We start from the raw sequence: 57,391 nt of genomic DNA, 5'->3' as shown, positions 1-57,391 counted from the left end.
ACGTTCTTACGGCTCTGACGCGCACGAAATGCACACTACGTGCCATGCGCGCAGGTCCGTCGGTCAACCCTACAGGTCAGCGCAGTTCAAGCACAAATCGCTTTACGACGCCCCACAGCCCCACTGCTTTGCCCCCAAAAAATAGGTGGCGGGGGGGACGTCGATAAGCAAAGATGCGCAAACCGCAACATGGACTCCTCGATGACCTTTAGGGTTTCTTTCATGTCCAAAAACATCACCGATATCCCCTTGAACGGAATGCGCATCGGCACCGCGTCTGCTGGTCTGCAGATTGAGGGCTCTCCCTGCCCCAGCAACTGGTCAGAATGGGCCGATGGCGGCAACATCGCCGACGGCACAACGCTTGAACCGACCACGGGCCACTGGCTGAAATGGCGGGAGGATAACCAACTCATGGCGGAACTGGAGTTCCCCATTGCCCGCGTGGGTGTGGAGTGGTCCCGCATCGAACCAGCACCCGGCCAGTACGACACCGCCGCGCTGGAGCGCTACGCCGAGGAGTACCGCGACTTGAAGGCCAAGGGCATCGAACCGCTGGTGACCCTGCATCACTTCGGCCAACCCCTGTGGCTAGAGCACCGCGGCGGGTGGACAAACCCGGAGATCGTCCCAGCGTTTCTCGGTTTCGTGGACGTTGTGCTCGACCACCTCGGGGACTTCATCGACGACTGGATCACCATCAACGAACCCAACGTCTACGCCTCCGAAGCTTTCCTCTTCGGCTCCCAACCTCCCGGCAAAGGCGGCTACCTACCCGTGCGTAAGGTCCTGCAGAACATGGCTGCGGCCCACCTACTTGCCTACGAGCACATCCACGCCCGCCTGGATTCCCCCGACCGGGAGATCAAGGTCACCTTCGCCCACCACAAGCGCGTCTTCGACCCGATGAACCCCGCCAACCCGATCCACCGCGCGCTGACACCGCTGGTGGAATACCTCTTCCAAGGCGCTATGGAAAAGGCCTTCTACCGCGGGAAATTCGATCCCGTCCTCGGCCGGCCAGAGTCCCTGCCCCGCGGCTTTGGCAACGGTGCGGGCTCTAAAACCTACTACGCGGATGCGATTGCGATTAACTACTACTCCCGCACCGCTGTCAAAGGTTTTAATGACGCCACCTTCCCTGGCCGTCCCACCAATGACCTCGGGTGGGAGATCTACCCACGCGGCATCGTGGAAGTTTCCGCCCCACTAGCCAAGGAATACGGCCTGCCCATCTGGATCACAGAGAACGGCACCGCTGACAACACCGAGTCCTTCCGGTGCGGCTTTGTCTACGACCACCTGGAGGAGCTCGCCCGCCTCAATGCGGGCATGCCCGCTCCCGACGGTACCCCGCAGGAGGCGGTCCCGGTCCAGCGCTACTACCACTGGTGCTTCGTGGACAATTGGGAGTGGTCTGAGGGCATGGCACAACACTTCGGTGTGGTGGCGCTCGATAATGAGCTTGGCCGCCACCCCAAACCTGCGGCCTACATGTTGCGCGATATCAACCGCGCTGGCGCACTGACCACCGCCATCGATGAGCAGTACCGCGAACCCACCGCGAAGAATGCCCGCATCAGCACACCCGGCAGGGGCCTGAAGTGACGCACGCACAGCACCTCAGCCCAGCACCGGCTGACACATCCGCCGGCACGACGATCGCGGAGCGTCACCCGCGCGCGTTCTTCTGGAAGTTCGCGCTGGCTTACTTTGGCACCTGCCTCGTCTGGGCCGGGCCATCGCAGCTCCTACTGGCCAACCAGATGATCGCGGTGCGGCCGGAGAGCTACGAGAATGCTCTGGCGCTGCTCATGATGTGCGGTGGCGCCACCGCCGTGATCACGAGTCTGCTGGTGGGGTTGATCGCTGACCGCTCACACCTGTCCAACCATTCGGCGTGGGCACGGCGCTGGGGTAAGCGCTTCCCGTGGATCATGCTGGCGCTCCCGCTGGCATCGCTGGGCATGTTGGCACTGTCCTTCACACCTCCTTACTGGTCACTCGTAGTGCTGTGGTGTCTCATCCAATGCTTCGTCGCGTTTATGACGAACAACCTGTTCACCATCACCGCCGACGTTGTCCCTCAGAAACGCTTCGGGGCGATCTCCGGCGTCCTCGGTGTCACGTACGTCCTTGGGCTCGTGGGTGGCACCGCGATTGCGAGCCTCCTCCCACTGAACTGGGCTTACATCATCATTGCGGGCCTGGCGTTGGGCTTAGTCATCCAGCTTGGTTTCGGCCGTGGCGCGATAGACCCAGTGGTGAACCAATCCACCGTGGATGAACAAGCAGAGTTCGGCGCCATCGTCCTCGGTGGCGATAGTGAGGCAGAAAAGCTCCCACTGTCGGCCTACCGCAACTACTGGACTGTGTTCCTGGCACGCTTTGTCATGCACGCCACCCAGTACACCGCGCTGTTCTACCTCCTCTACTACTTGCGTGACTACATCGGTGTCGATGATCCGGATACCTGGGTACTCATCCTCACCGTTGTGTTCGCCGTAGTCACAATGGTCACCGCCGCAGTGTCCGGCACCTTGTCGGACAAGCTAGAGCGACGCCGCATCTTCCTCATCCTGGCCGCACTAACCATGGCAGCAGCCACCGTGATCATGACCTTCGTGGACGCCGTCGCCTTCGTGGTTGTCGCCGCGGTGTTCCTTGGTGTTGCGTGGGGCATGTTCTCAGCCGTGGAACAAGCCATGATCAATGAGTCTCTCCCCTCAAAGATCAACCGCGCCCGGGACGTGTCCATCATGACCTTGGCTCAAGGCACCGCGAATATGGTCGCCGGCGGATTCGCCGCCGCAGGTTTGAAGTACCTCGGCGACTACCCAGGGCTGTACCAGGCGTGCGCCGTAGCCTGCATCACTGGTGCCGGACTGGCCCTGACCATTCGTTCCTCCCGTTAGACGCCGCCTAACACGGCAGCGCCGGCCGGGCTCTTACGCGCGTCTGACCGAGATCGCTCTGCTCCCCATCGCTCATTCCTTGCCAGTACGAGGTCGCATCTGTGCGCCGTTTAGTTTTCGACGACACCAGGTACATCCCCTGCGCACGGATGAATTCGTCGCGAGCGGATTCGGCCTTCCCTACATCGTCGATAAGCGCGAGCGCATATCTTTCTTGCCCAGAGGCGACATTGGTTTCGGCAGCGCTCAGGCGCTCATAGATGGTGACGGCAAACCCGTGCATGTACGAACGGCGCGCCACCACCGTGGACACCCCGCGCAGGCGATCCCCTTTAACCCGGCGCGCACCCGCGGCCATCTGGGGGTTGAGGATGGCGAAGAGTAATTCCACGCGCTCAACATGTCTGCGCACACCGAAGACCATGGTTGATTCCACCTTGGTGGAGTTACGCTTGCCGTGTCTAAATGCCACGCAGTGAAGTGCGGCAACGAGGTAACTGAGTAACTGCGACTGCATGTCAGTGTAAGAGCCAGCGAAGCGGAACTCGCGCGTAATCACCTCATCGTCCGCACCGGGGCTATCCAGATCACGCTCCTCAAAACCGTACGTGGCCATTAAGTCAAAGGCTTTGCGGTAAAAGGCGGCACCTTCCGCAGTGCCCTCCTGATCAGCGGCTTGGTTGAGTAATTTCTGTACGCGCTCTTTGATTTTGTCGATGTTGCCGTAAGTGCCGATTGTTCCTGTACCCATGATTTCCCCCTTTTTTGTTGTGTTTTGTTGTGTTGTTGGAAGGTACAAACCCATGTCTATCGCCCCGCTGCGACACGCCCTTCCTGTTGCGCGTTGCAGCCTGTGGATAACTATTCGAATGTGCAGCTCAGAAACTTTTGCTAAGCACGATCTGCGCAACTGGACTACCGTCGAAAGCAAGGCCGTTACGGGCAATACCAGTGGCGCGACCGCATTCGACCTCAACCAAAGCCACACTTGAAAGGACAGATCTCCGCCATGACAACCACGACGAGCAAACCCACCCCCGGCAACAAGATCGTGCTCATCGGCGCTGGCGATGTCGGCGTTGCCTACGCCTACGCCCTGGTGAACCAGGGATTGTGCGACCACCTGGCCATCATTGACATCAATGAGGAAAAGACGTGGGGCCACGTGGAGGACCTCAACCACTCGGTGCCATGGTCTGGCCACAACACCCGCGTCACCGTGGGCACATACGAGGACTGCCGCGATGCCGCCATGGTGGTCAACTGCGCTGGTGTTGCTCAGCGCCCAGGCGAAACGCGCCTGGACTTGGTGGCCCGTAACCTGAAGATCTTCAAGAGCATTGTGGACGAGGTCATGGCCCACGGCTTCAACGGCATCTTCCTCGTGGCCACCAACCCGGTGGATGTGCTGTCCTACGCCACCTGGAAGTTCTCCGGGCTGCCGTCGTCCCGCGTGATCGGTTCCGGCACCATTCTGGACACGGCACGCTACCGCCACTCACTCGGCGAGTACTTTGGAATGAGTTCCACTTCCGTCCACGCCTACGTCATCGGTGAGCACGGCGATACGGAGTTGCCTGTTGTCTCCACCGGCAGTGTGTCCGGCGTGCCACTGCCAGAGAAGCTCAGGAAGGCCGCAGAGCACAACCCGGAAGCTTCCTCCGACATGACCACCATTTTTGAGGAAACCCGGGACGCCGCCTACAAGATCATCCAGGCCAAGGGGTCAACGTCCTACGGTATCGGTGGTGGCCTTGCCCGCATCACCCGCGCTGTGCTGAGCAATGAGGATGTTGTGCTGCCGGTCAGTGCCCTGCTGGAAGGCCAGTACGGCCTCGATGACATTTACATTGGCACCCCGGCTGTGATCAATCGCAACGGCATCCGCGATGTCGTCGAACTCACGCTCGACGAGACAGAGTCCAAGCAATTCCAGCACTCCGCAGAGGTACTGCGCCAGGTGATGGTGGACGGCGGGCTCGTCGGGTAGCAGCCAGGGCGACATCAATGCATTACGACGAGGCCCTGGACCGTGCAGGTTCCGCTACGGCCGAGGTCCTTGGAGCGCTAGCCACTGTCAAAGTGTTGCTCCAAGGTTTCATCCGCCCGTGCGCCGCGCGGTGGCCTGACGTACGGGCCGTGATCAACCATCTCGAGTACGACGAAGCAACGGGTCAGTTCTCTCTTCCGCAGGAGGCACGAGATCTGCTGGATCGTTTCGAGGACCAGTTTGATCAGGCCGAGGATAATGCGTGGCCCGAGGATCTGAATCCGCTTGATGGGCTGGCCATGGATGCTTTCATGGCCGTCCATAGGCTCATCCACAATACTGGGTATTCCTGGGGCACCCTCGGCTTACTCCTATCCACCGACTGCGATGACTACCTGCATTTCATCCGCTTGTTTGCCTCCGCGCGGTGCCGGTTCACGGGCGAGACTCTCCACTTCTCAGAAATCGGGGGCGTGGGAAATGTCTTCGTGTTTGAGGATTTTCTGCCTCCCACACTCGTGGCAGCTACAGGTCCGAAGGATGTTGCCCGCATGCTTATCGACGCTGCCTGGGTCGCCCCCAACACAGTCGACGTAAAGCATGAGCCTGGAGTGATCTCACTCACCGGTGATGTAGACACGATGCGGCACATCTACGAGGTGGCCATGCGAAACGAGGACACGGAAGCAACGATCCGAGCGCAGTCACCCTCCTTACCAGCAGATAAACGGGTGCGGTACGAGCCTGTCGTGGACTTCACCACCGAATGTCCGGTGCGTTTTCCGGATATTCTGGCCGCCATGGGTAACCCCGAGCCACAGCCCATGATTGATGATATGACTTGTGCAGGCATGCCTCCCAGGGTTTGCATGGCGTCGACGGCATAACTCACCGGCATGGCTGCCGAAATCAATTCGAGTACACGTGGCATGTCCGCCCGTGGCACGAGAAGCCCACACAGGAGGAACTGTGGAACCACCACCGCCGGAACGAACTGCACGATCTGGAATTCCGTGCGCGCAAATGCGGAGGCGGTGAGGCCTGCGGCGGTGCCCACCAAGGCGTCGAGAAGCGCGATGCCAAAGAAAGTGCCGAGAGACCCATCTACCTCTACGCCGAGCCATGCTACGCACACACCAACAGTGATCAAGGTTTGCACGAGCGAGAGCAGGCTAAACGCCAACGCGTAACCCGCAATGAATGCGCCACGTGACACTGGCATGGTGAGCGTTCGCTCGAGCGTCCCGGAACGCCGCTCTCGCAGCGTTGTAATCGACGCAACCATGAACATCACCAAGAATGGAAACAGCGCGAAAATCGCGTGAGCGATGCGTCCGAACAACGGAGTACCAATGAGTATCCAATACAACAAAGCCATCAATAACGCCGGGACCACAAACACAAGCACGAGGGTTCGCGGTTCCCGTCTGCGCCACGATGCTGTCGCGGGTCGTGTGCATGACATGCCCATCTCGCACGAAAAGCACCTGGTCGCAGTGCTCAGCTTCGTCGAGAATATGGCTGGAGATAATGAGTGTTGTGCCCTCTTCCGCCAGATCATGGAAGAGATCCCACAGTTGGCGCCGCAGCAACGGGTCAAGGCCGACAGTCGGCTCGTCTAGGATCAAGAGCTCCGGATACGGTAGTAGCGCCATCGCAAGACTCACCCGGCTGCGCTGTCCACCACTCAGATTTCCGCAGATGCTACCGACGTGGTTCTGCAAATCAAGCTTGTCGACGATCTCCTTGCACCGTCCCACCGGCAAGCCATAGATGCTGCGCACGTAGTCAAGATTCTCTCGGACAGTGAGATCGTCGAAAATACTCGCAGCTTGGGTCGCGTACGTCACCCGCGTCCGCAGATCGGGATGGCCTGCGGGCAGCCCAAGTACCCGCACCTCACCCTGGACATTGGCCTGGGTTCCCACGATCATGCGCATCAACGTGGTTTTGCCTGAGCCCGATGACCCGACTAGTGCTGTCATCGATCCTCGCGGCAAGCTGAAAGTGGCACAGTCCACAATGCGGGCTGATGCACCTTCCATCACTACGGCCGCGCTTTGGTTTTTCAGGTTACTCATAGCTTCACCTTTGAGCACAGAACAGTAACCTGACAAGTGTATTGAATAAAAGACATGGAAAGCCACGCCGAAACGAAAGAAACATGGGAAACACAGACCTGATCATCCACAAACCTGACGCACCCCTGACCATGCCCGACCAAGAGCTGATCGAGGCCGTGGTCGCTGCCACCGACGGACCACAGGTATCAGATGAATACCTGGTGCAGCTACACAACCAGATCCTGCAGGATAACCGCGACCTCATCGACGACGGTCTCCTCTACCCCGACAGGACTGGGCTTCGCGGCGAACGCTGCCTCGTCGTGGACGTATCGGACCATGTGGTCTCCTTGGTCATCAAGCGCCTATCACAGACAACTGCGGGAAAGGGGCTAGTAGTCGTCTCCGAGCTTGACGGCCTCGTATTCGCCTTCGGTGATGAAATTCCGGGCATGTCTATCCGCACAAACGAATGGGACATTGCCTGGGCTTCCCTCCGCGCACTGCCACAGTGGCTGGGCCGTACGACCCAGGAAATGACCTTTTACCATGACCATGGAAGCGACGCCGTGGACTTCCTCGTCGTCGAAGACACCAGCAAAGAACACAAGTTCATCCAAACGATTTACCGGCCCGCTATAGAGGCGTACCAGGTGGAGGTCCGCGACGGCGGCCCTGATGCCCACTACCAGGCAATGATCGCCAGTTACGACGAGACCCTCGCCACATTTGAAACGTGGATGGCTACCGGTGAACGCTTGCCGCAGGTTGGCTGGGCCCTCATCGACATGTAACCGAAATCTTTTGGAAAGACGAAACCCCCACCACCCAGCGGGAAGGCTGCGTGGTGGGGGCCAAGTGAGACGTCGATAAGCAAAAGCTTATGGGCGCTGCATCTTGCCATCCTTGTCCTTGAACGGGAAGCCGAAGTGGCGCAGGAGCGCGCGGCCTTCCTCGTCGTTGACAGCGGTGGTGACAACGGTGATGTCCATACCGCGCGGACGGTCGATCTTGTCCACGTCGATCTCGTAGAACATGGTCTGCTCAGACAGGCCGAAGGTGTAGTTGCCGTTGCCGTCGAACTGCTTGTCGGACAGGCCACGGAAGTCACGAATACGCGGGAGAGCAACCGTCAGCAGACGGTCGAGGAACTCCCACATACGGTCGCCGCGGAGGGTGACTTTCGCGCCGATCGGCATGCCTTCGCGCAGCTTGAAGTTAGCAATCGAGGTCTTCGCACGACGCAGCTGCGGCTTCTGACCGGTGATGGCGGTGAGGTCCTCGAGGGCACCGTTGATCACCTTGGAGTCACGTGCAGCGTCGCCGACACCCATGTTGACCACAATCTTGGTCAGACCCGGGATCTGCATGACGTTGTCGTAGCCGAACTCCTCAGAGAGCTTGCCACGGATTTCGTCCTTGTAGCGCGTCTTCAAACGCGGGGTGTAGTTAGCCTCGCTCATTAGATGTCCTTCCCGTTCGACTTGGCCACGCGGACCTTCTTGCCGTTCTCATCGAAGCGGTAGCCCACACGGGTCGGGTTGCCATCGGAGTCAACGAGCATCACGTTGGACACGTGGATCGCTGCTTCCTGGGTAACAATGCCGCCGGACTCAGCGCCGCGCTCATTGTAGGAGTTGGCCACGTGCTTCTTCACACGGTTGACGCCCTCAACGAGGACGCGGTCGCGCTTCGGGTAAGCCTCAATGACGCGACCCTGCGCGCCCTTGTCCTTACCAGCGATGACCTGGACCATATCGCCCTTCTTGATCTTCAACTAGATCACCTCCGGAGCGAGAGAAACAATCTTCATGAACTTCTTGTCGCGCAGCTCGCGTGCCACCGGGCCGAAGATGCGGGTACCGCGCGGCTCGGTGTCGTTCTTGATCAGAACTGCAGCGTTCTCATCGAAGGAGATGTAGGAGCCGTCCGGGCGACGGGTTTCCTTCTTTGCGCGCACCACAACAGCGCGAACAATTTCGCCTTCCTTGACGTTGCCGCCGGGGGCAGCTTCCTTCACGGTGGCGACAATCGTGTCGCCGATACCGGCGAAGCGTCGAACAGAACCGCCGAGCACCTGGATGCACAGAATTTCGCGTGCACCAGTGTTGTCGGCGACCTTCAGACGCGATTCTTTCTGAATCACTTTTGGTCTCCTGACCTGGATCAATGTGCGCCAGATTTCCGTCCTGTACGCACGTGGTCAATGTCTTTGTGCCTTTTCGCTTATCGACGAACAGTGGGACCCACCGTCGAAGGGTCTCGCAGCTTCAACTCGGAAACGCGCATCCGCTACGACCAGCGTTCAGACAACTGTGGTATTAAACCACGCTCCCCCTGGTAAACCCAAATCCATGCTGGTTCGCCTAGGTTTTCGGAGTGCGAAAAAGAAAAACACCATTCCCCCTGGCCTGTTCAGGCCTTAAGGGATGGTGCTGTTTCTGTTTATTTTCATTTAGGAGCTGGATGCTGCGATGGTGCCGGCGGTGAGAACGCCAGTTACAGCAAGGAGGCTCAGGATGCTCGGAATGAGACCAACTGCAGACAGGGCTGCGGGGACGAGCAGTGCGTTCGGGCCCTGCGGACCACCGATCTTGCGCAGCTCATTCATCACCTGGTTGAGCGGCTCCGGGTAGGTCTGAGCCTGAGCGGGAGCGGTGACGCCAGCGGTGATGGCAGTAGCGGCCAGCGAAGCGGCAATGAAACGACGAATCTTCATGTCTTATTTCCTTAAACTCTGTATTAACCGACTGGCGGCTTACTTCTTGATGGCTGCGTTAATGATGGACGTGATGATGCTGATCGTCATGGACGTGGCGGACAGGGCAGCCGGCACCAGGATGAGGTTCTGAGCCTGCCAACCCGCACGTGCCTCAATCTCACGCAGAACCTGTGCCAGCGGTTCCGGAGCCGGCTGAGCGTTAGCTGCCGGAGCAGCGGCGAACACAGACGTAGCAACAAGAGCAGCTGCCGCAAAACGACGAAGCTTCATAGGGGTCTCCATATCTTCGGGGAACGAATTAATGCAGTAGAGCCGGTCAGTCCCAGCAACCCCCAATATTAAAGGACTCTGCGAATTACCGCAGGATTAGCTGGCATCTTCTGCCATGGGTTTTCCTCAGTGCTCCCTTCTGGGGGTAGCTGTGCGCCCACATACGCCATGGTGTGCCCGGCTGCTCACTATGTCATCTGCCAGAATGGATCAGGTGAAGTCCTCTACGCCTGACATGCTCGATGCTATGCACGGGCTGCGCGATGCTCTCGCCGGAACCCGGCTGGATGACGCAGCTGAAGATGCTCGTGCCATTGTGAACCAGCTGGATGACTATATTCTGCCCCGGCTGGCCAATCTGGATGCGCCGCTACTAGCCGTGATCGGTGGCTCCACGGGATCCGGTAAATCAACCCTGGTTAACGCGATATTGCGTGAACACGTGTCCAATCCGGGCGTGATCCGGCCTACTACCCGCCAGCCGGTGCTGGTGGCTCACCCGGATGACGCTGATTGGTTCAATTCGCCTCAGGTCCTTCCTGGCTTGGCACGATCCCATGGCGCAGGGGATGAACAATCCACCACGCTGCGGATTGTCCCTACCTCTAGCATCCCGGCTGGCTTGGCGCTGTTGGATGCGCCGGACTTTGACTCAATCGATGACCGGAATCGAGCGTTGGCATCACAACTGCTGGCCGCTGCAGATCTGTGGGTTTTTGTTACTACACCAGCGCGTTATGCCGATCAGCTTGTGTGGAACTTTTTGCACGATGCTGCGGGAAGAGGCATCGAAGTTGTTGTGGTGCTGAATCGTCTTGATGAGTCTGCGGCTGCAACCGTTCCCGATGATTTGCGCCGGATGATGGATGAGGCCGGACTGGGTAGCGCCACCGTGTTCACTGTCCCATTCGTACCTGGCTTGGGCAGCGATGACGCTGGCACGGACGGCGAATTCCTTCGCGATGAGTTTGTTGCTGATGTGCGCGCGTATCTCACTGGTCTCGCTGAAGATTCTGTCGCGCGCCGCGCAGTGGCTGGAAAAACTGTCGCGGGAGCAATCATCGGGGCCCTTTCGCGTATCGACGCTGTGGTGGAGGCCCGTTCCCGCCAAGAAGCCTTCGCCGGCCAACTCAATACCGCGATTGATGAGCAGTATTCGGCGGCACATGCCCATGTCATCGATGCCACCTCCGATGGCAAGCTGCTGCGCACCGAGGTGATGAACCGCTGGCAGGACGTGGTGGGTACCTCCGATGTGACTCGCGGATTCGAACGCTGGTTTTCCAACGCCATGGATAAGGTGGGCAGCTTCTTCAGTGGCGAGCCTGCCCCGTTGCGCGAGGTGGAAACAGAACTGGAATCTGGCTTACATGCTGTCATCGTTGATGCCGCCGATACCGCGGCCGCCCGTTCATGGGCCCACATCGGCGCAGTTGCCCCAGATCTTCGCGCTGCCGCTGATCCGGCTCTGGCACGTTCGAGCGAGGATATTGATGCCCAAGCGGCGGCACTCGTGAGGGAATGGCAGGCTGCGTTGCTCGCTCACATCCAGGAAACCGCTGGGGCGAAGCGGCAGCGTGCCCGCGCCATGTCTTTTGGTTTAAATGTCCTCACCGTGGCACTCATGCTCGTCGTGTTTGCTTCCACGGCGGGGATCACGGGCTCTGAAGTTGTCATCGCTGGCGGGTCAGCGGTGCTTGGCCAGAAGCTGTTGGAAACAATCTTCGGTGAAGACACGGTGCGTCGCATGGCCACTGATGCCCGCAATGATTTGAATGAGCGCCTCTACACGCTCCTGCAACGCGAACGCGCGCGCTTCTACCCCGTCACTGATCCCTTGGTTGAAGGCACTCCAGCAGGCGAGCTACAGGAAGCAGTCAGTACTGCCCGCACCGCCGTTGCTGGGCGGTTCCCTGAATTGGCCGGGACCACCAACACTGCCTCGCGCGCGCTGGCCCCTGCTACTCAGGATGACCTAGACAGTGGAGGCACCACGGATCTAGCGGCATCCGCGCAACGTGGACCCTTGCGTGATCTGTTCACTCAACTCCGTGGCGGTTTCCAGCGCCCCTCGCAACAGCCGGAGGGAGAAACCGATGGCACTGTTTAAACGCACCGCGCCGCTTGGTGAGCGCCTTACGGCTTTAGAAGATGCCGCCGAGATTGGCGCACCGTACCTCTCGCCTACGCAAAGGGAACGGTTAGAAAACGTGGCACGCGCGGGGGCAGAACGTCGCGCCCTGTCGGCAGAGCACACTGTTGTTGGTTTCTTCGGGGCAACGGGTTCCGGTAAGACATCGCTGTTCAACGCGGTTGTTGGGGAAGATTTAGGCAAGGCTGCTGCACGCCGCCCAACGACCTCCTCGCCGCTCGCAGCGGTCTGGGAACCTGCTGGTTCAGAGGAACTGCTCGACTGGCTTGAGGTGGAAGACCGTCGGACACGCCCCGGTGAATTCGCTCCTGGTGCTGGGCCATTGATCTTGTTGGACCTCCCAGATTTCGACTCGGTAGAACTATCCAACCGGGAGATTGCCACCCGTCTTGCAGGTCAAGTGGATGTTCTCGTGTGGGTCTCCGACCCAGAGAAGTATGCCGACAGTGTCATCCATGAACAGTTCATCCAACCGCATGCCAACCACTCTGCAGTTACCCTTGCTGTTCTGAATAAATCAGACCTGCTGGGTTCTGGGGATGTGCACACCGTTGCACAGTCTTATGCGCAGCTGCTTCGCTCCGATGGCCTCACCCATGTCTCTGTTCTGCCTACATCCACGCTCACTGGTGCAGGTATTGGTGATGTGCGAGCGGCCATTGCCCGCGTCGCCCGTGCTCACTCGGCGCAATCTGCCCGAATCGAGGCAGACATTGTGTCCGTCACCGATGAATTTGCCCACGGCACCAAGACAAGCGCCCCGGATAAACGCGCAAAACGCGAGCTAGACAAGGCCTTGAGCCACGCTGTGGGAGCAGACCGTCTGGCCACCACCACTGCGGCTGCGTACCGCAAGAGGCTTTTTCAGCGCACCGGCTGGCCCGTTGTTTCCTGGATGGCACGCTTCCGGCCTGACCCCTTAAAACGGCTGGGGCTGCGCGAAGAACCAGATAGTGTTGGCGTTCATCGCTCATCCCTGCCTGAGTTGGACGCTGCTTCAAAGGCTGTGGCCAACAAGGGTGTCCGCGAGTATGCGGCCACGATTGCGGAAGGCTTGCCACCCCAGTGGGCCGGAGCCGTGTTCGACCGTGCTGATGACGTGGCTGTGAGTGTTCCGGCCGAACTCGATGTTGCTGTGACGCGAACGAAGCTCCCGGCGGAGCCCTCAAAGGCGTGGGGCGTGCTCACCTTCATTCAATGGCTTGCCTTTGTCGCAGCGCTCGTTGGCGCGCTGTGGTATCTCATCGTGGCGCTCGTACCGGGAATTCTCACCCCACTTCTAGGCGATGATCTTGTGCCGGACGTCGAGGGATGGCCCATCCCCACGCTGCTCATCATGGTGGGAATCCTCACTGGCGTGGTCATCGGGTTGATGTCTGCGGGTGTTGGTGGGATCGTCGGTAGCAATATCAAGCGGCGTACGCGCACAGCGCTCCGCAAAGAAATTGCTGCGATGTCGGAGACAACCGTTGTCGCGCCGTTAGCGGAGATCCGGGATGACTACGTGCGTTTTACCGAATACATCGCCGTCGCCGCGGGCACGTAAGCCCACGCATCAGGTGCACTACTCTCCCACGATTGTCCGCTGGATTTCGCCTTCGGGCCCGTTGACTATCAGGTTGGCAGCTTTGCCGTCGACGGATTGAGACAGGATCTTTTTGATCGGATCTAGCTCCGCGGGATCGTATTCGCCGTCGGTGTAGAAGTACCACACGCTCAGCGGGCCGGTATTGCCCGTCTCATACAGGTAAAGGTTACTTGCGGCATCAACGCGTTCTGCCTGTTCAACGAATGCGTTCACGCTCCCACTGTCTGGTGAAAGCTTAAGGCTCGGGGCGAGATCACCCCAGCCAGGTACGCCGTCCAGCCGCGCGGGCTTGTGCAGCGGAAAACCGCGCAGGTTAAATATGCCTCCCCCGTGCGCGTCAAGATGCTCGCACGCGCGGTCACGAAATTCACGCGCCGCGCCATCGCTTATCGACGTCTCCCTCAACACCCCCACGCTCAGTTCCCCATCCGAGCTCGAAGCCGAAATGGAGACCTCTGCCACCTCGGGTGCTGCAAACGGCGCCAATTGCTCTCCAGATTTTGCTCCGAATTCCGCCGTTGGGAACGGGCCCTGCCATTTGAAAGCCGTTCCATCCAGATCAGCGTGCACATGCGAAGTCATCTCCTGATTGAGCTCCTCCCCCTTTTCATGCAGCGTGACCAAGGCAGCCACGAACTCGGGGGCATCATCCACATTCACAGAACCACTCACCGCGATCGTGCTCGATGGAATTCCTCCCGCAATCACCGAAGAGAACGTCAGCCCCTCAAACACCGGGTCCGTGGCAGCCCACTGTGCCAACGCCTCCTGCTCTTCTGCAGACGGGTCCACACAGCCAGAAAGCGCTAGAGCAACTGCACCAACAACGCCAGCAATGACCTTCCGCATCATGCCCACCATCCTAAAAGACAGAACCGCCGGACCTCCACACCCGGAACTTCCCCCTATTCGTTGGACCGGCAGGCCAATCCGGCTCCTGGGGAGCGATCCTTTACTCGAAGTACTCAGCGCTTCCCAGTCAGTAACCAGTTCTTCCACGCTGGAACACAAGCAGAGCATCGCGAGTGATGTCGTGCGGATACTCGTCCCACTCGATGTCGGTAACGCTTACCTGCTCGAGGTGTTCGGCGAGTAGGGCGGCGCAGTCGTCGATAAGCGGGGTGAGTGCACCGGCATGGTGGATGTTGCCAACATTCCACACCACGTGACCGCCGGGACGTACGAGGCGTGAGCATTGACGCGCCACGGCGTTGAGCTGAGCGAGGTAGCGCTGATAGTCCCCACTTCCCCGTTCATAGGCTTCGAGCGGATCTGTATCCGTCTCCGTTGCGGCCATATAGGGCGGGGAAGTAAGAATCAGGTCGACAGCGGGGCGCAGCTCCGCGGAAGCTAGCTGCGGCAGGGTGCGGCGCGCGTCACCGGTGACGATACTTGCTTCTGGCACGGCTGCCTGGATCTGGGCCACGCGATCTGGGAGGAGCTCAATGCCGGCTGCGCGGCGGCCGAGCGTTACGGCGCGGGACAGCGTCGTGCCAAATCCAGCGAAGGGGTCAAATACCAGATCACCCGGCGCTGAGTACGTGTTAATTACGTGGTCCACGATGGCGGTGCACATGTGCACGTCCTCATCCGCACCGTCAGGACGGTCCGCGTGGAATTGGGTGAGAGTCGCCCGTAACCGCTGGGAAAGCGCCATATCGAGCAGTTTAATCAGCGAAAAGTTGAACCATGCGGTCACCCCATGGCCCGGTGTCCTCAGGCTGTTCGTCCATTGGTGCCCCAACAATTGCCTCGCCCAGGCGGCCGTCCGGCCCCTTGATTTGCACCCCAACGGGGGCGCCGGCTGCTGAGCTGGAAAGCAAGGACTTCAGCTCCTTCATTGCTTCCGCGTTGTAATCCCCCTCGGTGTAAAACTCCCAGTGGTAGAAACCTTCAAAGCTCCAAACGGATCGCACTGCATAGGGGGTTGCGGCATCCATCTTGTCAGCCAGAGCGGCAGTGGTGGCATAGCCTTGGGGGAACTCTGAGAGGCGAAGCACCGGCGAGATGCGCCTGGAGGGTCCTTCCTCTTCAGAAAGTGTGGGGCGCGCTAGCGGGAATCCGACCAGTTCGATGCTGCCGGCCGGTTGCACGTCGTCTAGGTGAACGGGGTGCCCTCGATGTCGGCGTTGACGTTCAGATCCAAGCCGAGACGATCTCCGTCAGGCATCTCAGCCAGCCTGGCGTAGAGCTGATCCAAAGCGGAAAAGAACTCAGCCACACTGCGCACATGCACATCACCGACGACGTCAATGCTGTTGGTCGGGATACCGCCTGCCAGGGCAGCTGAAAACTTCACATCGACGAGCGCAGGCTGAGTAGCTGCCCACTGCGCACATTCCGGGGCGAGCTCACGCGTAATCTTTGTTGACACACAACCAGCGAGAGCAAGGCTAGCTAACACGGCCACGACGGCAGTGATTTTCCGGAACATGACAGCCAGTGTGGGGTGGGCTTCAGCCGAAAAACACCCGCTCCATGTCCTCCTGCCACTTCCCAGGATGTTTCGGAAGCTTCTCTGGCGTTGGGCTCGTATCCACAGTGCCCAGAATCCTCTTGCTGCTTATGATCTCGACTTTGATGGGGCTACCGGCTTCCGGCTGTGAGAGCAACTCCTTGAGCTGCTTCATCACTTCTTCGTCGTACTCATCCTCGGTGAAAAACCTCCATGAATACGAACTCTCATTACTCCACACACTTCGCACCGCATAGGGGATTGCAGCGTCTACTTTCTCCGCGAAAGCTGCTGTGGCTACATACCCCTGGGGGAACCCCGAGAGACGAAGCGACGGAGAAGCAGCCCCACCATCTGGCTCGGTGGGGTGCAGCAGTGGGAATCCAAACAGATCGATTGTTTCCGTTGCCTTCGTGTCGTCTAAGTAGTGGAACACCCTGTCACGGTATGCGCGCGCATCATCGTCGCTGACCTGAAAGTCCCTTTCCGCTTTGACCCAGAGGACGTCGTCGTCATGTCGGACATTCACAGTGCGAACCTCGGGGGCTGCGAAAAGGTCAAGAAGTTCTGTCAGCCTCTCGCGCCATCCAGGCTCCCACCTGAACCCTTCCCACGTGAACTCCGTTCCCTGGATATCAGCCTTGACGTCGACCTTCAAGAATCGGTGTTCTCTAAACGGCAGCTCATCGAACTTAGCGTTCAGCTGATCCAAGGCAGTAGCGAATTCGACAACGCTTGTCACATGCAGCGCGCCTTGCGCCTGAAGGGTGTCAGAAAGCGTGCTTCCGAAAAGCCCCATCTCCTTCTCCCGCGACACACTCAGACTATCCAAGGCAGGCTGGGTGCCAACCCACTCCGCCAACTCATTGAGGCGATACTGCGCCGACCACCCACCTACACATCCACCGAGAGCGAAGGTAGACAGCACCGCAACCAAGGCGACAATCTTTCGAAACATAGGTGCCAGTCTAAAGAAAGGCGGCACAAAAGACCCCGCCCCTGCCCCCGATCCAGAAAGGATTGGGGGCAGGGGCGGGTAAGAGAATCGTCGATAAGCGACTTGGGCTTAACGAGCCTTCTCGATGATCTCGACGAGACGGAAGTGCTTGTCCTTAGACAGCGGACGCGTCTCCTCGATGCGGACGAGGTCGCCGATACCAGCGGTGTTCTCCTCGTCGTGTGCCTTCACGCGCTTGGTGGTACGGACAATCTTGCCGTACAGGGCGTGGGACTTGCGGTCCTCGAGCTCGACAACGATGGTCTTGTCCATCTTGTCGGACACGACGTAACCGCGACGACGCTTCTGCAGACCCTTTTCCTTCGGGGCCTGTGCGGTGGTGTTGTCAGCCATTAGTTCGCTCCTTCAGCACCAGGGACGGTGGACAGACCAAGCTCACGCTCGCGCAGCACGGTGTAGATGCGTGCGATGTCGCGCTTGACCGCCGAAATACGACGGTTGTTGGTCAGCTGCCCAGTGGCCAGCTGGAAGCGCAGGTTGAACAGCTCTTCCTTAGCCGCGGACAGACGATCGTTGAGCTCGGAATCATTCAGCTCACGGAACTCGTGTGCGGGGGTTCCAACTGCCATTAGAACAGGTCCTCCTTCGAGATAACGCGGGTCTTGCAGGGAAGCTTCGCGCCTGCACGGCGGAGAGCTTCCTGAGCCACTGCCTCGTTCGGGTAGGACATCTCAAACAGGATGCGGCCAGGCTTAACGTTGGCCACCCACTTCTCCACCGGGCCCTTACCGGAACCCATACGCACGCCGAGCGGCTTCTGGGTCAACGGACGGTCCGGGAAGATGTTGATCCACACCTTGCCACCACGCTTGACGTGGCGGTTGATGGCAATACGAGCGGACTCGATCTGGCGGTTGGTGATGTACGCCGGCTCGAGAGCCTGCAGAGCGTAGTCACCAAAGTTGATGGTGTTGCCGCCCTTGGACACGCCGGAACGGCCCGGACGGTGCTGACGACGGAACTTAACGCGCTTAGGGATAAGCATGTGTCTTAGCCCTCCTTATTCTGCTGTTCGGCGCGCTGGCGGCGCTGGCCACCACGGCGCGGGCGACGATCGCGGTCACCGCGGCCACGGCGGTCATTGCCCGGAGCGTTCAGCTCGGACTCGCGGACACCGCCGACAACGTCACCCTTGTAGATCCATACCTTGACACCGATGATGCCGAAGGTGGTGTCTGCCTCGGCGAGACCGTAGTCGATCTCAGCGCGGAGGGTGTGCAGGGGAACGCGGCCTTCGTGGTAGCGCTCGACGCGGGACATTTCAGCGCCACCGAGACGGCCAGAGCACTGAATCTTAATGCCCTTGACCTGCGGCTGACGCATTGCGGACTGGATTGCCTTGCGCATTGCGCGGCGGAAAGCGACGCGGTTGACCAGCTGCTCAGCCACAGACTGTGCAACGAGTGCAGCGCTGGCGTCGACGTTCTTGACCTCGAGGATGTTGAGGGCGACCATCTTGCCGGTGAGCTTCTCCAGCTCACGACGAATACGGTCTGCCTCAGCACCACGGCGACCGATCACGATGCCCGGACGTGCCGTGTGGATGTCCACGCGGACGCGATCACGGGTGCGCTCGATGACAACGTCGGCGATGCCGGCGCGCTCGAGGTTGTTCTTCAGGAACTCGCGGATCTTGATGTCCTCAGCGACGTAGTCGGAGTAGGACTTGTCGGCGTACCAGTGGGACTTCCAGTCGGAAGTGATACCCAGCCGGAGGCCGTGCGGGTGAATTTTCTGACCCATTGTTTAAGCCTCCTTCTGGCTTTCCACTACCACGGTGATGTGGCAGGTGCGCTTACGGATCTGGAATGCGCGGCCCTGAGCACGCGGCTGGTAACGGCGCATGGTCGGGCCCTCGTTGGCGTAAGCCTCGGAGATGACCAGGGTGCGCGGATCCAAGCCGAAGTTGTTCTCAGCGTTGGCTGCGGCGGACGCGACGACCTTTGCCACCTGGGTGGAAACGGCCTGCGGCGCGTACTTCAGGATGGCCAGGGCCTCGGACACGGTCTTACCGCGGACGAGATCCAGGACGCGGTTCGCCTTCATCTGGGACGTACGCACGTACTTAGCGGTCGCGCGTGCGGAGGTGATGGTGTCGCTCATGATTTATCGACGCCCCTTCTCTTCCTTAACGTGACCCTTGAAGGTCTTGGTCGGTGCGAACTCGCCGAGCTTGTGGCCGACCATGGACTCATCCACGAACACCGGCACATGCTTGCGTCCATCGTGGACAGCGAAGGTGTGGCCGATGAAATCGGGGAGAATGGTCGAGCGGCGAGACCAGGTCTTGATGACCTGCTTGGTGCCAGCCTCGTTCTGAGCGTCCACCTTGTTGAGGAGGTGCTCGTCGACGAACGGGCCTTTCTTCAGGCTGCGTGGCATATGAAGTTACCTCCTCTTAACGCTTCTTGTTCGGGCGACGACGGCGCACGATCATGTTGTTGGAATAACGGTTCGGGTTGCGGGTACGGCCTTCCTTCTGGCCCCACGGGGACACCGGGTGACGGCCACCGGAGGTCTTACCCTCACCACCACCGTGCGGGTGGTCGACCGGGTTCATGACGACACCGCGGACAGTGGGCCTCCAGCCCTTCCAGCGCATACGGCCGGCCTTGCCCCAGCGGATGTTGATCTGGTCAGCGTTGCCGACCTCACCAACGGTTGCGCGGCAACGGATGTCCACGCGGCGGATCTCAGAAGACGGCATACGCAGAACTGCGTAGGAGCCTTCCTTACCCAGCAGCTGGATGGACGTACCAGCGGAACGTGCAAGCTTGGCGCCAGCGCCCGGCTTGAGCTCCACGGCGTGGATGGTCGTACCAGTCGGGATGTTGCGCAGCGGCAGGTTGTTGCCAACCTTGATGTCGGCGTTCGGGCCTGCCTCAACCATCGTGCCCTGGGTCAGACCCTTCGGCGCGATAATGTAGCGCTTCTCACCGTCTGCGTAGTGCAGCAGAGCGATGTTAGCGGTGCGGTTCGGGTCGTACTCAATGTGAGCAACCTTTGCCGGCACGCCATCCTTATCGGTACGGCGGAAGTCAATCACACGGTACTGGCGCTTGTGGCCACCACCGCGGTGACGGGTAGTGATGTGGCCGTGAGTGTTGCGGCCACCCTTCTTCGGGAGCGGGCGCAGCAGGGACTTCTCCGGAGTGGAACGGGTAAGTTCCTGGAACTCGGAAACAGAGCTGTTGCGGCGACCCGGGGTTGTCGGCTTGTACTTACGAATAGCCATAATTTTCCTCTTTCGTATCGAACTCTTTTTGGTTCGTTGCCGTTAGGCGACGCCGCCAAAAATGTCGATGGAGTCGCTGCCCTCGCGGAGAGTCACGTAAGCGCGCTTGGTGTCCTTCCGCTTACCCCAACCGGTGCGGGAGCGCTTGCGCTTGCCCTCACGGTTGACGGTGTTCACGGAGGCGACCTTCACGCCGAAGATCTCTTCCACGGCAATCTTGATCTGGGTCTTGTTTGCGTCAGTGTCGACGTAGAACGTGTAGGTGTTCTGCTCCATCAGCGCGTAGGTCTTCTCGGAGACGACCGGGGCGATGATGATGTCGCGCGGGTTAGCAATCTTGGCCATTATTTCTCATCCTCCACTGCTGCAGTGGCGCGGTTGACAAAGTCGTGCAGAGCTTCCACAGAGAAGACGACATCGTCTGCGTTGAGCACGTCGTAGGTGTTCAGCTGACCCGGCTCAAGGATCGTGATACCCGGCAGGTTCCGTGCGGAAAGACGGGAATTCACGTCCTCACGGCCGATGACCAGCAGGACCGACTTGCGGTCCGTGAGGCGCTCGACGAAGGTGCGGGCGGACTTGGTGGACGGCTTCTGACCCGGAACGAGCTCCTCGACCACGTGGATGCGGTCGTTCTGAGCACGGTTGGTCAAAGCACCAGCAAGAGCTGCCTTGATCATCTTCTTAGGGGTGCGCTGCGCGTAGTTACGCGGCTGCGGGCCGTGCACCGTGCCACCGCCGGTGAAGTGCGGAGCGCGGATGGAGCCCTGGCGTGCGCGGCCGGTGCCCTTCTGGCGGAACGGCTTACGGCCACCACCGGCAACCTCGCCGCGGGTCTTGGTCTTGTGGGTGCCCTGGCGTGCGGCTGCGAGCTGAGCGTTCACAACCTGGTGCATCAGGGGCACAGACGCTTCGCGGTCGAAGAGTTCAGCCGGGAGCTCAACGGTGCCCTTGGTGGCTCCGTCAGCGGTGTGGACATCAAGTGTCAGGTTTGTCATGCGTGAGCACCGCCCTTCACTGCGGTCTTGACGGTAACCAGGCTGCCCTTAGCACCAGGGATAGCGCCCTTGATGAGGAGCAGGTTGGAGTCGCCGTCGATCCTTTGAATCTTCAGGTTCTGGGTGGTCACACGGTTGCTGCCCATACGGCCAGCCATGCGGGTGCCCTTGAACACGCGGCCCGGGGTGGAGCAGCCACCGATGGAGCCGACGCGGCGGTGAGCAGCCTGGTTACCGTGGGAGGCACCCTGGCCAGCGAAGCCGTGGCGCTTCATGGCGCCTGCGTAGCCCTTGCCCTTGGTGGTGCCAACAACGTCAACGAAGGTGTCACCCTCGAAGATATTGACGGACACTTCCTGGCCGAGCTCGTACGCCGAGGTGTCATCCATACGGATCTCAGCGACGTGGCGGCGCGGGTTCTGGCCAGCCTTCTTGTAGTGGCCAGCCTGCGGCTTCTTTGCCTTACGGGGATCAATGTCGCCGTAAGCAATCTGGATGGCGGAGTAGCCATCAGTCTCTTCAGTGCGAATCTGGGTGACAACGCACGGCCCAGCCTCGACGACGGTCACCGGAACAACCCGGTTCTCCTCGTCGAAGATCTGGGTCATGCCGAGCTTGCGGCCCAGAATGCCCTTGATCTCATTAGTCATGTGTCAGTTCTCCCTACTACGACCTACTGGATGTTCACGTCGACGCTGGCCGGCAGGTCAATGCGCATGAGGGCATCAACTGTCTTAGGCGTCGGGTCGAGGATGTCGATGAGGCGCTTGTGCGTGCGCATCTCAAAGTGCTCGCGCGAGTCCTTGTACTTGTGGGGAGAACGAATAACGGCGTACACGTTCTTTTCGGTAGGCAACGGCACCGGTCCAACGACGCGGGCACCCGTGCGGGTAACCGTCTCAACGATCTTCTTCGCAGATGCGTCGATCGCTTCGTGGTCGTAGGCCTTCAGCCGAATGCGGATCTTCTGTCCCGCCACGTCAACCTCTTCCTCGCTGTCCCACGTTCACCTCTCGCTTCGCTCGACGTGAACGAAGTGAATCGAGAGCGAAGAGGTGGGATGTAGCTGTCTTCTTTTTCTCTATAACGTTGTCCGGTTTGGGTCCGGCATCAACGCCAGTGTCTTTTCTTATGAATGACTGCCATGACATCTTCGGAAGGTGCGCAAGCGCATAAACAACGCTTGTCAGTGCTTCCGCCGCGCACGTGCACGCGCCAGGCGCGTCATGCGTGCAGTGTCAGGCTCGCAAGGTGGTACGTGCACCATAAAAATGGCGCTGACGTGGCCTTCGCGTACTGCCGCTGTTTATTTGCCATGCCCCTTCTCCGGTCCCCGGTCTCGAGAGTGCCTACTCTGTGGTGGCCTGTGCTCGATCGCAGGTCCTTCGTCGATAAGCAAGAGCCCATCGTGCAAAGGTGTCATGTTCGCCCTACCAGCGACGCAGATGCGTCGTGTTAAAGCAACCCGAGTATTCAAACACACCTCACCGCACATTTGCAAACTGCGCTTTTTGCTTATCGACGCCCCCAACAACAGACTGCAATAAACGTTTTCAAATAAGCCAGGTGACAAAACGGCGAATGCGGCACACCAGGCTAATCCACCTGGTTTATTTGAGTTCATTTATTGCAGTTGATTTATTGCAGTTCGTTCACCACGGCTTGCCCCCATGACGATGTGAAGCTCAATGACCGCCGAAAGAAGCTATAGCCGTAGCGCTTGCTTCTCCCTAGGATGGACAGGTGTCGCATCAAGGATGCTTATAACTAACGGCGAAAGGACCACTAATGGCAACGAATAACACTCCGGCCACGAACGAAGCTGCTGCCACGGAAGAAACTCCGGTGAAGCGCAATGAGGTGCTGGAGACGGAACACGGCAACACTGTCATTGATGACAACGTGGTGGGCAAGATCTCCGGCATCGCAGCCCGCGAGGTCTCCGGCGTGTACAACCTTGGTGGTGGCGCTGCCCGTATGTGGGGTGCTGTGCGTGAGTCATTGACCTCCTCCACCAATGTGCAGCAGGGTGTGAACGTCGCGGTAGAAAGTGGCCATGCCAGCGTGGCGGTGGCCATCATCGCCGAGTACGGCGTGGCTATCCATGAGCTGGCTAACGCGATCCGCGAGAACATTACCGTTGCTGTCACCCGCATGACCGGCCTCATCGTTGACCGCGTGGATGTCACCGTCCATGACGTGCATCTGCCGGATGACAACGCGGACGCTGACGCAGCCCGCACCGAGCAGCCGACACCGAACAACGGCCAGATTCTGGAACAGTAGATGGCTCCCCTGACCATTACTAAGGACATCGCTGACGCGATCTGCGATGCTGTCCTGCCCGTTGACGGCGTGGCGGGGTTGAGCAGTGGCCGGATGGCCCATGCCGTACTCCGACTACCTGGCGCGCTCATTGAGGGGCTTGAAGTGTTTGAGACGGATACGGAAAACCCGCATATCGCAGTTCACCTCATCTATGACTTGTCCTCCCGTCGCGAGATCCCTCAACTGGTCAGGGATGTCCAAGCGGCTGTCCTTGCCGTCCCGGCACTTGCTCAAGTACCGGGTTCACCCCGCGTGGATGTGGTGGTCTCCGACGCCGTCCGTCACGCACCCACGAAGTAGAAATGTGGATCTAGCATGAACATCTTTTCCAACAAAACAGCACTCGGGGCCATCATCGGCGTGGCGTTAGCCTTCGCCTTGATTTTCGGTGGCTGGCTCGGGTTCCTCGCGACTCTTCTGCTGGGCACCATTGGTGGTGTCATCGGCGCGCAGCTGGACGGCCGCATTGATGTAGCTGCCCTCATCAGCGCCACCTCCGGCCGGGGTCGCGGATAATGGATCCCTCTTCCTGCCGCATCAGCGAAAAGACAGTCGCGCATGTTGCCGGCGCAGCTATTCGTTCCGTGCCGGGGACACGTGATGTTGATGCAAAGCTCGCTGGTCTCGCTGGACGCAGTTTTCCGCGGGTGGATGTGCACCTTGACCGCCCAGCGGGATTGGTGGCTTTAGACATTGAGATTGTCACCGCCTACCCCGCCCCCGTCGGCGCAATCACCGATGAGGTGCGCCGTACGGTGGTTGCCCATGTGGAAACGTTGACGGGATTGACTGTCAGCCGCCTGAACATCGCCGTGGCCGATGCGGAAGTCACTGCCGGGGCGACTGTCACTCGTTCGGATCTAGCCGACCACCCAGTGGGGTTTGTCCCCACCCCCGTTCAGGTCACTGCCACGCACGTAGTGTCCCCGGTGACGCAGCCGGCCCAGGAACTCAGCCCGGTCACGGTGGATTCCTCCACTTACGAGTCCGTGCGCCACGTCGACGTACCTGACGCTGCCCCGTTGACCCCCGTTGAGACCCCACGACCGGTGCGACCCATATCCGTGGCCGCGCCGCCACCGGTTGTTCCCCGGGGGGTGGAGGTGCCGGGGGTGGAAAGGTTGAGGCCGGTGAGCGTCGAGAAGCAAAAAGCCCTTCGCCTGATCACCGCGCGGCGCCCCAAGTTCGTTCCGGTGGAGCGTCCCATGCCGCAAGCTTTACGACGCATCACCGTCACCCCCTCCCCCATCACCTCCCCCCATGTTCCGGAGCCACGGCCCTTAGACAAGATCTTCATCGACCCGGACCGCGTGGACCAGGATTCCTACACCGAAACCACCGCAAGCAGGAAGGAGAGACGCTAAAACCATGGCAGATACCCCCACACCGGGCGCCGAACCGAAGGGCAACCCCCTCGTACGGTGGCTTACTGTCCTGCTCGGCCTGCTTCTTCTGGGCTTGTCCAGCGTGATTGGCCGCGATCTGTGGTACCGCTACCAAGCAGACGACCCGCAGAATTCCTGGCTGCGGCCTGCCTTTGAATGGTTCGGGTCTGCCGGCGTCGATGGCGTGGGCGTGGCTGTGGGCATCCTCATGGCACTGGTGGGCCTGTGGTGCATCATCGCGGCTGTGAAACCCCGTCCGCGGCGCTACGTTCAGGTGGTGTCCCCTACATCTTCGATGTGGGTACGCCCCGTGGACATTGCGCGTAAATCCACCGCCGCGGTGCGTTCGGAGATGGGGCAGACCAGCATCGCTTCGCGTGCGAGCCGCCGCAAACTCACCGTCAGCGTTGTTGACGATGGCTCGGCTGACCTTGAAACCCAACTCACCTCCGCGCTGACCGAGCAAGCACAAAAGCTCAAGCCCACTCCCCGCGTGAAAGTCAACGTGTTGCCCGCACCCCCAGCAAAGGACATGCCATGACCAAAGTCCTCGCCTTTTTTGACCGCCTGATTATCTTCCTGCTCGGGTTGGTGCTGGTTGCCGGTGGGCTCGTGCCGGTGGGTCTTTACTGGGAGATCCCCTACCTCTCCCCCTTCGTGCGAACGTTGAACCGCTCCGTACTCATGGATGTTCCTGGCATGGACTGGTACGGCATTGCTCTGATCGGGGCACTGGTGGTCTCCCTGGTCCTTGCCCTGCTGCTGATCTTGCCGAACATCCGCAGCCGCTCCTTCAGCAACCGCACCCTTATGCCCGCACACCCAGAGCTGGGCAACACCCGCATCAATGTCGCGCGAGTAGCTCAGGCCGCCTGCAACCATGCCGAAGACACAAGTTTTGTTAGCAAGGCAACACAGACTGTCGCCTATGTGGGTCAGCGCCCCACCGTGACCTTCACCATCAACGCGAACCCCAACGTGGAGCTAGACACCATCATTTCCTTTGCGGAGCAGATGGACACGGATTTTCGCGACGCAGTGGACACCATGGACATTGACACCGTATTCAAGCTGCACCTGGACAAGGTCAAAGCACTTTAAGCCTCAAGCCTGAGGATTTGTTCGACCCGCCCGAGAGACACAGGTTGGCCACCACCAGCTGGGGCGTAGCGGAAGTCTTCACCGGGCTCCGCGCTGACGATGCGCTCCCACGCCTGCGCTGTCTTTAGCACAGAGCGCCCTTCCACCTGCCACAGGTGAATGCGCTGCGTCACCACTGCTCGGGCCCCTCCCTCCATGACAGCGAGCCACACCGCGTTACCGATCTCCGACCGCTCCAGCCCTTCCAGCAGCGCAGAGCCTTCCACACGGGAGATCAGCGTGACCACACCCAAGCGATGCTCCACACCAACACTGTCCGCGACCACGAGCATCCTGCCCGGCCCGGTGGGACGCACCGAGCTATACCCCCCACACGCTCGGTTGCCGTTCACGCTCAGTGCCGGAGCGCACCACCACATCCCCTGCAGCCGTCAGCGTGACACGGTGTTCCGGTGAGGTTGTTTCCACCAGGACATCCATGGCCACACAGCCCTCATCGGTGCGCGGCAGTTCAGCGGGGTGTTCCTGGGCTTCACGGATAAGCAAGTCCTCCAACTCCTCATCCGTAGTGCCCCACCCAGCACCCTGATTCGCAAGAATGCCAAACAGCGTAGCCAGCGGAAGATCAGGCTGGCCCTCCCACGCCTCACGCAGGCGGTCAAGTACTCGGGGAATACGCGTCGGGTCATGCACGCCCACAGAGCTTAGGGGTAAACGACCACATATGTACCTAGCGGTGCCCCGCCGCGGCTCAGAATTTGGTTGTTTCCCGCGGGCTTTAACTTTTTTGCCGGTTTGGGAACTCGCTCTGTTCTCGCAGGTTATGTGGCTTCTTTACGTGTTTCGGCGTGCGCTATCGCGCGCACCCCCTGTGGATAGTTTTTGGGTTATCCACAGGCTTTTTTAGCCCTTAGCTGCACGTTTTTGGTTTTCGGTTTAGTGTGCGTGGCATGAACACTTTTGCAGCACTAGTGGCGGGTCTAACCAACCCGATCGAGTCCTTGGCATCCTTTGATGCCCAGGTGCTCCTCGACGCTGGCTGCAAACCCGCCCTTGTGCGCGAATGGACCAAGGTCCACAAGGTCTACTACGGGCCCACCAAGTTCACCCGCAAACAAGCCAACGCGATCAAGATAGCTCGCTCGACGAAGAAGTCCTTGGATCAGCTTGCCTACATCGAATCCCGCCTCGTGGGCATCAATAATCCCCACGAGAAGTGGCGGGTGCGCCTAGCGTTGCTCTCCGTTAAGGGTGACTACAAGACATTGCAGCGTCGCGCTCAGGACATCGTCCCGGAGGTGGATAAACCTGCCCCCGAACCAACAATCCGGTTTGGTCGCTCGCGTAAGCAGTCCCGCCCTATGAACGTCATGGGCCCAGAACACGACATGGCAGCCATCGAGTACGCGCTACGCCAAAAAGTCACCGGTGATGGGCCTGCCGGGCCACAGATGTATGAAGCATTCATGACCATCCTGGGCCTTCGCCCCGACACTGCGGGCGAGACCCCAGCTCGTATTGCTCCTGCTGTGCCCCGCCCACTGATCCTGATCCCACTAGAAGAACACATCAAGATCATCCGTGGTGTAGGCGATGACATCATCCTGGGGCTAACGGATAGCACCACCATGACCGGTGCGGAATACTTGGCCCAGAATTTTGGGGACGTACTAGAAGTAGCGGTATTCCATCCACAACAAGGTGCTGTCAACCTGTACGACACACAACGGTTCGCTAACCAGAAACAACGCGACCTAGCCAGGGCATTATCACCAACCTGCCCAGTACCGGATTGTCGGCATGCGGCGGATAACTGTCAGGTCCACCACATCAAAGCCTGGTCACAGGGCGGGCTAACCAACATGGATAACCTGGCCATGCTGTGCCGGTATCACAACCGCACCAACGACGACGACCCAGAACGCAGCTACCACGGCCGGGTGGACAACATCCGGGGCGCACCCATATGGAGATCACCAAACGGACACCTCATCCCCAACACCATCCACCCCTTTGGGGCAATGACACTGCTCTACGGCAGATAACCCACCAAGTAGCCGGCATGTCCGGCCATTTGGTGTGTCCAAATTCGGTTGGTTTGACTATCGCGAATCACGCACGGCATAACCGCAGGTCGCGAAACGCTGCGCGGGGCGATAGTCAAACCGGGTAGCCAGACTGGCGCATGGCCATCAGGGCCCCCGCAGCCAGGACGCACAGCAGGCATTCCAGCTTCGTCCCTGTTTAGGAGCCTCGGATGACCAGCCCCCTGACGCGTCACTTGGGTTTCAACTCTCAACTGTGACAGAGACCGGAAATCAGGCATAGCAAAAGCCGCACTCCCTGCGATCAGGGGATGCGGCTTCTGAAGAGCTGTTCTGGCAGAACCAGAACCTGGTTTAGCTAAGAACTAGCCCAGGATCTTGGTCACGCGGCCAGCGCCGACGGTACGGGAGCCCTCGCGGATAGCGAAGCGCAGGCCCTCGTCCATAGCGACCGGCTGGATGAGCTCAACGGTCATGTCGATGTTGTCGCCCGGCATAACCATCTCGGTGCCCTCCGGCAGCTTCACAACACCGGTCACGTCAGTGGTACGGAAGTAGAACTGCGGACGGTAGTTGTCGAAGAACGGGGTGTGGCGGCCGCCCTCGTCCTTGGACAGGACGTAGACAGAGCCCTCGAACTTGGTGTGCGGGGTGTAAGCGCCCGGCTTGATGATGACCTGGCCACGCTCAACGTCCTCACGCTTCAGACCGCGGAGCAGCAGAGCAGCGTTGTCGCCAGCCTCAGCGGTGTCGAGAAGCTTGTTGAACATCTCGATGGAGGTGACGGTGGTCTTCTGGGACTTCTCGCGGATACCGATGATCTCGACCTCGTCGTTGAGGTTCAGGACACCACGCTCAACACGGCCGGTAACAACGGTACCGCGGCCGGAAATGGTGAAGATGTCCTCGATCGGCATCAGGAAGTCACGGTCGGTCTCGCGGACCGGGTCCGGGATGGAGTCGTCGCAAGCCTGCATCAGGTCAACGATGGACTGAACCCACTTCTCCTCGCCTTCGATAGCCTTGAGAGCGGAGATGTGGATGATCGGAGCCTCTTCGTCGTAGTCCTGCTCACCCAGCAGCTCGCGGATTTCCATCTCGACGAGCTCGATGATCTCCTCATCGTCAACCATGTCGCACTTGTTCAGTGCAACGAGGATGTACGGAACGCCAACCTGGCGAGCGAGCAGAACGTGCTCGCGGGTCTGCGGCATCGGGCCGTCAGTAGCAGCAACAACGAGGATTGCGCCGTCCATCTGAGCAGCACCGGTAATCATGTTCTTGATGTAGTCGGCGTGGCCCGGGGCGTCAACGTGTGCGTAGTGGCGCTTCGGGGTGTTGTACTCCACGTGGGAGATGTTGATGGTAATACCGCGCTCGCGCTCCTCCGGAGCCTTATCGATGGCTGCGTAGTCGAAGGCCTTGTTCTCCTCCGGGTACTTGTCAGCCAGCACCTTGGTGATAGCAGCGGTGGTGGTGGTCTTGCCGTGGTCGACGTGACCGATGGTACCGATGTTCACGTGCGGCTTAGTGCGCTCGAACTTTTCCTTTGCCACTGTTTGTCCTCCTGGACGTACATGTGACTACGACTCTCGCAGCCACGTGGATTTACTTTGCCTTGTTTTCATTTCCTAGCACTCGGTCCACACAGTCCACGTAATCGAACAGTGAACCGGTGCGAGGGCATGGAAACAATGGCCATTTCACAATGTGCCAGTTACTTGATCCTAGATTTGTCGTGGCCGTTTTTCAAACCACAACGGGGTCTCCCGGCGGTAACGGCCGGCTCAAGCTGGGCGGGTTCTGTGACCTGCACCAACCTCAGCCCGGCCACTACCACTGGGTGGGTGAGCCCCCGCTCAACACTTACTGGCAAGAGCCAAGCGGGGACGGCTGGACGTTAGGCCCGGCCGTTGCGCTCGTCGATGATCTCCTGGGCGATGGACGACGGGACCTCGCCGTAGGAGTCAAAGACCATGGTGAAGTTTGCGCGGCCGGCGGTTGCGGAACGCAGGTCACCGATGTAGCCGAACATCTCGGACAGCGGAACCTTTGCCTTGACAACCTTGGCGCCGGAGCGGTCTTCCATGGCGTACACCTGGCCACGACGGGAGCTGATGTCACCGTTGACGGTGCCCATGTACTCCTCCGGGGTGACAACTTCGACGGCCATGAGTGGCTCGAGCAGGACCGGCTTTGCCTTAGCCACAGCTTCCTTCAGAGCCTGGGAACCAGCGAGCTTGAAGGCCATCTCAGAGGAGTCAACCTCGTGGTAGGCGCCGTCTTCCAGGGTGGCCTTGATGTTCACCAGCGGGTAGCCAGCGAGGTAGCCGTACTGCATTGCGTCCTGGATACCAGCGTCGACGGACGGGATGTACTCCTTCGGCACGCGGCCACCAGTGACGGCGTTCTCGAAGGTGTAAATGGCGGACTCGCCTTCCTCGAGGGTCTCCGGGTCCGGGTTGTACGGCTCGATGGAGATGATGACCTTCGCGAACTGGCCGGAACCACCGGTCTGCTTCTTGTGGGTGTAGTCGAGGTGCTCGACTGCCTTGCGGATGGTCTCGCGGTAAGCAACCTGCGGGGAGCCGATGTTTGCCTCAACCTTGAACTCGCGCTTCATGCGGTCCACGAGGACGTCGAGGTGAAGCTCGCCCATGCCGCCGATGACGGTCTGGCCGGACTCCTCGTCGAGGTGGACGGTGAAGGTCGGGTCCTCTTCGGCGAGCTTCTGAATAGCAGTGCCCAGCTTCTCTTGGTCAGCCTTGGTCTTTGGCTCAATAGCAACCTGGATCACCGGATCCGGGAAGTCCATGGACTCGAGGATGATCGGGTGGTCCGGGCTGCAAAGGGTGTCACCCGTGGTGGTTTCCTTCAGGCCGATGAACGCGTAGATGTTGCCGGCGTCAGCGTGCTCGACCGGGTTCTCCTTGTTCGCGTGCATCTGGAAGAGCTTGCCCACGCGCTCCTTCTTGTTCTTCGTGGAGTTGAGCATCTGCTCGCCCGGGATTGCCTGGCCGGAGTAGACGCGCACGTAGGTGAGCTTGCCGAAGAACGGGTGAACAGCAATCTTGAATGCCAGTGCGGAGAACGGATCCTCCACGGACGGCTTACGGGTCAGCTGCTCGTCGCCATCGATGGACGTACCGGTGACCTCACCGATGTCCAGCGGGTTCGGCAGGTAGTCCACAATCGCGTCGAGAAGCGGCTGGACGCCCTTGTTGCGGTATGCGGTACCGCAGAAGACCGGGTAAATCTCGGAGTTGACGGTCATCTTGCGGATGGCGCCCTTGATCTCATCGATAGTCAGCTCTTCGCCGCCGAAGTACTTCTCCATGAGCTCTTCGTCGGACTCAGCAACGGTCTCGAGCAGTTTCTCGCGGTACTCCTCAGCCTTCTCCTGAAGGTCGGCCGGGATCTCCTCGATGGTGCCCTCGGTACCGATCTCGGTCTTGCCACGCCAGGTGATGGCCTGCATGTTGATCAGGTCAACAACACCGTCGAAGTCATCCTCAGCACCGATCGGCAGCTGCATAACCAACGGCTTAGCGCCGAGGCGGTCGATGATGGTCTGAACGGTGTAGTAGAAGTCAGCGCCCAGCTTGTCCATCTTATTGACAAAGCAGACACGCGGGACGTCGTACTTAGCAGCCTGACGCCACACCTGCTCGGACTGCGGCTCCACACCCTCTTTACCGTCGAACACTGCGACAGCGCCGTCGAGAACGCGCAGGGAGCGCTCAACCTCAACGGTGAAGTCGACGTGGCCCGGGGTGTCGATGATGTTGATCTGGTTGTTGTTCCAGAAGCAGGTCACAGCAGCGGACGTAATGGTGATGCCGCGTTCCTTCTCCTGCTCCATCCAGTCAGTGGTTGCGCCGCCGTCGTGGGTCTCTCCCACACGACGGTTGATGCCCGTGTAGAACAGGATGCGCTCGGTCGTGGTGGTCTTACCAGCATCGATGTGGGCCATGATGCCGATGTTGCGGACCTTATTCAGATCCTTAAGCACTTCTTGTGCCACGTTGTGTACCCCAACTTAATTGTCGTCGACGCCCTTGAGCCGCATCCCCATCTAAACGGGGCGACTGTGAGACGCCTTTGCGGATATTTTCCTTGGTCAATTGTGCCACGTCCTCGCTGATCTGGCATTAGCGCGCCGCAAAGGCGGCGTGCCAGACGCAGCAAAGCGGGAAACTACCAGCGGTAGTGGGCGAAGGCGCGGTTGGCCTCTGCCATCTTGTGGGTGTCCTCGCGGCGCTTCACGGATGCGCCGAGACCGTTGGATGCGTCCAGGATCTCGTTTGCAAGGCGCTCAACCATGGTGTTCTCACGACGCTGACGGGTAAAGGTAACCATCCAGCGCAGTGCCAGGGTGGTGGAACGGCCCGGGCGGACCTCAACCGGAACCTGGTAGGTTGCGCCACCAACACGGCGGGAGCGAACCTCGAGGTCCGGGCGGATGTTGCCCAGTGCCTTCTCCAGGGTGCCAACCGGGTCGGTTCCGGTCTTCTCGCGGCAGATCTCCAGCGCGTCGTAGACGATGCGCTGCGCGGTGGACTTCTTGCCGTCCTTCAGGATCTTGTTGATCAGCTGGGTGACCAGCTCGGAGCCGTAAACCGGATCCTTAACGACGGGACGCTTCGGTGCTTGCTGCTTACGCATTTTTGATTACTGTCCCTTCTTCGCGCCGTAACGGGAGCGAGCCTGCTTGCGGTCCTTGACACCCTGGGTATCCAGTGCACCACGGATGATCTTGTAGCGGACACCCGGAAGGTCCTTCACACGACCACCGCGCACGAGCACCATGGAGTGCTCCTGCAGGTTGTGGCCCTCACCCGGGATGTATGCGGAAACCTCAATGCCGGAGGTCAGACGCACACGCGCGACCTTACGCAGAGCGGAGTTCGGCTTCTTCGGGGTGGTGGTGTACACGCGGGTGCACACACCGCGGCGCTGCGGGGAGCCCTTCAGGGCTGCCGTAGCGACCTTCTTGCTCTTATCGTGGCGGCCCTTGCGGACCAGCTGCTGAATAGTTGGCATACCAACACTTTCTTGTCGTCTTATCGCCCACCCCGAACGGAACCATGCCCAGACACGCAAAAATGGGGGCTCTTTTTCGGGGCCCTTCCGCGTGCATGAACATCGAACCATTCAAGGTGAACGGGGAGTTCATTTTCCACATCCAACGACCTCATCGCCCGTTGGTGGAATCGGAGTAAAAGATACACAAGGGAGACGTCGATAAGCAAATTGCTTTTCGACGCCCCCCAAAAAACATTTTCCGCATTTCTCCACGGGTGACTCGCATCACAGTTATATTTACTTTTGCCTCAGAATCCTCTGTTTGGCAATTGGTACGAGACTTAAAGGATGGCCCATGAAGAGCCTTCGTATTAATCGCGGTGCCGCCGTCGGCGTGACCGCAGCATCCCTGTTTTTCGCAGCAAGCACCGTAGCCATTCCCCACGCCGCCGCTGAGGCCGCGAGCAAGGACCTGGCACTGAAGTGCACCTACACCGCACCTCTCGTAGGAACCAAGGACGTTGAGACAACCGCGAAAGTCACCGTTGACATGCCCAAAGAGGTCGACGCTGGCGCTGATATTCCGGTGAAGGTCACCACTGGCGACGCAACGATCTCCCACGGCGCCTTCATTGCCGTAACTAAGGTGAGCGCCGAGGGCAGCACCATCCGCCTGCAGGTCTCCCCTAACGCGGAGCTCGTTGGCACACCTGAGGGTGTGACCCTGAATAACGGTGTACTGAGCGTCGCGAATGTTCTCTCCGCATCGAAGACTGCAATGCGCGACGTCACTGTCACCGCGAAGCCAGCCGAGTTCACCCTGCGCTCCACCGACGGTGAAAAGGTCACGGTCGGCGCCGCAAGCAACGTCATCGACGTGAAGCTGAAGGCATCGGTCGGCGAGGTCCCAACGACTTGCCAGACCACCGCCACCCAACTGAACGAAACCACCATCAAGGCAGCCCCGGCGCCGGAGCCAGAACCGAACCCCGAGGACCCGGCACCGGGCGACAACGAGAACCCTGGCGAGGGCGACGACCAGAACCCAGGTGAGGGTGATGACCAGACCCCGGGTGAGGGCGACAACAACAACGAAAACCCGGGCGGAGGCGATCCTGCGCCGTCCGACCCAGAGCAGCAGGGTTCCTCGACTGATGACTTCCTCTCGTTCATCTTCAAGATCTTCGGGATGGACAAGTCCGATGAAGGCAAGCAGACCGCTATCACCTTCTGGTCCGCCATCATCGGTGGTGGAATCCTCGCTGTTCTCTTCTCCACTTTGGCGAAGTTCACCCAGTAGAGGAACAACCCAGAACCACTAAGGTGACACGCTTCCCAGAGGCGCACACCCTCTAACGGCCACTTCCCCCTCCCTACGAAGAGCGACCGGGAAGTGGCCGTTTCGTATGCGCCGTGCCCGATGCGCGAGAACGGCCCGGCCCCCCCGAGATGAGAGAGCCGGGCCGTTGGGCAGGCCTTTCAGGCCATCGACCCATGTCACACCTTCTTGCATGAGTTGAGCCACGTCGACGCGCTTCGGGTCATGCCTGTGTAGGAAATCCTGGTGCTTTTCAGTGATTCCTTGATAACCTCCGCGCTGAAGAATCACGTTCCACGCGATTTTGTTGGTGCAGTCGCGACCGATAGATGTGTCTGTCCAGCTCTTTCCATCAAATGGGAAAAGGTCCATAAACCACGTGTCATCCGCGGGCGGTTCTGTCCTTCACCAGAAATAGCGGAGATAAGCCAGTAATGCACGGTTGCCCCTTGGGTGCTCTCAACCTCGGCGTTCGTAGCAAATTCTGTTTGCCGTTAGTTGTGGCCGAAGTAGTATTCCTTCATGTTCTTTCGCCGTGCAGTTCGGGCCTGGCTAGGTACGCTGAAAGCATGAATTCTGAGATTGAACGGACTGATGATCACCTACCACGCAAGCGGGTTTCCACCGCCGCGCGTCAAGATGTGGCGGACATGCTGTCGGCCGCATTGGCTGATGGGCAGCTCAATGTCACTGAATTCGATGAACGCAGCACAAAGCTGTGGCGGCTGACGTACGCCGATGAGCTCGCGGAACTCACCGCGGACCTAGACGTCACGCACGCCCCCGCGCCCGCAGCCAGCGCCGCACCGGCCATCACACCGACGCCCGGCGGTGCCCGGCTGACGTTCTCCATCATGGGCGGATCCTCCCGCGAAGGCAGCTGGCAGGTCGCACGGCACCACGCCTCATTCACCACGATGGGTGGCAACACCCTTGACCTGCGCCACGCCGAACTGTCGGCGCGGGAGACAGTGATCCACGCTTACGCAGTGATGGGTGGCATGGAAATCATCGTCCCGGAGGATGTGCGTGTGATCAGCGAAGGCATCGGCATCATGGGCGGTTTCGGCATCGAAGATCACCCTTCGTGCACGGTGCTCATGAGCGATCTTCCACCCAACGCCCCCACCATCCGCATCCGTGGTGCCGCCGTCATGGGTGGTATCGGGGTGGTACGCGCATCGCGTTCAGCGCGCCTGCATTAATCAGCACGCCTGCACTAACGAGAAACCCGGTCCTCACCCCGCTGAGTGCGGGGAGAAAGGACCGGGTTTAGCTACCTAGGCGCTAGTTGCGGCTAGTGCTTAGTACTGCTCAAAGCCGTACTCATCCAGCGGCACGGATGCGCCGGTGAACTCGCCGTAGCCTTCGTCGCCGTAGATGGAATCGCCGAAGGTCGGGATCGAGTAGGCGGCGGAACGTGCAGCCTCCGTCGGCTTGACGGAGATGTTGCGGTAGCGGGAGATGCCGGTACCAGCCGGGATCAGCTTACCGATGATCACGTTCTCCTTGAGACCGATGAGCTTATCGGAGCGCTTGTTAATAGCAGCGTCGGTAAGCACACGCGTCGTCTCCTGGAAGGAGGCGGCGGACAGCCAGGACTCGGTTGCCAGGGAGGCCTTGGTGATACCCATGATCTCCGAGCGGAGCTCTGCCGGCTCGCCACCCTCGGCTACAGCCTGGCCGTTGATCTGGCGTGCCTCGGACAGGTCCACGAGGGTGCCCGGGAGGAACTCCGTAGAGCCCGCGTCGATGACCGTGCCGCGACGCAGCATCTGGCGGATGATGATCTCGATGTGCTTGTCGTGGATGGACACACCCTGGGTGCGGTACACGGCCTGCACTTCGTCGATAAGGTGCTTCTCCACACCGCGACGGCCAAGGATCTCCAGCACGTCATGCGGATCAGCAGCACCGCGCAGCAGACGGTCGCCGACCTGGACCTTGTCGCCGTCCTTGAGGGAACGCTCGATCATGGCGTCCGGGTTGGACTCCATCGGGCGACGCACCTGGGCCAGGCCCTGGCGCTTGGACAGCTTCTCGTAGACCACGTCGTCGGAGCCGTCCTCCGGGTGAATGGTCAACGTCCAGAAGTTGCCTTCGTCTTCCAGCGAGATCTCACCGGCGACGGACGCGATCGGGGCACAGTTCTTCGGCACACGCGCCTCGAACAGCTCCTGAACACGTGGCAGACCACCGGTAATGTCGCCACCGACACCACCCTGGTGGAAGGTACGCATGGTCAGCTGGGTACCAGGCTCACCAATGGACTGAGCAGCGACGATACCCACAGCTTCGCCGATGTCCACCAGCTTGCCGGTGGCCATGGACTTGCCGTAGCACTTCGCGCAGACACCGGTCGGGGTCTGGCAGGTCAGCACGGAGCGGACCTTGACCTCGGTGATGCCGGCTTCCACGAGCGCGTCGATACGCTCCTCGGAGAGATCCTCACCTGCAGCGACGACGACGTTGCCGTTAGCGTCAGTTGCATCGGAGGCCAGCACGCGGCCGGACACGGAGGTCTCGATGAGATCGTGACGGGTGTACTTCTTTTCGTTGCCAGCGCTTTCCACGGCGACTGGAACCTTGACGCCCTGGTGGGTGCCACAGTCGTCTTCGCGGACGATGACATCCTGTGCCACGTCGACGAGACGACGGGTGAGGTAACCGGAATCAGCGGTACGCAGAGCCGTATCAGCCAGGCCCTTACGGGAACCGTGGGAGTTGTTGAAGTACTCCATCACGGACAGGCCCTCGCGGAAGGAGGTCTTGATCGGGCGGGTGATGTACTCACCCCGGGAGTTCACAACCATGCCCTTCATGCCGGCCAGGGTCCAGATCTGGCGCATGTTGCCGGCAGCACCGGACTTCACGATCATCGGGATCGGGTTGTCGTCCGGGTAGAGGTCCTCCACAGCCTGACCCACCTTGTTGGTGGCGTCCTGCCACAGCTCAACCAGACGGTCGTAACGGTTCTCCTCCGTCAGAGCACCCTTCTCCCAGAACTTGCGCTCAATGGTCGCAGCCTCGCGCTCGTACTCTTCCAGGATCTCATCCTTGTTCGGAAGAACCAGAACGTCAGACATAGCAATGGTGATGCCGGAACGGGTAGCCCAGTAGAAGCCAGCGTCCTTCAGCTTGTCCATCGTCTGAGCGACGGTGATCATCGGGTACTTCTCCACCATCGCCTGGATGATGTCGCCGAGCAGCACCTTGCCAGCGCCGCCACCCTTACGCACCATGGCGCCTTCCTGGTACGGGAAGTTGAACGGCAGCATCTCGTTGAACATGATGCGGCCCAGGGTGGTCTCAGCGGTCCAAGTCTGGCCCTTCTCCCAACCATCGGGGAACTGCTCAGCCTCGATCTCCACCGTCGGACGCAGGTGGCTGATGCGCACCTTGATCGGCGCCTGCAGGCCAAGAACGCCACGGTCGTAGGCCATGATGGCCTCACGGTGGTCGGTGTAGGTGCCGCGTGCCGGACCGTTCTCATCAGCAGGAGCGTAAGCGCCCTCGCCGCCGATCTCGTGTTCGCCCTTCTCCATGGTGAGGAAGTACAGGCCGGTCACCATGTCCAGGCGCGGCATAGCCAGTGGCTTACCTGATGCTGGGGACAGGATGTTGTTGGAGGACAGCATGAGGATGCGGGCCTCTGCCTGGGCTTCAGCGGACAGCGGCAGGTGAACAGCCATCTGGTCACCATCGAAGTCAGCGTTGAACGCCTCACATGCCAGCGGGTGCAGCTGGATAGCCTTACCCTCAACCAGCACCGGCTCGAAGGCCTGAATACCAAGGCGGTGCAGCGTCGGTGCACGGTTCAGCAGCACCGGGTGCTCTGCAATCGCCTCTTCGAGGACGTCCCACACCTCGGGGCGCTGACGCTCCACCATGCGCTTCGCAGACTTGATGTTCTGCGCGTAGTCATTGTCCACCAGGCGCTTCATCACGAACGGCTTGAACAGCTCGAGAGCCATCAGCTTCGGCAGACCACACTCGTGCATCTTCAGCTGCGGACCAACGATAATCACGGAACGACCGGAGTAGTCCACGCGCTTACCCAGCAGGTTCTGGCGGAAGCGACCCTGCTTACCCTTCAGCAGGTCAGACAGGGACTTCAGCGGACGGTTACCCGGACCAGTGACCGGGCGACCGCGGCGGCCGTTGTCGAACAGGGCGTCAACGGATTCCTGCAGCATGCGCTTCTCGTTGTTCACGATGATCTCTGGTGCACCCAGATCGATCATGCGCTTCAAACGGTTGTTGCGGTTGATCACGCGACGGTACAGGTCGTTCAGGTCGGAGGTAGCAAAACGGCCACCGTCGAGCTGAACCATCGGGCGCAGCTCCGGCGGGATCACCGGGATAGCGTCCAGGATCATGCCCGCCGGGTCATTGCCGGAACGCTGGAAAGCAGCGACAACCTTCAGGCGCTTGAGAGCACGGACCTTCTTCTGGCCCTTGCCTTCAGCAATGATGGTGCGCAGCTCCTCAGACTCAGCATCCAGGTCGAAGTTGCGGATGAGGGTCTGGATCGCCTCTGCACCCATGCCGCCGGTGAAGTAATCCTCGTAGCGGTCAACGAGTTCCTCATACAGGTTCTCATCAATAATCATCTGCTTCGGAGCAAGCTTGATGAAGGTGTTCCAGATCTCGTCCAGGTGCTCGATCTCGCGCTCGCCAGCCTCGCGCATGTGCTGCATTTCTTTATCAGCAGCGTTCTGCACCTTCTTGCGGGCAGACGCGTTAGCGCCCTCCGCCTCCAGCGCAGCGAGGTCTTCCTCGAGCTTCTGGGCACGGTCAGCAATATCAGCCTCAGTGTCCTGCTCGATTTCCTTCTTCTCCAGGATCATCTCAGCCTCGAGGGTGGACATGTCATTGTGACGTGCCTCCTCGTCGACAGAGGTGATGATGTTGGCGGCGAAGTAAATGATGCGCTCAAGATCCTTCGGAGCCAGATCCAGCAGGTAGCCCAGACGGGACGGCACACCCTTGAAGTACCAGATGTGCGTCACCGGAGCAGCCAGCTCAATGTGGCCCATGCGCTCACGTCGCACCTTGGACTTGGTCACCTCAACGCCACAGCGTTCACAGATGATGCCCTTGTAGCGGACACGCTTGTACTTACCGCAGGAGCACTCCCAGTCACGGGTCGGGCCGAAGATGCGCTCACAGAAGAGGCCATCCTTCTCCGGCTTCAGGGTGCGGTAGTTAATGGTCTCCGGTTTCTTCACCTCGCCGTGGGACCAACGGCGAATGTCATCAGCAGTGGCCAGGCCGATGCGGAGCTCATCGAAGAGGTTTACGTCAAACACGTAAAAGTTCCTTTTCAGTAGTTTTTAATGAGTTCTATTTGCTTGCAGGTTTGCGTCGATAAGCAATTGCTTATCGACGTCTCCCCTACGCCGTATCAGCCGCAGACCCCTCATCACGGGACAGGTTGATACCCAGAGAGGATCCGGCCTGGTCATACTCGTCATCGTCGCCGGACAGCTCCATCGGCGTGCCATCCGTGGACAGAACCTCCACGTTCAAGCACAGCGACTGAAGCTCCTTGAGCAAGACCTTGAAGGACTCCGGAATACCCGGATCCGGGATGTTGTCGCCCTTCACGATGGCCTCGTAGACCTTCACACGACCCACCACGTCATCAGACTTGATGGTCAGAAGCTCCTGCAGGGTGTAAGCCGCACCGTATGCCTGCATTGCCCACACCTCCATCTCGCCGAAACGCTGGCCACCGAACTGGGCCTTACCGCCCAGCGGCTGCTGCGTAATCATGGAGTACGGACCAGTCGAACGTGCGTGAATCTTCTCGTCCACGAGGTGGTGCAGCTTGAGCATGTACATGTAGCCGACCGAAATCGGGTACTTGAACGGTTCGCCCGAGCGGCCGTCGAAAAGCACAGTCTTGCCGTCCGCATCCACCATCACGTCACCATCACGGTTCGGCTTGGTGTTAGCCAGCAGGCCAGCGATCTCATCATTCGTCGCACCGTCGAACACCGGGGTCGCGGTCAGGGACTCAGCCGGCACGTCGTAGAGGTGCTCCGGCAGGGTCTCCAGCAGCTTCGCGTTAGCCGGGTCATCCGGATTCACCGTCCAACCAGCCTTAGCCAGCCAACCCAAGTGGACCTCAAGGACCTGACCGATGTTCATACGACGTGGCACACCGTGGGTGTTCAAAATGATGTCCACCGGGGTGCCGTCAGCCATGAACGGCATATCTTCCTGCGGCAGGATCTTGCCTACAACACCCTTGTTGCCGTGGCGGCCGGCCATCTTATCGCCGTCCTGGATCTTGCGCTTCTGAGCAACGTAGACACGAATCATCTCGTTCACGCCCGGGCTCAGATCATCATCGTCCTCACGGGAGAAGCGACGAACCGCGATGACCTTACCGGTCTCACCGTGCGGAACCTTCAGGGAAGTATCGCGCACCTCACGCGCCTTCTCACCGAAGATGGCGCGCAGCAGGCGCTCTTCCGGCGTCAGCTCGGTCTCACCCTTCGGGGTGACCTTACCCACGAGGATGTCACCGTCACGGACATCTGCACCGATGCGGATGATGCCACGCTCGTCCAGATCCTTCAGCACGTCCTCGGAGACGTTCGGGATTTCACGCGTGATCTCTTCTGCACCCAGCTTGGTGTCACGAGCATCAATCTCGTGCTCCTCAATGTGCACGGAAGTCAGGATGTCCTGCTCCACCACACGCTGGTTCAGGATGATGGCGTCCTCGTAGTTGTGGCCTTCCCACGGCATGAATGCCACGAGCAGGTTAGTACCCAGAGCCATCTCACCGTTCTTGGTGCCCGGGCCATCAGCGATGACCTGGCCAGCCTCAACACGGTCGCCTGCAGACACGATCGGGGTCTGGTTGTAGCAGGTGCCCTGGTTCGTGCGCTCAAAGGTGCGCAGCAGGTAGGACTCCTGATGCCCATCGTCTTCGTAGATGGTGATCACGTCGCCGGAGACGTCCTGGACCACACCGCCGTTCTTAGCGATGACGATGTCGCCCGCGTCATACGCCGCACGCATCTCCGTACCGGTGGCCACGTATGCAGCCTCCGAACGCAGCAGCGGCACAGCCTGCTTCTGCATGTTCGCACCCATGAGGGCACGGTTAGCATCATCGTGCTCGAGGAACGGAATCATCGCCGTTGCCACAGACACCATCTGACGCGGGGAAATGTCAATGTAATCAACGCTCTTTGCGCCAACAACACCGATGTCGCCGTCCTTCAGACGGACCTCAATGCGCTCTTCCGTGATGGTGCCGTCCTTATCGCGGGCAGTAGCTGCCTCAGCGATGGCGTAACGGTCTTCCTCATCAGCGGTGAGGTAATCAATCTGGTCCGTGACCTTGCCGTCAACGACCTTCTGGTACGGCGTCTCAATGAAACCGAACGGGTTCACACGAGCGTAAGAAGACAGCGCACCGATCAGACCAATGTTCGGGCCTTCCGGAGTCTCAATCGGGCACATACGGCCGTAGTGGGACGGGTGCACATCTCGCACCTCAATGCCGGCGCGCTCACGACTCAAACCACCCGGGCCAAGAGCCGACAGACGACGCTTGTGGGTCAGACCCGACAGAGAGTTGTTCTGGTCCATGAACTGGGACAGCTGCGAAGTACCGAAGAACTCGCGGATCGCTGCGGACACCGGACGCACGTTAATCAGGGAGGTCGGAGTGATGGACTCCGCATCCTGGGTGGTCATGCGCTCACGGACCACGCGCTCCATACGGGACAGACCAACACGCACCTGGTTCTGCACCAGCTCACCCACGGTACGCAGACGACGGTTACCAAAGTGGTCAATGTCATCGGTGTTGATCGGGATAACCACGCCCTCCGGGGAGGTCATCTCACGCTCACCAGCGTGCAGACGCACGAGGTATTCAAGCGTGGTAGCAATGTCCTCTTCCGTCAGCGTCAGTTCACCATCATGGTCACCGCCCAGACCAAGCTTGCGGTTGACCTTGTAGCGGCCCACGCGCGCCAGGTCATAGCGCTTCGGCTGGAAGAACGCGTTCTCCAGCAGAGCCTGCGCCAAATCACGCGTCGGCTGCTCACCCGGACGCTGCTTGCGGTAGATCTCCAGCAGAGCCTCGTCGGTGTTAGCCACACCGTCGTTCTCCAGCGTGGACATCATGATCTCGGAGAAGCCGAAACGCTCCTTGATCTGCGCCTCAGTCCAGCCCAGTGCCTTCAACAGCACGGTCACCGGCTGACGGCGCTTACGGTCAATGCGCACACCCACCGTGTCACGCTTATCGACGTCAAACTCCAACCACGCACCACGCGAAGGAATCACCTTCACAGCGTGCAGCGGACGCTCGGTGGACTTATCGATGGTCTCATCGAAGTACACACCCGGGGAACGCACCAGCTGGGAAACGATAACGCGCTCCGTGCCGTTAACAATGAACGTGCCCTTGTCCGTCATCAGCGGGAAATCACCGATGAAGACAGTCTGAGACTTAATCTCCTGGGTGTCATTGTTAATGAACTCCGCCGTCACATACAGCGGTGCGGAGTAGTTAATGTCCTTGTCCTTGCACTCGTCGATCGTGTACTTCACGTCTTCGAAGCGCGGCTCAGACAGAGACAAGCTCATGTTGCCGGAGTAATCCTGGATCGGGGAGATCTCCTCGAGGATGTCCTCGAGCCCCGACGTAATGCGGGCATCATCCCCGCGTTCGGCAGCCTGGCGCTCACGCCATTCCGACGTGCCGACAAGCCAGGCGAAAGATTCAAGTTGAACATCAAGGAGTCCGGGCAAAGCAATAGGCTCGTCAATCTTAGCGAACGAGTAACGCTCCGGAGCTCCGGGAATAGTGGCCACCGATTTGGTCTGGCGGGAGACTGCCAAGATGGGTCCTTCCAGCACCTCACGCGGGTCTTACATACGGCGCTATATGCAAGCATTCCCGCTGGATAATTAGCATTTCTTTCATAGTGGAATCCCCGTCCCCTAAAAAGCACAAAACCACCTTGTCAAACCGACTTTTTCAATCGCTTTACCAAGGTTTACTTTTGGGCACCGGTGACGGCTTCCAGCGCAAGGAGACAGCTTATACCCCCAACAGCTGTTTGTAAAGCGCTCAGCTGGACCGATTTATCGGCCCGCTACTATGCCGTCACTTTCGCGTGGAACCTTACCACCCAATCCCGAAAGCGCCGCAACCCCTCGGCGTGTTACGCATCCAGTTTCTGGTCGAGTTCCAGGCCTAGCTTCTGGTGGTCGCCCCCTGGGCGGCCACCACCCGGCCGGAATGCCCCCACCAATCCCAGAAGAACCAGCACCCCACCAAGACCAATGACCACCCACGTCACGGTTTGGGAGATCGCCTGCGTCACTCCAGTCAGCTGCTCCGCCAACCCCACCTGCTGCGCCTCATCCATCGCCGCGTCATAGGACACGACATCCTGCACCCGGTTCCCTTCGCGGTCAGCGTAATAATCAGACACCTTCTCCGTCATACCCACTACCAAGCCCGTGACCTGGTCCACCGTAAACGTCCGCGATGCTTCATGGTGTAAGAACGCCTGGCCCCCACCCTGCTCCGGCGGCGCCATGATCGTGTTTGTCATATTCGCGTACAACGTGGCCACATTCACCGGCGTCACCTCTTGTGTAAAGGTGTAGACCTTCCGTCCACCAATCTCGCTCTCCCCTGTAAAGGTCGCCGGAACCGCTTTGCGCAGCGTCGGCTCAAACACCTCATAGTCCTGCTGCTGCACATTCGACGGGAACTTCAGCCACACCCCCTCAACCGGCACAGTCTCCTCCGGCATCACCATCACGGTGCTCAACTTCGCTGGCGACACAAACTCCCCCGTCCTGCGGTCCATCTCCAGCGACCACGTCGCCGCCGAAATCAGATTCTCCAGGTCATCGCCCTTGTCTTCCCGGCGCAGCGTATCCCCAACACGCAGCGCCACCACCTCATCCGTCGCTGGGTTCTGCACTGTCATGTGCAACTGCCGCGTCACCGCGGTGGTGTCCTCCCCCACCTTCGCCTGCGGGTCCTTCAACGTCCACGTCGTCTTCTCCAAGTCCAGCGGGAACCGCGCATCACCATTCAAGAAGGCCGGTGCTGCCAACCCTGCCGCCACCAACGCCAAACCCAGGCCAACGAGGAGAGCAGAAAGAATACGGGACTTTGGAAGCATGCCAGCGAGTTTACGGGCTTGGCCCTGGGGAGTGTTAAGGAGCCACCGCGGCAACTCCCCGGAGTTCGTCGTGGGCGGCTCTCGGGGCAATCCGGTTCTGCACGATTTTCAAAAGTATGTAGCAATCCTGGTCTTTTAATGGGGGTTGTGCACGATTTTCAAAAATCGTGCAGCGAACTCTTTCACCCACGCCGTCGCTGACGCCGGGCTCTGCTCCACCCAGTTCTTCGCACAGCCTTGCTCGGAGCAGCCGGCCTCACCATCAGCGTGAGACCATCGAAATCCGTCGGCACCCAATCATGGCGATGAGTCCGAAACTCCATGCCTTGCTCATTGTTCGCCGAATACACCATGAGCGCACGTCCATCACGGACCAGCTCGGTTGTCCTGTCCCACAGCAAATCTCGCACGCGTGCCGATGGCGCGCCGACGAATGTGCCCGGCGCGAGCTCCGTAAGCCACTTAGTTAGGTCCCCGCGTAAACCTGCAGGGCACGCCGTTATTACTAGAACAATCACGTGAGACTCTCGTGCTCATCCCAGTTCACACCCGATGCAATGACCTCGAGCTCGCTCCATAGCAGCAGCTCAGCGTCGCTGAAGAGCTCTTCTTCAGGCACATCCATCACGAATTTTAGGTCGCGAACCATGCGCTGCATGAGTCGCTTTTCGACGACCGCATCCCTCACCAGCCTCCTCACCGCAACCGAGGGCAACCCTTCTCCACTGGCAACAGCATCAAACGCCGCAGGTATTGCGATTTCTGCTTTATATAGATCAGCAATGTCATAGACGAATGACCGATCAGTCCCAGTGTGGATAACGCCGAGGGCCGGGATGAACCCCATGCCGGCTACGACTGCATGCGCAATGCCATAAAGCGCGGCACTGGCTGCGGTGAGTGCCTGGTTAATAGGAGTGGAGGAATCAAAGTCATTCGGGTCATAGCTTCTTCGGTCCCAGTACACCCCAGTTCGAGCCGCTTCAGCCGCATAGACCTTTTTCATCCGAGCACCTTCCCTGCCCCTGAGCTTTGCCATTGACAGTCCGGTGAGATCCTCTCCGGGGAACCGCAGATTGTACATCCGCTTCGCACAATCCAGCCTCTTCCGCTGGTGCGACACAACTTCAGCCTGAAGTTCCGCCATTCGAGAGGATTTAGCAGGTGGTCGACCACTGGCGTAATAGCGGACACCCCGCTCACCTACCCAGACTGTTGACGTGCCTGCATCTCCGAGCAGAGCCATCGCTGCGTAGGTGATCCGAGTTCCCGGCCCGAGCAGGATCACCGCCAGCTGAGTAGCAGGAACGTGCGCTACTCCTCGCTGGTCGGTGATAGTTAGTGCATTACCATCCCGGTTGACCGTCGCACGCTCAACATAAAGGAAAGAGATGCGGTCACTCATCTGCGCCAAGGCATGACGAGTGACCGGCAGTTCCTGCGGTGTCGCCAAATCACTTCACCGGCGCCAAAGTCAGAAGACCACAGCCATACGCACGGGCACGACCGATGCCTTGAGTCATCGCCTTCCGCAGCGCCGCTGCATCAGTCACCTCAAGCGTGCCGGAAAAACGTGCTTTCGCAATGCGCACCTGGTTACGGGAACCACGAGACTCCTTGCCCTTACCGAACACATCCGTCCAGCGCTCCATCACCATCGGCGCATCGCTGACAGACCAACGCGCACGCTCTTCATCGGAGCACTCATCCTCAATGCGCGGGGCAAGCGCAAAACCATGTCGAGCAGCCTGCTTATACAGCCAATCCAGTTGATGCTGGACGGAGACGTGCGCCTTGACTTTGCCACGCTTCCCATTCGGCTCGGAGTATGTGGGATTCCCCACGATCTCGAAATGCCAGCGCTGCCCCTTCATCAGGGAGTTCAAGAAACGGTCATAGTCGGCGCTTTGCGCTGGGCGGCTCTCCCAACCCGCCTGTTCCACGATGAGAGCACCCGTAGGTTTCTCTGGCCCGACGATGTACAACACGGTTTCGTGGTCTTGCGGATCTACCCGCCACAGCACCCGTGCCTCGTCTTCTGAAATATCTGGCGGAAACGACGCCCGGACTGCCGCATGCATGGCCTGGGGATTTGTGAGGAGTTTCCGCCCATTTCGTCGTGCTGGGTTGATTGAAATTCGGGTCAGCGTACTCATGCCTGCACCACCGTTTCAAAGTAGATGTCCCGGGGCGAAGTGCGTTCCTTCCCCTCAGGGTTGTGGATCTCTACGTCATCGCACCGGATAACGTCACGCCATCCATAACGGCGGTGTTGTGGATCAAAGGATAAAGGAACATCCTGGCGGGGCACGCCACCTTCCTCGGCAGGCAATGCATCCCGGTAAAGAGCCAACGAGATGTCCTTGGGCGACTGCTTCTTGTGTTGGGCAGTGGCGTACCAGGTTTCATGGTTCCGAAGTGCCTGCTCCCCAGCAGCGTCAAGGATTCCAACAACGAGCCCAGGATGCACCGGGCAAGAACGACGCCCCATGAACAGTGGAAATGCTGGCGACTTCAGTGCGTCCGCGATGTTCTCCAGTAGAGCTCGGTCCTCCGACTCCACAGCGACCAGGAACGCTGCGTCGGAAAGAAAATACCGCGTAACAAGCTGTGCTGAATCATTCGGCCTTGTCTGCCATGGTTGCGCTGTCTGATAGTCACGCAAAAGACTGCCTGATTGATCAACGCGGACTGCCATCTTCAGAGCCGCAAGATCTTCAATCTCATCCGTACGACGACGACCTTGAGCAGCAGCAATGATTCCTACGATCCCAGACTTCGTGGGGGTGGTTGCAGTAGCTCGGGTTTTGAACCGAGACTCATCGCCCCAGGACTGCATCGGCCCCTTTAACAGGAGCAACAGTGAGTGAGACACTAGCTATCACCCGCAAGGCTCTTCAGCTCATCAGCAACACGATCAGTCAGTTCTGCCAGCGTGGTCTTCTCAGCGAAACCCTCGAAAGGCTCTGCAAGGTCACCGAGACCAAGCACGAAGGCTGCCTGTGGCTTGAACCCGTAGACCTCCTGCACATCGCGTGCTTCCTGTGCGAGACGTACTGCCGCGACAGAACGACGAGACTTTGCTTCATCCTTAGCACCCGCCTCGTAACCCCCGCGAGTCTCTTCAAGGACCGGAGTCTCAAACGCGTTAACCAAGGACACCGGTCGCGTGTCACGAATAGCCACGTACACCAGCTCAGGCAACGTCTGGTTAGCAAAGGTGTTGATCTTGCCAGTGGGCATCGAAGCAATGAAGGCCTCGATGAACTGCGCGGCAGCCTGACGCGCCACCTCGGCAGAACCCAGGTTCTCTTCCAGCCCCTTCAGGTTGACGGTGGCGTACCGGTAGAGAGTAGACGACATCATCTGGACAGTGCCGATCATTCCTGCACCCGTCTCTTCCCCTTCTTCAGCCAGGTCGTCGACCGCAGTGAAGTAGTCAAAGTCGGGGGTGGAGTTGTGAATACCGATGGCGTGGGCGACCTGAACGGCAGCATCGACGTTGTACGCCGCGTCGTCAGCAACCATGCGGCCAAACATCGCCATGTCCACTGAGTGGTTGGTATCCAGAATGGCCTTGGCTTCGTTCTTCGTCAGCTTGTCGTCACCGCGCGCGAGAAGCTCCTCGACGGCCCGATTGATCTGCTGCTGGCTGAGGAACATCAGGTAGGTGGTGCGAGGGTACGGGTTGTGTTGCGGAGTATCTTCGTCGACCTTTTTCAGCTTCTTGTCTACTTCGGTTTTGATACCCGCTGCCTTGAACAGCTTCTCAGTTCGCGCAATAGCGTCGGCTTGCTCGACGCCCTGTTCCTCAAGCAGACGAGCAATCTTTTCCGGCAGGCGCTTCGAACGGTCACCGATCTGCTCGCTATCAAATTGGTTCTCGAAGTAGCGGCGAATCGCCCGCTTCCACGACTGAGAGGAAACACGCTGACGCGGGACACCGCCGAAGACTGCAGTCTTCGGCGCACCGGTGTCATCGCGGTTGATCAGGGACGGCGGGATGGTCTGGAGTGCGTGGATATCAATGATGAGGGACATGGTGTGTTGCCTTTCTAGTTGGTGGGGACCAGGTGATCCGAGGAGTCAGATTCCGTGAGGGGTGAGTCTTGTTGTGATGGGCGGAGCATTCCAACCGCATAATCGCGCCCCCAACGTAGGAGAACGCCATCGCGGCGAGCCGGATTCTGGAGACTGCGCAGATCAGCGGCGAGTGCGCCGTAATCAAACGCGAGTTTTTCTCCCTTTAGGAGAGAGACCAGCGACCGTAGGTGAATCAGCCGCGAGGACTCTTCGCGAGCAGTCTGCATAGCGTCGAACCGAGCCTTGAGAGAGCCTGATTCGCTGATGGTTTGCAGTCGACCACAGGCCATTGCGAAGGTGCGCTCTTCAGTGTGTGCAGGCGTCGTGGCACTTTGCATATGCGTGGCGAAAAGCGTGAGCGCGTAGTACGCAGCAGACTCGGAGGGCGACGGCGCATCTCCACGTCCGAGTTCCCCTTCACTGAGCGGCGGGGTAAGGGTGCTGAGAACCCGCTCGAGAGCAAGCGGATCAGTACCGAATTCGCGGGCTGCGCTCTTGCGCAATTCTGCGAGTACTCGGCGTGCTTCACTGCCCTCGGTTGACTCGGGGCGATCAAGGTAGTTTGTCTGCAATCGGTTCACCGTGTTTGCCACACTGAACCTGAGGTTTGGTGCACTCATGACTGGTTGCCTTTCTGTCGCAGTTCTCTTTCTTCTCTCTCGTGTTCTCGTAGGAGGGGAAGATCTTGGGTGATTCTGTACTGCAGCTGTCGGTACAGGGAACCGGCGCTAATCACCCGGCCACCACCGTCTTCACCGCTATCGACGACGCGACCGATCAGAGCTTTCTGCCCAGCTCCGCGCACTGCTTCATCAGCAATCTGCAAGAGCTGCTGCCGGATCTGCCTCTGCCACGTGACTGCTTCTTCCTCAATGTTTTCGAGGTCCAGGCCGCGCAGCCAGTTGATAAAGAGTGGTTCCAAGACGGTGTACAAGCGATCAGCTGCATCCGCATCGAAGACATACTCTCCCCCGGCAGCGACAGCGAGCTGCCCGACAAACCAGCCCAATGAAATAGCTGCATTGCGGGTGACATCAGCCGCATCGCGCACGTACTGCCTATGTACTCGGGAAGTTTTGTCGTCCTGCAGCAGTGAAAGCGGCAACCCAATTGTTCCTGTAACTACTGTTCCAACAGACGAGCTTTGCGCGCCATACTCCATCGATACGATGCTGACATCCGCGATTTCCTGCGTCCTCTGAGACCGCGCGATATTGGAGAAATTCACAAGATTTTCTGGGCGTTTCGGAGCATGCTCACCGCCGGTAAACCCGGCATCGGACTCAGAGACAAGCAGTGCATCGAGTGAACGCCACATCGTGCGCTGCGCGTCGTATGGCTTGGCGTAAAAGGCCAACTGACCTTTCTTGGTCTGGTTCTTGCTGAAGCGGTACGGCGTCATGGGATCTCCGAAGACGTTCTTTCCAGCATCTGGGATCTGGTCACCATTACTCACCAGCACCGCAGTGACGCGGTCACCTTCGGCAAACAACCGAATTCTTCTGGACTGCCACGTGGCCAAATCAGCAGCGCCTTGCGGTTGAGGAGCCGGTGGGCTGGCCAGCTTGCCAGCACGATCGTTGCGTTGTGCGGCTGTATCGGCTTCGCGCTCCCACACTGGGAGGTCAACGACTGCCTCATCAGAAAGGACCTGCGGAGTGGTGTTTAGCAGCAGAGTTTCCAGAAGCGAGCGCCCCCGGATGACAGTCCCACCAGTCATGCCTGCCCAGCCGGTGCCGATGGGGTAGCCCCTTCCGCCTTTGACACGGGGGTCGCCGATAGCACCGGACTTAATCCCCGAGTAGTCATACGCCTGGGTGTGAATGAGCCATCGCGCCGCTTCATCAAAAGCGAGGCTTTCACGCCCCTTATGCGTACGCATCGTGAAATAGTCATGCTCAGCATCCGGCAGAATTCGCGAGACTGACTGTCGCGTTGCCTTAGTTGTATCGAGGTCCGCCACCTGCATAAACGGTGCCGCACTATCGAACAGGTCAAAACGGTGCTGGTACTCGTCCAAATACTCCAACACCCGGTCATCTCGGTTTTGTTCGATGAGTTCCTGCCGTTTAGCAATGAACCATTTCTCCCAGCTCGGAGAATCTTCCGGGCTGCCGCGATGGGCCCGCCAGAAGATTGCCAGCAGGACGCGGAGCACCGCATAATCCTGAGTCGGGGAATCCCCGAGAACTTGGATGGGGGTCGTCGTGCCGTCGAAAATCTGGCGAATGCTTAGCTTCTCGGTGCCTGTCGAGGTCACGCAGACTATCCACGGCTGATCAAGCAAGTTGAACGACGGATGGTTGTCCGTTTGTTTCACTCCATCTTCTCCTTCCTTCTTGTACTAGCGGGTCTTGTCACTTCAGATATTAGGAATCGTGCGTGACATCCGACCCAAGTTGATCGCTCAGAATTTCGATTCCGAGCTCCGAGGTGTACCTCACTGTGAACCTCCCCAGGACCGCCTCCCCCTCTTCATTCAATGGAAGAGCCAACTGCCCTTTGAGCAGGTAGTGCTTGTTCCAGGCCACCGGTGTTTGTTGTTCCAGCGCCCCAACTACGTCCTCAAAATCCGAGTCGTACCGAGTCATTCGCGTTGGAAGCCGCACAGTACTTGAAGCGAGGTGGAACGCCTGGCGGTAAGTGAGTTCAGGATCACCAGCAATCATCCAGTCTGTGCCCAGTGGCACGTACTCTTCCGCATCACCGGAGATGGGTATGACCTCAACCGCCGGCTCCGCATCGCGCACTTGCGCTGCCCCCACTTCTTCCTCCCCGAGCGAAACGACGGCCTGTTGCAGATCACCAAATAGATCACTCAATTCCGTACACATGTGAGGCGATGCGATACGGAAGCTCTTCGAACGGCCATGTGCTCTCTGCACCCGCGCTTCCTCGTCGACAAGCGCTTTCTCCCATTCCTCCATCCATGCTGGGGGGACGTCTTGCTCAGCGTCATAGACCTGGCGCACGAGCTCGGCTACGTCATCTGGGCGTTTAAACGTTGTGGGCAGATGAAGAAGCGTTGAAAGCAGAACCTTCGCCCCGTAGATCGCTTCGGCGCCCGAGTTGAGAACTGGGGAAGGCGTCTGGGACTCAATACCTCGCACAAACACCTTTGGTTCTCGCACCTGTTGCGGGCGGTCAGTCTCGGGGCGATCATGCCTGTGCAAGCGCCCAATGCGCTGAATAATCAGGTCCATCGGGGCAATATCCGTGACCAAAACATCAGCGTCGATATCAAGACTCTGCTCTGCCACCTGGGTGGCAACCACTATCTTTCGGTCTGGCCGGCCCACCCCACGGTGAGCATCCGGGCCGAGCTCTCCACGCAAGCGGTCTTCCTTCTCTGAACGCTCCCAGGCCATGAATCCCGCGTGATGCAGCTCAACTTCGTCGGGGTACGTCTTCTTGAAAGCACTGTATGTTTCTTGAGCACGCGCGATGGTGTTGCAGATGACCAGCGCCACACCGCCACCCGCAAGCACATCTCCAATTCGCTGCTGAAGCGCATCGAGCGAATCATCTATGACTTCGATCGTTGCTTCAAGGTTCGTGGGGCTAGGTTCCGGCGCAACGCTGCGCTGCCCAGATTCGGAGGCCACAGTGATGAGCGGATACGCATTCGAAGGCTCCGCAATATCCCGGCCCGAAAAAGCTTTGACCAGTGCGTTTCGACGCTCAGGTGGCAGCGTCGCAGACATCATAATGACTGTTACCCCGTACTCCGCCAGCCATTCGAGAGTGGTTTCAAGATAATCGGAGGTATAGGTGTCGTACGCATGGACCTCGTCGAAAATAATGATTTTCCCCGCCAGTGCGACGTGGCGCAGCATCGAATACCTCTGCCTCAGCGCCATCATGAGCACCTGGTCAACAGTTCCCACAACCACGTTTGAGAGCAGCCCTCGGCGCCGCCCGCTCATCCATGAACTGGCAACAACATTTTCGCCAGCTGCACCGTCCTCCCCAATCCCCCGGAATCGCAGCTCTTGATAAGGCTGCGCCAATTGATTCTTGGAATGCGCCAAGTAGAGGGACGATACCGCGCCCGAATCGGTGGTGTTTTTAGCCCACTCGATCGTCCTCTCCAGCAAACCATTAGCTGTGGCCATCGTCGGCGCAGCGAAGTAAATTCCCTGAGCATCAGTAGCATTCGCAATAACGTGCGCCGCAGCTAGGGCAGCCTCCGTCTTACCCACGCCAGTTTCAGCCTCAAGAATGATCAGTGATGGCTCCGTAATTTCCTTCGCGGCCTCGACCATCGCCGCCTGAACGCTTCTCGCACGATAAAACTCTGGCCAGCCGAAGGAACTTTGATATTGCTTATCGACGTCTCCCTCAACCACCTTCCCCTTCCACGGGCCAGTCAAATCGGTCGATTGCATCCCAGCACAGATGCGATCCTCTTGACTCCCCGCAACCACCATGGGAAAAGCATCAGGGTTAGAAGCGATCCAATCAGCAATGACGACGAGCCCAGTTAGCAACTGCATCACTGCAGCATCTGGCTTTGCGCCGACTTTCAGTTCTTCCAGCGCCGGCCGAACCCCTGCAGCGTCAGCCATCGAATCCAACAGCTCAGACTGCAGCTCTTGCCATTCACGGGAGTAGATACTCAAGATCGTCTCAATATGATCCCGTTCACCAACCGAAGATGGCACACCGTGGTGAGCATCCGCCGCAGATGCGAGCCACTCCGCAGTAGAACGATCAAAGCCCTGATCCATTAGCCAGTTTGTAATCAGGACCCCAGAGCAAATGCCGTGCGGCATCTTGTTCCGCCCCTTTTCCAAGCCGCTCATACGGAGTGGGATGCCTGCATCAGCCAGCGCGGAGACAAGGTGCTCATACCCTCCTTTCCTCTCCAGCTGGGTCTGGAATGTGAGGCAGGCCTTGCCGACGTCGTGGCCTCCCGCAAGCCACACATACAATCCCCGCACCTGCTCATCGGTGAGCCCCAAACCTTCAGACAGCCTGTGCTTCAAAGGCTTCGCTATCCAGCTGTCATACACCACCGCAGCAACCCCAGCCGCATCCATGAGGTGCTGTGGAAGGCTAAGACTTCCACTCTCATCCCCCGACTTTGCCCACAAAGCCTGTGCCTGCGCACTGAAATCCAAGGAGCCAAAAAGACCTCGAACAGACCGTTCGAAGAGAGAGCCCTCATGTCGCCCTTCCATGTTTTACTCCTCACTTAACAGGACATGGAATAAGTACCTTCGCCAACGAACATAACACACCGTCACCCACAGTTCAATCTTTTAAATCTCATAATAACTAGTTCAACGTAATGAACTACAGCGTTTTGGTAAAAACACGCACCATTCACCTACCGTTGGGCTCATCCCCAGTTTTCGGGGATGAGCCATTGTTCTTATGCGATTGGCTCCCCTCCCCGCGTTAGCGGGGTAACATCATCTTGGGCTACAAGTTGTCCCTCTTTGCTGTGTGCAGCCACCTCCCCCGCAGTTCGGGGAGGGTGCTCCCCGCGTGAGCGGGGATGAGCCCAACAAGGTGTGGGAGTCCACCCACCCCGGCCTGTGCTCCCCGCGTGAGCGGGGATGAGCCCCCCTAGAGGGTTCAAACTGAACTAGCTCCAGGGTGCTCCCCGCGTGAGCGGGGATGAGCCCTTCACACGGATACGTCCGTGATCAAGCAGAGGGTGCTCCCCGCGTGAGCGGGGATGAGCCCAGCAGCCGTCACAAGGCCAGAGTGCTCGCTCAGTGCTCCCCGCGTGAGCGGGGATGAGCCCCAAGCATCATGCCACCACACCGGGACGGTTTCGTGCTCCCCGCGTGAGCGGGGATGAGCCCCCCCTTGACCGCGACCGGCAAGGGGGTTCACTGTGCTCCCCGCGTGAGCGGGGATGAGCCCCCACTCGCACTCGACCGGGCCAAAGAAATCACGTGCTCCCCGCGTGAGCGGGGATGAGCCCCTTCAGCTGCTCCTGCTGGAACCTAGTATTCAGTGCTCCCCGCGTGAGCGGGGATGAGCCCACAAGCGCGGCACTAGCGTGGCCACTGATAAGGTGCTCCCCGCGTGAGCGGGGATGAGCCCACCAACTAGCAGCACTCACGCTTACACTCCCCGTGCTCCCCGCGTGAGCGGGGATGAGCCGGACGCTCCAGAAGGCAGCTTCACAGATCCTCCGTGCTCCCCGCGTGAGCGGGGATGAGCCCGGCGCGGGCCTTCTCCATGAGCTGCCGGAGAGGTGCTCCCCGCGTGAGCGGGGATGAGCCCTCGAGGTCCTCGACCACCATGTCCTTAGACTCGTGCTCCCCGCGTGAGCGGGGATGAGCCCCAGAAGCACGCTCACTCGTCAGCCGGCACCTAGTGCTCCCCGCGTGAGCGGGGATGAGCCCCGGCCGACCGCATCGGCTCAGCGCATCATCCCGTGCTCCCCGCGTGAGCGGGGATGAGCCCTTTCGCGAGATGACGACCCCACGACACCACACGTGCTCCCCGCGTGAGCGGGGATGAGCCCTCCTTGTTTCAGGGCTGTTTTTCGTTGACGTCGTGCTCCCCGCGTGAGCGGGGATGAGCCCACGGTCTCGGCGGTGGCCACCTCGAGCGCCGGGTGCTCCCCGCGTGAGCGGGGATGAGCCCATCGACGAAGTGAAGGCACTCATGGATGCCTTGTGCTCCCCGCGTGAGCGGGGATGAGCCCCATGAGCTGGAGCTGTACACACTCCCGCTTGAGGTGCTCCCCGCGTGAGCGGGGATGAGCCCGCACCGACGGCTACGACACCGCCGCCAACTGGGTGCTCCCCGCGTGAGCGGGGATGAGCCCGTCATTAAGATCGCCGAAGCCTTTGACCTCAAGTGCTCCCCGCGTGAGCGGGGATGAGCCGTGGTCAATCAGTACGGCTGCTTCCCCCTGTGGGTGCTCCCCGCGTGAGCGGGGATGAGCCCCTGCGTATTGCTCATGCCGACCTTGTCTGCCAGTGCTCCCCGCGTGAGCGGGGATGAGCCCGCCACCAACACCAGCCAAGCAGGAATAAGCACGTGCTCCCCGCGTGAGCGGGGATGAGCCGTTCAACCAGGACCCAGGCCAGGCGATCCTGCGGTGCTCCCCGCGTGAGCGGGGATGAGCCTCTCCACGATGCATACGCCCGGGATGGGGCTAGGTGCTCCCCGCGTGAGCGGGGATGAGCCCAAGTCTTGCAAATCCTCACCCGATGTAGACATGTGCTCCCCGCGTGAGCGGGGATGAGCCCCCACGGGTTGGGCACCGGCCAATACTTCGACAGTGCTCCCCGCGTGAGCGGGGATGAGCCCAACAGGCCCTCATCGAAAGCATCGTCTATGAAGTGCTCCCCGCGTGAGCGGGGATGAGCCCATCGGCTTTCCGCTTAAGCTCAACCTGCGGGAGTGCTCCCCGCGTGAGCGGGGATGAGCCCAGCTCCTCCCACAGGCCACCAGACGGCACACCGTGCTCCCCGCGTGAGCGGGGATGAGCCCAGTTCCCCACCTGCCTGCAACGCGTCTTGGATGTGCTCCCCGCGTGAGCGGGGATGAGCCCATGCTGCCCATGCTAGTGACCTGCGACGTATCTTGCTCCCCGCGTGAGCGGGGATGAGCCGCCTGACCGGGACGTGATCGTGGCCCGCCGCGTGTGCTCCCCGCGTGAGCGGGGATGAGCCCTTGATCGCCGCCAACTGCCTCGGCTTGCCAAAGTGCTCCCCGCGTGAGCGGGGATGAGCCGGAGGTAGACGCATGAATAAGCAGGAGAAGTTGGTGCTCCCCGCGTGAGCGGGGATGAGCCCCCCACGCCCGCCGCGTCTAAGAAACAAGACGCGTGCTCCCCGCGTGAGCGGGGATGAGCCCGCTTCGCCTCATCAGGCAACCCAATACCCAAAGTGCTCCCCGCGTGAGCGGGGATGAGCCCGGCCTCATTTCTACTGGTCCCCGCTCCGCCCTGTGCTCCCCGCGTGAGCGGGGATGAGCCGTTAAATAACTCATGTAAGTTTATGTATGTAAGGTGCTCCCCGCGTGAGCGGGGATGAGCCCCGCGCCATTAGCGAGATGCTGGGCCTGTTGAAGTGCTCCCCGCGTGAGCGGGGATGAGCCCCGCAAAAAGTCCTTACTCTGATAATCATCCCGGTGCTCCCCGCGTGAGCGGGGATGAGCCCACGGACCGAAAAGTCGAGGACATGCACAAAAAGTGCTCCCCGCGTGAGCGGGGATGAGCCCACACCATGCCCAAATAAACGCCCAACACAACAGTGCTCCCCGCGTGAGCGGGGATGAGCCTTGGGTCTCCTCTTGATTTAGGATTAGGGGGGTAGTCCCCCGGTTCTGGCTAGTTGGTGTAACCAGAACCGGGGTTCTACTTTTGGCGCTTTCCTCTCCGGTAGCGTTTCCGCTTTCGGTGTTTAGTGCTCCCCGCGTGAGCGGGGATGAGCCCAAGGAGGGTGTGCCGACTGATGGCCGTTTCGTGTGCTCCCCGCGTGAGCGGGGATGAGCCCAAGGAGGGTGTGCCGACTGATGGCCGTTTCGTGTGCTCCCCGCGTGAG

The 57,391-nt window shown here is 59.7% G+C and carries 56 protein-coding genes, 1 pseudogene and 2 CRISPR repeat arrays; of the genes and pseudogenes, 15 read left to right on the top strand and 42 right to left on the bottom strand.

Annotation, left to right across the window (positions count from 1 at the left end):
• The first annotated feature begins 222 nt into the window (after window positions 1-222).
• Together QP994_RS03900 and QP994_RS03895 are read left to right on the top strand one after the other, a co-directional pair.
• Window positions 223-1,608: a family 1 glycosylhydrolase gene (locus tag QP994_RS03900; protein ID WP_284865453.1), complete on the top strand. Its 1,386-nt coding sequence runs from the start codon at window positions 223-225 to the stop codon at window positions 1,606-1,608.
• Entirely contained in the window at window positions 1,605-2,915 is a 1,311-nt protein-coding gene (locus QP994_RS03895; RefSeq protein WP_284865452.1) for an MFS transporter, read from the top strand. The genes QP994_RS03900 and QP994_RS03895 overlap by 4 nt, the downstream gene beginning before the upstream one ends.
• A 7-nt stretch (window positions 2,916-2,922) precedes the next feature.
• Here the strand turns inward: QP994_RS03895 and QP994_RS03890 are convergent, their stop codons facing one another.
• Complete coding sequence (locus QP994_RS03890; protein WP_284865451.1) at window positions 2,923-3,666, bottom strand: DUF2786 domain-containing protein; 744 nt, start codon at window positions 3,664-3,666, stop codon at window positions 2,923-2,925.
• 258 nt (window positions 3,667-3,924) lie between these two features.
• On the opposite strand from QP994_RS03890, the gene QP994_RS03885 reads away from it, so the two are divergent.
• On the top strand, window positions 3,925-4,905 hold the full coding sequence (locus QP994_RS03885) for an L-lactate dehydrogenase (RefSeq protein WP_284865450.1): 981 nt from the start codon (window positions 3,925-3,927) through the stop codon (window positions 4,903-4,905).
• A gap of 77 nt (window positions 4,906-4,982) precedes the next feature.
• On the opposite strand, the gene QP994_RS03880 is transcribed toward QP994_RS03885, so the two are convergent.
• The 3 genes and pseudogenes from QP994_RS03880 to QP994_RS03870 all read right to left on the bottom strand — a co-directional run.
• Entirely contained in the window at window positions 4,983-5,240 is a 258-nt protein-coding gene (locus QP994_RS03880) for a hypothetical protein (RefSeq protein ID WP_284865449.1), read from the bottom strand.
• Between the two features lie 317 nt (window positions 5,241-5,557).
• Window positions 5,558-6,283, bottom strand: a complete 726-nt coding sequence (locus QP994_RS03875) for an ABC transporter permease (protein WP_284865448.1) — start codon at window positions 6,281-6,283, stop codon at window positions 5,558-5,560.
• Between the two features lie 151 nt (window positions 6,284-6,434).
• A pseudogene (locus tag QP994_RS03870) lies at window positions 6,435-6,890 on the bottom strand (ATP-binding cassette domain-containing protein); the annotation flags it as partial.
• Window positions 6,891-7,069: 179 nt separating this feature from the next.
• Between QP994_RS03870 and QP994_RS03865 the strand changes: the two are divergent.
• Window positions 7,070-7,762, top strand: a complete 693-nt coding sequence (locus QP994_RS03865; RefSeq protein ID WP_284865447.1) for a hypothetical protein — start codon at window positions 7,070-7,072, stop codon at window positions 7,760-7,762.
• Between the two features lie 87 nt (window positions 7,763-7,849).
• Here QP994_RS03865 and rplE read toward each other — a convergent pair whose 3' ends face one another.
• From rplE to QP994_RS03840, 5 genes are all read right to left on the bottom strand, one after another.
• On the bottom strand, window positions 7,850-8,431 hold the full coding sequence (gene rplE / locus QP994_RS03860; protein WP_284865446.1) for a 50S ribosomal protein L5: 582 nt from the start codon (window positions 8,429-8,431) through the stop codon (window positions 7,850-7,852).
• The gene (rplX, locus tag QP994_RS03855) at window positions 8,431-8,745 is read right to left on the bottom strand and encodes a 50S ribosomal protein L24 (protein WP_034664250.1); all 315 of its coding nucleotides are present in this window, start codon (window positions 8,743-8,745) and stop codon (window positions 8,431-8,433) included. Before rplX ends, rplE begins: the two co-directional genes overlap by 1 nt.
• The gene (rplN, locus tag QP994_RS03850) at window positions 8,746-9,114 is read right to left on the bottom strand and encodes a 50S ribosomal protein L14 (protein WP_284855835.1); all 369 of its coding nucleotides are present in this window, start codon (window positions 9,112-9,114) and stop codon (window positions 8,746-8,748) included.
• A gap of 309 nt (window positions 9,115-9,423) precedes the next feature.
• Complete coding sequence (locus QP994_RS03845; protein ID WP_284855836.1) at window positions 9,424-9,687, bottom strand: hypothetical protein; 264 nt, start codon at window positions 9,685-9,687, stop codon at window positions 9,424-9,426.
• Between the two features lie 39 nt (window positions 9,688-9,726).
• Complete coding sequence (locus QP994_RS03840) at window positions 9,727-9,960, bottom strand: hypothetical protein (RefSeq protein ID WP_284855837.1); 234 nt, start codon at window positions 9,958-9,960, stop codon at window positions 9,727-9,729.
• 205 nt (window positions 9,961-10,165) lie between these two features.
• Here QP994_RS03840 and QP994_RS03835 point away from each other — a divergent pair, with 205 nt between their 5' ends.
• Together QP994_RS03835 and QP994_RS03830 are read left to right on the top strand one after the other, a co-directional pair.
• On the top strand, window positions 10,166-12,070 hold the full coding sequence (locus QP994_RS03835) for a GTPase family protein (protein WP_284865512.1): 1,905 nt from the start codon (window positions 10,166-10,168) through the stop codon (window positions 12,068-12,070).
• The gene (locus tag QP994_RS03830) at window positions 12,057-13,658 is read left to right on the top strand and encodes a GTPase (protein ID WP_284865445.1); all 1,602 of its coding nucleotides are present in this window, start codon (window positions 12,057-12,059) and stop codon (window positions 13,656-13,658) included. The genes QP994_RS03835 and QP994_RS03830 overlap by 14 nt, the downstream gene beginning before the upstream one ends.
• 18 nt (window positions 13,659-13,676) lie before the next feature.
• Here QP994_RS03830 and QP994_RS03825 read toward each other — a convergent pair whose 3' ends face one another.
• The 16 genes from QP994_RS03825 to rpsJ all read right to left on the bottom strand — a co-directional run bounded on the left by QP994_RS03825 (window position 13,677) and on the right by rpsJ (window position 22,385).
• A complete protein-coding gene (locus tag QP994_RS03825) occupies window positions 13,677-14,552 on the bottom strand; it encodes a hypothetical protein (protein ID WP_284865444.1) in 876 nt (291 codons plus the stop codon).
• Window positions 14,553-14,679: 127 nt separating this feature from the next.
• Window positions 14,680-15,357: a DNA methyltransferase gene (locus tag QP994_RS03820; RefSeq protein ID WP_284865443.1), complete on the bottom strand. Its 678-nt coding sequence runs from the start codon at window positions 15,355-15,357 to the stop codon at window positions 14,680-14,682.
• A gap of 10 nt (window positions 15,358-15,367) precedes the next feature.
• Window positions 15,368-15,700: a hypothetical protein gene (locus QP994_RS03815; RefSeq protein WP_284865442.1), complete on the bottom strand. Its 333-nt coding sequence runs from the start codon at window positions 15,698-15,700 to the stop codon at window positions 15,368-15,370.
• A 98-nt stretch (window positions 15,701-15,798) separates the two neighbouring features.
• On the bottom strand, window positions 15,799-16,134 hold the full coding sequence (locus QP994_RS03810) for a hypothetical protein (RefSeq protein WP_284865441.1): 336 nt from the start codon (window positions 16,132-16,134) through the stop codon (window positions 15,799-15,801).
• A gap of 22 nt (window positions 16,135-16,156) precedes the next feature.
• Complete coding sequence (locus QP994_RS03805; RefSeq protein WP_284865440.1) at window positions 16,157-16,972, bottom strand: hypothetical protein; 816 nt, start codon at window positions 16,970-16,972, stop codon at window positions 16,157-16,159.
• Between the two features lie 249 nt (window positions 16,973-17,221).
• Complete coding sequence (gene rpsQ / locus QP994_RS03800) at window positions 17,222-17,506, bottom strand: 30S ribosomal protein S17 (protein WP_034664260.1); 285 nt, start codon at window positions 17,504-17,506, stop codon at window positions 17,222-17,224.
• The gene (rpmC, locus tag QP994_RS03795; RefSeq protein ID WP_034664262.1) at window positions 17,506-17,742 is read right to left on the bottom strand and encodes a 50S ribosomal protein L29; all 237 of its coding nucleotides are present in this window, start codon (window positions 17,740-17,742) and stop codon (window positions 17,506-17,508) included. The genes rpsQ and rpmC overlap by 1 nt, the downstream gene beginning before the upstream one ends.
• Window positions 17,742-18,158, bottom strand: a complete 417-nt coding sequence (gene rplP, locus QP994_RS03790) for a 50S ribosomal protein L16 (RefSeq protein ID WP_034664264.1) — start codon at window positions 18,156-18,158, stop codon at window positions 17,742-17,744. Before rplP ends, rpmC begins: the two co-directional genes overlap by 1 nt.
• Window positions 18,159-18,163: 5 nt before the next feature.
• Entirely contained in the window at window positions 18,164-18,916 is a 753-nt protein-coding gene (gene rpsC, locus QP994_RS03785) for a 30S ribosomal protein S3 (protein ID WP_284855844.1), read from the bottom strand.
• Between the two features lie 3 nt (window positions 18,917-18,919).
• A complete protein-coding gene (gene rplV, locus QP994_RS03780; RefSeq protein ID WP_034664268.1) occupies window positions 18,920-19,276 on the bottom strand; it encodes a 50S ribosomal protein L22 in 357 nt (118 codons plus the stop codon).
• Window positions 19,277-19,279: 3 nt separating this feature from the next.
• The gene (gene rpsS, locus QP994_RS03775; protein ID WP_034664270.1) at window positions 19,280-19,555 is read right to left on the bottom strand and encodes a 30S ribosomal protein S19; all 276 of its coding nucleotides are present in this window, start codon (window positions 19,553-19,555) and stop codon (window positions 19,280-19,282) included.
• Between the two features lie 16 nt (window positions 19,556-19,571).
• On the bottom strand, window positions 19,572-20,408 hold the full coding sequence (gene rplB, locus QP994_RS03770) for a 50S ribosomal protein L2 (protein ID WP_284855846.1): 837 nt from the start codon (window positions 20,406-20,408) through the stop codon (window positions 19,572-19,574).
• A 42-nt stretch (window positions 20,409-20,450) separates the two neighbouring features.
• Window positions 20,451-20,753 (bottom strand): 50S ribosomal protein L23, encoded by a 303-nt coding sequence (rplW, locus tag QP994_RS03765; RefSeq protein WP_034664273.1) that lies wholly within the window; start codon window positions 20,751-20,753, stop codon window positions 20,451-20,453.
• The gene (gene rplD / locus QP994_RS03760; protein WP_034664275.1) at window positions 20,753-21,406 is read right to left on the bottom strand and encodes a 50S ribosomal protein L4; all 654 of its coding nucleotides are present in this window, start codon (window positions 21,404-21,406) and stop codon (window positions 20,753-20,755) included. Before rplD ends, rplW begins: the two co-directional genes overlap by 1 nt.
• Window positions 21,403-22,056, bottom strand: a complete 654-nt coding sequence (gene rplC / locus QP994_RS03755; protein WP_034664277.1) for a 50S ribosomal protein L3 — start codon at window positions 22,054-22,056, stop codon at window positions 21,403-21,405. Before rplC ends, rplD begins: the two co-directional genes overlap by 4 nt.
• A gap of 23 nt (window positions 22,057-22,079) precedes the next feature.
• Window positions 22,080-22,385, bottom strand: a complete 306-nt coding sequence (gene rpsJ / locus QP994_RS03750; protein WP_003848085.1) for a 30S ribosomal protein S10 — start codon at window positions 22,383-22,385, stop codon at window positions 22,080-22,082.
• Window positions 22,386-23,194: 809 nt separating this feature from the next.
• On the opposite strand from rpsJ, the gene QP994_RS03745 reads away from it, so the two are divergent.
• The 6 genes from QP994_RS03745 to QP994_RS03720 are packed head-to-tail and all read left to right on the top strand — an operon-like array spanning window position 23,195 to window position 26,220.
• Window positions 23,195-23,692: an Asp23/Gls24 family envelope stress response protein gene (locus tag QP994_RS03745; protein WP_284865439.1), complete on the top strand. Its 498-nt coding sequence runs from the start codon at window positions 23,195-23,197 to the stop codon at window positions 23,690-23,692.
• Complete coding sequence (locus QP994_RS03740; RefSeq protein ID WP_284865438.1) at window positions 23,693-24,034, top strand: hypothetical protein; 342 nt, start codon at window positions 23,693-23,695, stop codon at window positions 24,032-24,034. It abuts the gene before it with no gap.
• Window positions 24,035-24,049: 15 nt separating this feature from the next.
• Window positions 24,050-24,250: a hypothetical protein gene (locus QP994_RS03735; protein WP_284855849.1), complete on the top strand. Its 201-nt coding sequence runs from the start codon at window positions 24,050-24,052 to the stop codon at window positions 24,248-24,250.
• Window positions 24,250-25,098, top strand: coding sequence for an Asp23/Gls24 family envelope stress response protein (locus QP994_RS03730; protein ID WP_284865437.1), 849 nt, complete (start codon window positions 24,250-24,252; stop codon window positions 25,096-25,098). Before QP994_RS03735 ends, QP994_RS03730 begins: the two co-directional genes overlap by 1 nt.
• Before the next feature lie 4 nt (window positions 25,099-25,102).
• Entirely contained in the window at window positions 25,103-25,660 is a 558-nt protein-coding gene (locus QP994_RS03725; protein ID WP_284865436.1) for a DUF6286 domain-containing protein, read from the top strand.
• Window positions 25,657-26,220, top strand: a complete 564-nt coding sequence (locus QP994_RS03720) for a hypothetical protein (RefSeq protein ID WP_284865435.1) — start codon at window positions 25,657-25,659, stop codon at window positions 26,218-26,220. The genes QP994_RS03725 and QP994_RS03720 overlap by 4 nt, the downstream gene beginning before the upstream one ends.
• Here QP994_RS03720 and QP994_RS03715 read toward each other — a convergent pair.
• A complete protein-coding gene (locus tag QP994_RS03715) occupies window positions 26,217-26,576 on the bottom strand; it encodes a hypothetical protein (RefSeq protein WP_284865434.1) in 360 nt (119 codons plus the stop codon). The genes QP994_RS03720 and QP994_RS03715 overlap by 4 nt on opposite strands.
• A gap of 4 nt (window positions 26,577-26,580) precedes the next feature.
• Window positions 26,581-26,913, bottom strand: a complete 333-nt coding sequence (locus QP994_RS03710; RefSeq protein ID WP_284865433.1) for a hypothetical protein — start codon at window positions 26,911-26,913, stop codon at window positions 26,581-26,583.
• A gap of 257 nt (window positions 26,914-27,170) precedes the next feature.
• Here QP994_RS03710 and QP994_RS03705 point away from each other — a divergent pair, with 257 nt between their 5' ends.
• Window positions 27,171-28,265, top strand: a complete 1,095-nt coding sequence (locus QP994_RS03705; RefSeq protein WP_284865432.1) for an HNH endonuclease signature motif containing protein — start codon at window positions 27,171-27,173, stop codon at window positions 28,263-28,265.
• A gap of 365 nt (window positions 28,266-28,630) precedes the next feature.
• On the opposite strand, the gene tuf is transcribed toward QP994_RS03705, so the two are convergent.
• The 4 genes from tuf to rpsL form a co-directional block, all read right to left on the bottom strand.
• A complete protein-coding gene (gene tuf / locus QP994_RS03700; RefSeq protein ID WP_284865431.1) occupies window positions 28,631-29,821 on the bottom strand; it encodes an elongation factor Tu in 1,191 nt (396 codons plus the stop codon).
• 344 nt (window positions 29,822-30,165) lie between these two features.
• A complete protein-coding gene (gene fusA / locus QP994_RS03695; protein ID WP_284855856.1) occupies window positions 30,166-32,289 on the bottom strand; it encodes an elongation factor G in 2,124 nt (707 codons plus the stop codon).
• A 173-nt stretch (window positions 32,290-32,462) separates the two neighbouring features.
• A complete protein-coding gene (gene rpsG, locus QP994_RS03690; protein ID WP_284855857.1) occupies window positions 32,463-32,930 on the bottom strand; it encodes a 30S ribosomal protein S7 in 468 nt (155 codons plus the stop codon).
• Window positions 32,931-32,936: 6 nt separating this feature from the next.
• Window positions 32,937-33,308 (bottom strand): 30S ribosomal protein S12, encoded by a 372-nt coding sequence (gene rpsL / locus QP994_RS03685; RefSeq protein WP_076598032.1) that lies wholly within the window; start codon window positions 33,306-33,308, stop codon window positions 32,937-32,939.
• A gap of 337 nt (window positions 33,309-33,645) precedes the next feature.
• Between rpsL and QP994_RS03680 the strand changes: the two genes are divergently transcribed.
• Both QP994_RS03680 and QP994_RS03675 read left to right on the top strand, forming a co-directional pair.
• Entirely contained in the window at window positions 33,646-34,590 is a 945-nt protein-coding gene (locus tag QP994_RS03680) for a hypothetical protein (protein ID WP_284865430.1), read from the top strand.
• 587 nt (window positions 34,591-35,177) lie between these two features.
• Window positions 35,178-35,813, top strand: coding sequence for a DUF1707 SHOCT-like domain-containing protein (locus QP994_RS03675; RefSeq protein ID WP_284855859.1), 636 nt, complete (start codon window positions 35,178-35,180; stop codon window positions 35,811-35,813).
• A 99-nt stretch (window positions 35,814-35,912) separates the two neighbouring features.
• Here the strand turns inward: QP994_RS03675 and QP994_RS03670 are convergent, their stop codons facing one another.
• From QP994_RS03670 to cas3, 11 genes are all read right to left on the bottom strand, one after another.
• On the bottom strand, window positions 35,913-39,920 hold the full coding sequence (locus tag QP994_RS03670) for a DNA-directed RNA polymerase subunit beta' (RefSeq protein WP_284855860.1): 4,008 nt from the start codon (window positions 39,918-39,920) through the stop codon (window positions 35,913-35,915).
• Between the two features lie 85 nt (window positions 39,921-40,005).
• Window positions 40,006-43,503, bottom strand: coding sequence for a DNA-directed RNA polymerase subunit beta (rpoB, locus tag QP994_RS03665; protein ID WP_284865429.1), 3,498 nt, complete (start codon window positions 43,501-43,503; stop codon window positions 40,006-40,008).
• 308 nt (window positions 43,504-43,811) lie between these two features.
• Window positions 43,812-44,789 (bottom strand): cell envelope lipid trafficking protein PgfA, encoded by a 978-nt coding sequence (gene pgfA, locus QP994_RS03660; protein ID WP_284865428.1) that lies wholly within the window; start codon window positions 44,787-44,789, stop codon window positions 43,812-43,814.
• Between the two features lie 182 nt (window positions 44,790-44,971).
• Entirely contained in the window at window positions 44,972-45,307 is a 336-nt protein-coding gene (gene cas2e, locus QP994_RS03655) for a type I-E CRISPR-associated endoribonuclease Cas2e (protein WP_284856343.1), read from the bottom strand.
• Window positions 45,304-46,242 (bottom strand): type I-E CRISPR-associated endonuclease Cas1e, encoded by a 939-nt coding sequence (gene cas1e / locus QP994_RS03650; protein WP_284865427.1) that lies wholly within the window; start codon window positions 46,240-46,242, stop codon window positions 45,304-45,306. The genes cas2e and cas1e overlap by 4 nt, the downstream gene beginning before the upstream one ends.
• A 1-nt stretch (window position 46,243) precedes the next feature.
• Window positions 46,244-46,945, bottom strand: coding sequence for a type I-E CRISPR-associated protein Cas6/Cse3/CasE (cas6e, locus tag QP994_RS03645; RefSeq protein ID WP_284865426.1), 702 nt, complete (start codon window positions 46,943-46,945; stop codon window positions 46,244-46,246).
• Entirely contained in the window at window positions 46,942-47,664 is a 723-nt protein-coding gene (gene cas5e, locus QP994_RS03640) for a type I-E CRISPR-associated protein Cas5/CasD (RefSeq protein WP_284865425.1), read from the bottom strand. The genes cas6e and cas5e overlap by 4 nt, the downstream gene beginning before the upstream one ends.
• Complete coding sequence (cas7e, locus tag QP994_RS03635; RefSeq protein ID WP_284865424.1) at window positions 47,664-48,830, bottom strand: type I-E CRISPR-associated protein Cas7/Cse4/CasC; 1,167 nt, start codon at window positions 48,828-48,830, stop codon at window positions 47,664-47,666. The genes cas5e and cas7e overlap by 1 nt, the downstream gene beginning before the upstream one ends.
• 14 nt (window positions 48,831-48,844) lie before the next feature.
• Window positions 48,845-49,492, bottom strand: a complete 648-nt coding sequence (gene casB, locus QP994_RS03630; protein ID WP_284865423.1) for a type I-E CRISPR-associated protein Cse2/CasB — start codon at window positions 49,490-49,492, stop codon at window positions 48,845-48,847.
• The gene (gene casA / locus QP994_RS03625; RefSeq protein ID WP_284865422.1) at window positions 49,489-51,192 is read right to left on the bottom strand and encodes a type I-E CRISPR-associated protein Cse1/CasA; all 1,704 of its coding nucleotides are present in this window, start codon (window positions 51,190-51,192) and stop codon (window positions 49,489-49,491) included. The genes casB and casA overlap by 4 nt, the downstream gene beginning before the upstream one ends.
• A gap of 49 nt (window positions 51,193-51,241) precedes the next feature.
• On the bottom strand, window positions 51,242-53,968 hold the full coding sequence (cas3, locus tag QP994_RS03620) for a CRISPR-associated helicase Cas3' (protein ID WP_284865511.1): 2,727 nt from the start codon (window positions 53,966-53,968) through the stop codon (window positions 51,242-51,244).
• A gap of 386 nt (window positions 53,969-54,354) precedes the next feature.
• Window positions 54,355-55,970: direct repeats of the CRISPR family, unit length 29 nt; unit sequence GTGCTCCCCGCGTGAGCGGGGATGAGCCC.
• A 1,282-nt stretch (window positions 55,971-57,252) separates the two neighbouring features.
• Window positions 57,253-57,343: direct repeats of the CRISPR family, unit length 29 nt; unit sequence GTGCTCCCCGCGTGAGCGGGGATGAGCCC.
• Window positions 57,344-57,391 lie beyond the last annotated feature (48 nt).

The organism is Corynebacterium sp. MSK044, from assembly GCF_030232825.1.
Lineage (GTDB): Bacteria > Actinomycetota > Actinomycetes > Mycobacteriales > Mycobacteriaceae > Corynebacterium.
This window is presented reverse-complemented; position numbering and strand designations above follow the sequence as displayed.

What these genes read in the sequence shown, in the direction of transcription:
- QP994_RS03900 (WP_284865453.1), top strand. Translation starts at nt 223, where the DNA reads ATGTCCAAAAACATCACCGATATCCCCTTGAACGGAATGCGCATCGGC.
- QP994_RS03890 (WP_284865451.1), bottom strand. Translation starts at nt 3,666, where the DNA reads ATGGGTACAGGAACAATCGGCACTTACGGCAACATCGACAAAATCAAA.
- QP994_RS03885 (WP_284865450.1), top strand. Translation starts at nt 3,925, where the DNA reads ATGACAACCACGACGAGCAAACCCACCCCCGGCAACAAGATCGTGCTC.
- QP994_RS03875 (WP_284865448.1), bottom strand. Translation starts at nt 6,283, where the DNA reads ATGGCTTTGTTGTATTGGATACTCATTGGTACTCCGTTGTTCGGACGC.
- QP994_RS03865 (WP_284865447.1), top strand. Translation starts at nt 7,070, where the DNA reads ATGGGAAACACAGACCTGATCATCCACAAACCTGACGCACCCCTGACC.
- rplE (WP_284865446.1), bottom strand. Translation starts at nt 8,431, where the DNA reads ATGAGCGAGGCTAACTACACCCCGCGTTTGAAGACGCGCTACAAGGAC.
- QP994_RS03845 (WP_284855836.1), bottom strand. Translation starts at nt 9,687, where the DNA reads ATGAAGATTCGTCGTTTCATTGCCGCTTCGCTGGCCGCTACTGCCATC.
- QP994_RS03840 (WP_284855837.1), bottom strand. Translation starts at nt 9,960, where the DNA reads ATGAAGCTTCGTCGTTTTGCGGCAGCTGCTCTTGTTGCTACGTCTGTG.
- QP994_RS03835 (WP_284865512.1), top strand. Translation starts at nt 10,166, where the DNA reads ATGGATCAGGTGAAGTCCTCTACGCCTGACATGCTCGATGCTATGCAC.
- QP994_RS03830 (WP_284865445.1), top strand. Translation starts at nt 12,057, where the DNA reads ATGGCACTGTTTAAACGCACCGCGCCGCTTGGTGAGCGCCTTACGGCT.
- QP994_RS03825 (WP_284865444.1), bottom strand. Translation starts at nt 14,552, where the DNA reads ATGATGCGGAAGGTCATTGCTGGCGTTGTTGGTGCAGTTGCTCTAGCG.
- QP994_RS03820 (WP_284865443.1), bottom strand. Translation starts at nt 15,357, where the DNA reads ATGGCGCTTTCCCAGCGGTTACGGGCGACTCTCACCCAATTCCACGCG.
- QP994_RS03810 (WP_284865441.1), bottom strand. Translation starts at nt 16,134, where the DNA reads ATGTTCCGGAAAATCACTGCCGTCGTGGCCGTGTTAGCTAGCCTTGCT.
- rpsQ (WP_034664260.1), bottom strand. Translation starts at nt 17,506, where the DNA reads ATGGCTGACAACACCACCGCACAGGCCCCGAAGGAAAAGGGTCTGCAG.
- rpmC (WP_034664262.1), bottom strand. Translation starts at nt 17,742, where the DNA reads ATGGCAGTTGGAACCCCCGCACACGAGTTCCGTGAGCTGAATGATTCC.
- rplP (WP_034664264.1), bottom strand. Translation starts at nt 18,158, where the DNA reads ATGCTTATCCCTAAGCGCGTTAAGTTCCGTCGTCAGCACCGTCCGGGC.
- rpsC (WP_284855844.1), bottom strand. Translation starts at nt 18,916, where the DNA reads ATGGGTCAGAAAATTCACCCGCACGGCCTCCGGCTGGGTATCACTTCC.
- rplV (WP_034664268.1), bottom strand. Translation starts at nt 19,276, where the DNA reads ATGAGCGACACCATCACCTCCGCACGCGCGACCGCTAAGTACGTGCGT.
- rpsS (WP_034664270.1), bottom strand. Translation starts at nt 19,555, where the DNA reads ATGCCACGCAGCCTGAAGAAAGGCCCGTTCGTCGACGAGCACCTCCTC.
- rplB (WP_284855846.1), bottom strand. Translation starts at nt 20,408, where the DNA reads ATGGCTATTCGTAAGTACAAGCCGACAACCCCGGGTCGCCGCAACAGC.
- rplW (WP_034664273.1), bottom strand. Translation starts at nt 20,753, where the DNA reads ATGGCCAAGATTGCTAACCCGCGCGACATCATCATCGCCCCGGTCGTC.
- rplD (WP_034664275.1), bottom strand. Translation starts at nt 21,406, where the DNA reads ATGACAAACCTGACACTTGATGTCCACACCGCTGACGGAGCCACCAAG.
- rplC (WP_034664277.1), bottom strand. Translation starts at nt 22,056, where the DNA reads ATGACTAATGAGATCAAGGGCATTCTGGGCCGCAAGCTCGGCATGACC.
- QP994_RS03745 (WP_284865439.1), top strand. Translation starts at nt 23,195, where the DNA reads ATGGCAACGAATAACACTCCGGCCACGAACGAAGCTGCTGCCACGGAA.
- QP994_RS03740 (WP_284865438.1), top strand. Translation starts at nt 23,693, where the DNA reads ATGGCTCCCCTGACCATTACTAAGGACATCGCTGACGCGATCTGCGAT.
- QP994_RS03735 (WP_284855849.1), top strand. Translation starts at nt 24,050, where the DNA reads ATGAACATCTTTTCCAACAAAACAGCACTCGGGGCCATCATCGGCGTG.
- QP994_RS03730 (WP_284865437.1), top strand. Translation starts at nt 24,250, where the DNA reads ATGGATCCCTCTTCCTGCCGCATCAGCGAAAAGACAGTCGCGCATGTT.
- QP994_RS03725 (WP_284865436.1), top strand. Translation starts at nt 25,103, where the DNA reads ATGGCAGATACCCCCACACCGGGCGCCGAACCGAAGGGCAACCCCCTC.
- QP994_RS03720 (WP_284865435.1), top strand. Translation starts at nt 25,657, where the DNA reads ATGACCAAAGTCCTCGCCTTTTTTGACCGCCTGATTATCTTCCTGCTC.
- QP994_RS03705 (WP_284865432.1), top strand. Translation starts at nt 27,171, where the DNA reads ATGAACACTTTTGCAGCACTAGTGGCGGGTCTAACCAACCCGATCGAG.
- rpsG (WP_284855857.1), bottom strand. Translation starts at nt 32,930, where the DNA reads ATGCGTAAGCAGCAAGCACCGAAGCGTCCCGTCGTTAAGGATCCGGTT.
- rpsL (WP_076598032.1), bottom strand. Translation starts at nt 33,308, where the DNA reads ATGCCAACTATTCAGCAGCTGGTCCGCAAGGGCCGCCACGATAAGAGC.
- QP994_RS03680 (WP_284865430.1), top strand. Translation starts at nt 33,646, where the DNA reads ATGAAGAGCCTTCGTATTAATCGCGGTGCCGCCGTCGGCGTGACCGCA.
- QP994_RS03675 (WP_284855859.1), top strand. Translation starts at nt 35,178, where the DNA reads ATGAATTCTGAGATTGAACGGACTGATGATCACCTACCACGCAAGCGG.
- pgfA (WP_284865428.1), bottom strand. Translation starts at nt 44,789, where the DNA reads ATGCTTCCAAAGTCCCGTATTCTTTCTGCTCTCCTCGTTGGCCTGGGT.
- cas6e (WP_284865426.1), bottom strand. Translation starts at nt 46,945, where the DNA reads ATGAGTACGCTGACCCGAATTTCAATCAACCCAGCACGACGAAATGGG.
- cas7e (WP_284865424.1), bottom strand. Translation starts at nt 48,830, where the DNA reads ATGTCCCTCATCATTGATATCCACGCACTCCAGACCATCCCGCCGTCC.
- casB (WP_284865423.1), bottom strand. Translation starts at nt 49,492, where the DNA reads ATGAGTGCACCAAACCTCAGGTTCAGTGTGGCAAACACGGTGAACCGA.